This window comes from Dapis brunnea BLCC-M229 (genome assembly GCF_050015995.1).
Lineage (GTDB): Bacteria > Cyanobacteriota > Cyanobacteriia > Cyanobacteriales > Microcoleaceae > Trichodesmium.
Map to the genome: position 1 here is coordinate 1 of NZ_JBNHEP010000207.1, position 43,875 is coordinate 43,875.

Annotated in this window: 36 protein-coding genes and 1 pseudogene; 20 read left to right on the forward strand and 17 right to left on the reverse strand. The window is 37.2% G+C overall.

Going from position 1 to position 43,875, the window contains the following annotated elements; translation table 11 throughout:
• Nucleotides 1-222 precede the first annotated feature (222 nt).
• On the reverse strand, nt 223-2,061 hold the full coding sequence (gene ilvB, locus ACP6PM_RS23005; RefSeq protein ID WP_426588737.1) for a biosynthetic-type acetolactate synthase large subunit: 1,839 nt from the start codon (nt 2,059-2,061) through the stop codon (nt 223-225).
• A 471-nt stretch (nt 2,062-2,532) separates the two neighbouring features.
• Here ilvB and ACP6PM_RS23010 point away from each other — a divergent pair, with 471 nt between their 5' ends.
• Nucleotides 2,533-2,871: a P-II family nitrogen regulator gene (locus tag ACP6PM_RS23010; protein ID WP_426588739.1), complete on the forward strand. Its 339-nt coding sequence runs from the start codon at nt 2,533-2,535 to the stop codon at nt 2,869-2,871.
• 338 nt (nt 2,872-3,209) lie between these two features.
• Here the strand turns inward: ACP6PM_RS23010 and ACP6PM_RS23015 are convergent, their stop codons facing one another.
• Both ACP6PM_RS23015 and ACP6PM_RS23020 read right to left on the reverse strand, forming a co-directional pair.
• Complete coding sequence (locus ACP6PM_RS23015) at nt 3,210-4,190, reverse strand: hypothetical protein (protein WP_426588741.1); 981 nt, start codon at nt 4,188-4,190, stop codon at nt 3,210-3,212.
• A gap of 185 nt (nt 4,191-4,375) precedes the next feature.
• The gene (locus tag ACP6PM_RS23020) at nt 4,376-5,749 is read right to left on the reverse strand and encodes an AAA family ATPase (protein WP_426588743.1); all 1,374 of its coding nucleotides are present in this window, start codon (nt 5,747-5,749) and stop codon (nt 4,376-4,378) included.
• Nucleotides 5,750-5,865: 116 nt separating this feature from the next.
• On the opposite strand from ACP6PM_RS23020, the gene mnmG reads away from it, so the two are divergent.
• From mnmG to ACP6PM_RS23055, 7 genes are all read left to right on the forward strand, one after another.
• Nucleotides 5,866-7,770, forward strand: coding sequence for a tRNA uridine-5-carboxymethylaminomethyl(34) synthesis enzyme MnmG (gene mnmG / locus ACP6PM_RS23025; RefSeq protein ID WP_426588745.1), 1,905 nt, complete (start codon nt 5,866-5,868; stop codon nt 7,768-7,770).
• Nucleotides 7,771-7,947: 177 nt separating this feature from the next.
• Nucleotides 7,948-9,087: a DNA cytosine methyltransferase gene (locus ACP6PM_RS23030; protein ID WP_426588801.1), complete on the forward strand. Its 1,140-nt coding sequence runs from the start codon at nt 7,948-7,950 to the stop codon at nt 9,085-9,087.
• A gap of 17 nt (nt 9,088-9,104) precedes the next feature.
• Nucleotides 9,105-10,121, forward strand: coding sequence for a restriction endonuclease PLD domain-containing protein (locus ACP6PM_RS23035; RefSeq protein ID WP_426588747.1), 1,017 nt, complete (start codon nt 9,105-9,107; stop codon nt 10,119-10,121).
• Nucleotides 10,122-10,438: 317 nt separating this feature from the next.
• The gene (locus ACP6PM_RS23040; protein WP_426588749.1) at nt 10,439-10,591 is read left to right on the forward strand and encodes a hypothetical protein; all 153 of its coding nucleotides are present in this window, start codon (nt 10,439-10,441) and stop codon (nt 10,589-10,591) included.
• On the forward strand, nt 10,588-10,749 hold the full coding sequence (locus tag ACP6PM_RS23045; protein WP_426588751.1) for a hypothetical protein: 162 nt from the start codon (nt 10,588-10,590) through the stop codon (nt 10,747-10,749). Before ACP6PM_RS23040 ends, ACP6PM_RS23045 begins: the two co-directional genes overlap by 4 nt.
• Before the next feature lie 52 nt (nt 10,750-10,801).
• Nucleotides 10,802-11,089, forward strand: coding sequence for a ribbon-helix-helix domain-containing protein (locus ACP6PM_RS23050; RefSeq protein WP_426588753.1), 288 nt, complete (start codon nt 10,802-10,804; stop codon nt 11,087-11,089).
• 995 nt (nt 11,090-12,084) lie between these two features.
• On the forward strand, nt 12,085-13,092 hold the full coding sequence (locus tag ACP6PM_RS23055) for a hypothetical protein (RefSeq protein ID WP_426588754.1): 1,008 nt from the start codon (nt 12,085-12,087) through the stop codon (nt 13,090-13,092).
• 687 nt (nt 13,093-13,779) lie between these two features.
• Here ACP6PM_RS23055 and ACP6PM_RS23060 read toward each other — a convergent pair.
• Entirely contained in the window at nt 13,780-16,470 is a 2,691-nt protein-coding gene (locus ACP6PM_RS23060; RefSeq protein ID WP_426588756.1) for a bifunctional serine/threonine-protein kinase/ABC transporter substrate-binding protein, read from the reverse strand.
• Between the two features lie 866 nt (nt 16,471-17,336).
• On the opposite strand from ACP6PM_RS23060, the pseudogene ACP6PM_RS23065 reads away from it, so the two are divergent.
• From ACP6PM_RS23065 to ACP6PM_RS23075, 3 genes and pseudogenes are all read left to right on the forward strand, one after another.
• Nucleotides 17,337-18,707: pseudogene (locus ACP6PM_RS23065) on the forward strand (acetate--CoA ligase family protein); the annotation flags it as partial.
• 266 nt (nt 18,708-18,973) lie between these two features.
• Complete coding sequence (locus tag ACP6PM_RS23070) at nt 18,974-20,323, forward strand: bifunctional acetate--CoA ligase family protein/GNAT family N-acetyltransferase (RefSeq protein WP_426588758.1); 1,350 nt, start codon at nt 18,974-18,976, stop codon at nt 20,321-20,323.
• Nucleotides 20,324-21,730: 1,407 nt separating this feature from the next.
• Complete coding sequence (locus ACP6PM_RS23075; RefSeq protein WP_426588760.1) at nt 21,731-24,283, forward strand: glycogen/starch/alpha-glucan phosphorylase; 2,553 nt, start codon at nt 21,731-21,733, stop codon at nt 24,281-24,283.
• An 853-nt stretch (nt 24,284-25,136) separates the two neighbouring features.
• On the opposite strand, the gene ACP6PM_RS23080 is transcribed toward ACP6PM_RS23075, so the two are convergent.
• Both ACP6PM_RS23080 and ACP6PM_RS23085 read right to left on the reverse strand, forming a co-directional pair.
• On the reverse strand, nt 25,137-25,952 hold the full coding sequence (locus ACP6PM_RS23080; protein WP_426588762.1) for a calcium-binding protein: 816 nt from the start codon (nt 25,950-25,952) through the stop codon (nt 25,137-25,139).
• 331 nt (nt 25,953-26,283) lie between these two features.
• Complete coding sequence (locus ACP6PM_RS23085) at nt 26,284-27,081, reverse strand: creatininase family protein (protein ID WP_426588764.1); 798 nt, start codon at nt 27,079-27,081, stop codon at nt 26,284-26,286.
• 269 nt (nt 27,082-27,350) lie between these two features.
• Between ACP6PM_RS23085 and ACP6PM_RS23090 the strand changes: the two genes are divergently transcribed.
• The 3 genes from ACP6PM_RS23090 to ACP6PM_RS23100 all read left to right on the forward strand — a co-directional run bounded on the left by ACP6PM_RS23090 (nt 27,351) and on the right by ACP6PM_RS23100 (nt 28,098).
• Nucleotides 27,351-27,587 (forward strand): helix-turn-helix domain-containing protein, encoded by a 237-nt coding sequence (locus ACP6PM_RS23090; RefSeq protein ID WP_426588766.1) that lies wholly within the window; start codon nt 27,351-27,353, stop codon nt 27,585-27,587.
• Nucleotides 27,566-27,883: a hypothetical protein gene (locus ACP6PM_RS23095; RefSeq protein ID WP_426588768.1), complete on the forward strand. Its 318-nt coding sequence runs from the start codon at nt 27,566-27,568 to the stop codon at nt 27,881-27,883. Before ACP6PM_RS23090 ends, ACP6PM_RS23095 begins: the two co-directional genes overlap by 22 nt.
• A gap of 77 nt (nt 27,884-27,960) precedes the next feature.
• Nucleotides 27,961-28,098 (forward strand): hypothetical protein, encoded by a 138-nt coding sequence (locus ACP6PM_RS23100; RefSeq protein WP_426588770.1) that lies wholly within the window; start codon nt 27,961-27,963, stop codon nt 28,096-28,098.
• Here ACP6PM_RS23100 and ACP6PM_RS23105 read toward each other — a convergent pair.
• Both ACP6PM_RS23105 and ACP6PM_RS23110 read right to left on the reverse strand, forming a co-directional pair.
• Nucleotides 28,089-28,178: a hypothetical protein gene (locus tag ACP6PM_RS23105; protein ID WP_426588772.1), complete on the reverse strand. Its 90-nt coding sequence runs from the start codon at nt 28,176-28,178 to the stop codon at nt 28,089-28,091. The two genes, ACP6PM_RS23100 and ACP6PM_RS23105, sit on opposite strands and share 10 nt — an antisense overlap.
• Nucleotides 28,179-28,401: 223 nt before the next feature.
• Nucleotides 28,402-29,298, reverse strand: coding sequence for a LysR family transcriptional regulator (locus tag ACP6PM_RS23110; RefSeq protein ID WP_426588774.1), 897 nt, complete (start codon nt 29,296-29,298; stop codon nt 28,402-28,404).
• A gap of 174 nt (nt 29,299-29,472) precedes the next feature.
• On the opposite strand from ACP6PM_RS23110, the gene ACP6PM_RS23115 reads away from it, so the two are divergent.
• From ACP6PM_RS23115 to ACP6PM_RS23140, 6 genes are all read left to right on the forward strand, one after another.
• Nucleotides 29,473-30,132 carry a peroxiredoxin-like family protein gene (locus ACP6PM_RS23115; RefSeq protein ID WP_426588776.1) on the forward strand — a complete coding sequence of 220 codons (660 nt, stop codon included), beginning with the start codon at nt 29,473-29,475 and terminating at the stop codon, nt 30,130-30,132.
• Between the two features lie 383 nt (nt 30,133-30,515).
• Nucleotides 30,516-31,181, forward strand: coding sequence for a peroxiredoxin-like family protein (locus tag ACP6PM_RS23120; protein WP_426588778.1), 666 nt, complete (start codon nt 30,516-30,518; stop codon nt 31,179-31,181).
• 37 nt (nt 31,182-31,218) lie between these two features.
• Entirely contained in the window at nt 31,219-31,785 is a 567-nt protein-coding gene (locus tag ACP6PM_RS23125) for a carboxymuconolactone decarboxylase family protein (RefSeq protein WP_426588780.1), read from the forward strand.
• A 47-nt stretch (nt 31,786-31,832) separates the two neighbouring features.
• Nucleotides 31,833-32,720, forward strand: coding sequence for an alpha/beta fold hydrolase (locus tag ACP6PM_RS23130; RefSeq protein ID WP_426588782.1), 888 nt, complete (start codon nt 31,833-31,835; stop codon nt 32,718-32,720).
• A 130-nt stretch (nt 32,721-32,850) separates the two neighbouring features.
• Nucleotides 32,851-33,396 carry a redoxin domain-containing protein gene (locus tag ACP6PM_RS23135; protein WP_426588784.1) on the forward strand — a complete coding sequence of 182 codons (546 nt, stop codon included), beginning with the start codon at nt 32,851-32,853 and terminating at the stop codon, nt 33,394-33,396.
• 142 nt (nt 33,397-33,538) lie between these two features.
• Nucleotides 33,539-33,784: a site-specific integrase gene (locus tag ACP6PM_RS23140; RefSeq protein WP_426588803.1), complete on the forward strand. Its 246-nt coding sequence runs from the start codon at nt 33,539-33,541 to the stop codon at nt 33,782-33,784.
• 7 nt (nt 33,785-33,791) lie between these two features.
• On the opposite strand, the gene ACP6PM_RS23145 is transcribed toward ACP6PM_RS23140, so the two are convergent.
• The 9 genes from ACP6PM_RS23145 to ACP6PM_RS23185 form a co-directional block, all read right to left on the reverse strand.
• Nucleotides 33,792-36,518, reverse strand: coding sequence for a DEAD/DEAH box helicase (locus ACP6PM_RS23145; RefSeq protein WP_426588786.1), 2,727 nt, complete (start codon nt 36,516-36,518; stop codon nt 33,792-33,794).
• 420 nt (nt 36,519-36,938) lie between these two features.
• Nucleotides 36,939-37,406, reverse strand: coding sequence for a Cap15 family cyclic dinucleotide receptor domain-containing protein (locus tag ACP6PM_RS23150; protein ID WP_426588788.1), 468 nt, complete (start codon nt 37,404-37,406; stop codon nt 36,939-36,941).
• Nucleotides 37,372-37,584 carry a Cap15 family CBASS effector gene (locus ACP6PM_RS23155; RefSeq protein WP_426588790.1) on the reverse strand — a complete coding sequence of 71 codons (213 nt, stop codon included), beginning with the start codon at nt 37,582-37,584 and terminating at the stop codon, nt 37,372-37,374. Before ACP6PM_RS23155 ends, ACP6PM_RS23150 begins: the two co-directional genes overlap by 35 nt.
• A 1-nt stretch (nt 37,585) precedes the next feature.
• On the reverse strand, nt 37,586-38,491 hold the full coding sequence (locus ACP6PM_RS23160) for a nucleotidyltransferase domain-containing protein (RefSeq protein WP_426588792.1): 906 nt from the start codon (nt 38,489-38,491) through the stop codon (nt 37,586-37,588).
• Nucleotides 38,492-38,649: 158 nt separating this feature from the next.
• Nucleotides 38,650-39,279, reverse strand: a complete 630-nt coding sequence (locus tag ACP6PM_RS23165) for a hypothetical protein (RefSeq protein WP_426588794.1) — start codon at nt 39,277-39,279, stop codon at nt 38,650-38,652.
• 17 nt (nt 39,280-39,296) lie between these two features.
• A complete protein-coding gene (locus ACP6PM_RS23170) occupies nt 39,297-39,443 on the reverse strand; it encodes a hypothetical protein (protein ID WP_426588795.1) in 147 nt (48 codons plus the stop codon).
• Nucleotides 39,444-40,402: 959 nt separating this feature from the next.
• A complete protein-coding gene (locus ACP6PM_RS23175) occupies nt 40,403-40,759 on the reverse strand; it encodes a tetratricopeptide repeat protein (protein ID WP_426588796.1) in 357 nt (118 codons plus the stop codon).
• A gap of 160 nt (nt 40,760-40,919) precedes the next feature.
• On the reverse strand, nt 40,920-42,275 hold the full coding sequence (locus ACP6PM_RS23180) for a vWA domain-containing protein (RefSeq protein ID WP_426588798.1): 1,356 nt from the start codon (nt 42,273-42,275) through the stop codon (nt 40,920-40,922).
• Nucleotides 42,238-43,356 carry a hypothetical protein gene (locus tag ACP6PM_RS23185; protein WP_426588800.1) on the reverse strand — a complete coding sequence of 373 codons (1,119 nt, stop codon included), beginning with the start codon at nt 43,354-43,356 and terminating at the stop codon, nt 42,238-42,240. Before ACP6PM_RS23185 ends, ACP6PM_RS23180 begins: the two co-directional genes overlap by 38 nt.
• Nucleotides 43,357-43,875 lie beyond the last annotated feature (519 nt).

Here is a 43,875-nt window from a genome sequence, read left to right on the forward strand (position 1 = left end):
AACTGGAGCATTTTGTCATCTAAAATATTAATGAAAAAACTTTGTACTGTCCAGTTTTATAGCCTTAAAAAAAAATCCCCAACAGCAACGTTAACCTGCAGAATATAGGTTATATCATGTCCGGTAGCATAGACATCTCTAAAAATTAAAGATTCCTTCTATAAAACCCTTTTAGGGACGTTCCATAGAACATCCCTACATTCTTTTTTTGGAGATGTCTAATCAGAATTTAGTACCACATTCAGGGCAGAAATTATTAGTAGCAACACTTTCGTATCCACAATTGCTGCAAATAATTGACTCCACCGCTTGCTCAAGCTGTTTGCGAATAGGCAACCCCAGCATTTGAGCATTACTCTTACCAGGAGCAATCATTGGATAACAATTTTCATCCTTAGTCACGCGAGCATCCATTAAAACAGGACCATCGTAGGCTAACATTTGAGCGATCGCCTCTTTCAATTCATCCCGACGAGAAATTATTATCCCCTTCACCCCATAAGCTTCAGCCAACTTCACAAAGTCTGGCATTCCCACTTCCATATTAGAAGAAGAATAACGCTCGCCAAAAAATGCCTGTTGCCACTGACGGACCATACCTTGCCAGCCATTATTAATAATCACCGTTTTAACATTAATACCATAATGCGCCAGAGTACCCAACTCCTGAATATTCATCTGAATACTAGCATCACCAGCAATACAAATTACCTCTCGGTTTGGCAATGCCACCTTCGCACCCATAGCAGCAGGCATCCCATAACCCATAGTACCCAAACCTGCACTAGAAATCCATTGCCGAGGACCATTTTTCAGAAATTGAGCTGCCCACATTTGATGCTGACCAACATCAGTAGTATAGTAAGCATCTGGAGCCATTTTACCAATTTCATTAATCACCTCTTGGGGTGACATACTATCTGGATATTCGGGAGCGACTAATGGATAATCTTGTTTCCAACGATTAATTCGTTCTAACCAAAGTTGAGTTTGATTAGAATTAACTGCTTCATCATTCTCCCGACAACGACTTAGCAGATCGATCAAAACTTGACGCACATCTCCCACGATAGGAACATCAGGAGTCCGGTTTTTACCTACTTCTGCCGGATCGATATCAATATGAATTACTTTGGCGTGACAAGCAAATTCATCTAACTTTCCTGTTACTCGGTCATCAAAACGGGAACCAACAGCAATTAACAAGTCACACTCACTCACAGCAAAGTTAGCATAAGCAGTGCCGTGCATTCCTAACATTCCCACTGATAGAGGATGATGTTCGTTAAAAGCACCTTTCCCCATCAAAGTAGTAGTGGCAGGAATATTAAAATGTTCTGCTAATTCTTGAATTTCTGCATGAGCCTCTGCAGAAATTGCACCACCTCCTATATACAATAGAGGACGGCGTGCTTCTCGGATTAAATTAACCGCTTGGTTAATCTGGCGAGGGTTGCCTTTAGTAGTGGGACGATATCCAGGTAGTCTGATAGAACCAGGTTCAACTGGCTCATACTCAAATTCTTCTAATCCTACGTCTTTGGGTACGTCAATCAATACTGGACCTGGACGACCTGTACTGGCAATATGGAATGCTTCAGCAACAATTCTGGCCATATCCCTAGGGTCTCGGACAACATAGGAATGTTTGACTATCGGTAGGGTAATACCATAAATGTCTGTTTCTTGGAAGGCATCAGTACCAATCATTGGTCGGCCTACTTGCCCTGTAACTATGACCATGGGAATTGAGTCCATCTGAGCAGTAGCAATACCTGTTACTAGGTTTGTTGCTCCTGGACCTGATGTGGCAAAGCATACACCTACTTTACCAGTAGCACGGGCATATCCATCAGCAGCATGGGCAGCTCCTTGTTCGTGTCTGACTAGGATATGTTCTAAGTCCCCAGCTGCTTCTACTCGGTAGAGTTCGTCGTAAATTGGCAAAATTGCACCGCCTGGGTAGCCAAATATGTGTTTGACTCCATGACGTTTAAGACTATCCATTAGTGCAAAAGCACCGGTGGCTCGTTTGAGGGTTACTTTAGTTTGTAATTGCACTGGTAGTTCCTCTCTAGATACTATTATTTATAATTAAATCTATAATTATAATCGAAAATGTGATGTAATAAAAGGTCTTTTTGACAGAAATTCTAGAAAAGTTTAAGATTCTGTATATGATTTTTTTGGTATTTTTAATATTTTGACAGCCTATTAAAAAGCCTTCTAGATAAATGTATATTTATTGACAAACAAGGCCCACTTGGCGGTGATATTAAAGGATGGCATCCTGATAAATGAGTAGACTTAACTAGCTATCAGCTTTTAGCATTTCAGCTAGCCTCCGTAGGAGGAACTGCCTTAACAGCTTGCGCAGCTCTGGGTTAAAATACTCTGCAACCCTAAGGGCAGGATTGTTTAGGAGGGGTTGAAATCCCCTTCTAAACTTTAAAAAAATAATCTTGCTGACTGCTGACTGCTGACTGCTGACCGCTGACCGCTTTTTTAAATATAGTGTAAGGAGTGAATAACTTGAAAAAAGTAGAAGCTATTATTCGGCCTTTTAAATTAGACGAGGTGAAAATTGCTCTCGTTAATGCAGGTATCGTGGGTATGACTGTTTCTGAAGTCAGAGGGTTTGGGCGTCAGAAGGGGCAAACCGAAAGATATCGGGGTTCTGAGTATACGGTTGAGTTTTTGCAGAAGCTCAAGATTGAGATTGTAGTTGAAGACGACCAAGTAGATATGGTTGTTGATAAGATTATTAGTGCTTCCCGTACAGGAGAGATCGGCGATGGTAAGATTTTCATTTCTCCAGTAGATAGAATTGTCCGAATTCGGACTGGGGAAAGTAATATGGAGGCAATTTAGTTCTAGGGACGGATTTTGTCATAGGTGTTAGGTAGTAGGTAATCCGTCACCTGTTATCAGCAAGACGGTCAGTGAAAGATTAATTTTTTTCATACCTAAAACCTAATACTTTCTTCTCCGTTATCAGTACCTCTTTCTCGTTAGCACCTTCTGGAACTTGGATAATATGAAATAAATTGATAAATCGCACATTAGTAGCTATTAATTTTTCCTTTAAATTAACTTCTGTTGTTGAGTATTAATAAAGACGGCGATCGCCTTAATTTTTTTGTATTAAAATTTTGTTTATAACTTAACCATAAGTTTCCAAACATAATTAGTAAAAATAGACTTTTAATCTAATTTAATGATAAATCTAACATATCAAATATTTTTTGAAAATACATCCTGTCATTACTTAAAATTTCCTCAATCCAATAATTAATCAACAGATGCACCCTCTTATCTTTTGCTATCCACTCAATGTTACTAATGTCTTCTTTGATAACTTCCATAAAACATTTAATATATGCTTCTTTCAAAAAATCATAACCAATATGACCATGAGATAGCCATCTTACAATTTCAAAAGATGTTTGATTAATGAGTTGAATATAAATTTTATAATTTTGCTTGATTTCTGAAATTTTACTATCAGATACACTACGTTTATCGGTCAAAAAATCTAACCAATCTTCTAATAAAAAGTTTATTTCCCCAGAGGTTAACTCAATAAAATCTCTCCAAGAAACACCTGATTCTATTTTTTGTAACAGTTTACTTTTAGTAGCAGCTAAACCAATAGTACAAGCTGAATATATTACGGACTTAAAAATTTGTTTAAATAAATTTGTGGCTGTTTGGGGATTAGGTATTGTTGTATTTATATTAAAAAAGTTACTAACTATATCAAGTTCAAATAAATAATTTTCTAATGAATGCCCTCGTGTTCTAATAATTCGTTTTTCTATATTATGTCCGGGAAAATTGTCTTGCAATATTTGAGTTTTTTCATAATCCCAATCAAATAAATACAACTCCCGGTCTATAAAAGCGATAAATCTCTGACTGTAAGATTTATCGGCTATATTATTTGCAATTTCTTCAACTTTTTCTTTATTACTACCTTTTCCTGATTCAGATTTAATTAAAGATTCTGCTGAATCTACAAAAACCTGTTCAGTTAGTTCTGGTTTATCTATTTCATTTGCCAAATAAGACAACATTCTTTCTAGAAAATATTTATCATTTTTGCCTTCAACTAAAATATGTTTTTTACTACTATTCATCAAGTAAACTCGATACTCTTTTGGAGTATATTTTGGAGTGCTTTTTTGCATTATTACTACTTTTCCTCTTCTTTTTAATTTTGATTTTAATTATCTACTAAGTAGGTAGGTGGGAAAATTTACCAAGTATGTCATTGGGACTGGAACGGAGTGGAAGGAAGCAATCTCAATAGTTTCGATTGCTTTAACATTGTGATGTTTATTCGCGCCTCTCTACTTATCGTTATAGAAACTATTTAATAATTTTGAATTATTTGAGGTTCAAGTATTATTATTTCGTCTTCATAGTCAGCTCCAACTACTGGAGAATGCGTACAAGCAATAATTTGTTTTTTACCTAATTGTTGAGAGATTTTTTCTAATAATTTCCGTTGCCAATCAACATGAAGAGAAATTTCAGGTTCATCAATTAAAACTATATCTTGTTCGCTCATCTGAGAGGCAGCATATATCATGGTTAAAATTTGACGTTCTCCTGATGATAATGCTTGACTTATTCCAGGAATAGGAGCCATACCATTATGAAAATTTATGCCTAAAGTTGGTAAGTTTTTGAAGATAATTTCTATCTCTTTACTATCTAAAAAGGAGTTAACAGCATCTAGATATTTCTCAATATTATGAAAGTAAGTTTTCTGTTCATCAGATATTTTTTGCAGTGCTTCTCTGTAAGTAATTAAAATCCTGACAGCAGCATCTTTCGATTGTTCATCAGCTTGAAATGATTCAACAGCAGTGCGGAGGTCTTCAAGCATTTGAAATTTAAGCTCGTTACTGAGTTGTTTGATTTCTTCTAGAATTGAATTTGAGTCTTCTTCTACAGGTTTGGAATTTTTGGAAAGAGTATTAAATATTTGAGGTAGAATGTTGCCTAAATATTTTTGTTGTGCTTGGTTTAGTTGATAAAAAGCTTGAGAAATTTCTTGGTTTAATGCTTGCTCTATTTCAATAACAGATGGATAGTTAAGCAAGGGTACAAATTCTCCAAAAATTTGACGTGCAAAATTAGTTTTTTGTTGCTGCTTTTTTTCATCAGAAATATCTTTGAGTTTGCCACTTTTTTCCTGTGTTGATGCCCAAGCTTCTATCATACTTCTAAAAGCTGGAAAATAAGCTGCTGTTATTAATTTTTGTTCTGATGATTGATTGAGAATATTGTAATTTATCGGTACTTTTGCCGCAGCAGAAAGCGCAGTGGTTATTGATTGTTCTTCTGACGATTGATCTGGAATTTTATTACAGAGGTCTGCCACAGTAGAAGCAACTTCAGAAATCACAGGAAAAAGCTTTCTATTAATTTCTTTAGTTTTTTTGACTATAATTTTCGTTGCTTCTACTCCATTCAAAGATAATATAATTTCCTCATCATTTCTATTATTTTTTAATTCGACTTGACTTTCATCGCTCATCCTCAAATTAATGTAATCAAAATCAATAAAAGCAAATCTTTCATAGTCTTCATTCAGTAAATTAGCAATAATATGTAGCAAAGTAGTTTTCCCTTTGCCATTTTTAGCAAATAAAACATTAATTCCTTGATGAAAATCTAAATTTATATCAAAAATTCCATAAATTCCTTTACCTTCAAGGTGCTTTATATATACAGACATATTGTTATTATTCCTGTTTAAATTTACATCTGTTCTATTTATTTTACCTTCATAATAGTCATAATTACAGTATAGTCGTTAATATAAGAAGATGTACATTAAACCAAAACTATAACATGACCAAAACCTTTGACTTCCAAGAAGAATACGACATCATCGTAGTAGGCGCCGGACACTCTGGTTGCGAAGCCGCCCTTGCTTCCGCACGCCTCGGTTGCCATACCCTCCTACTGACTCTCAACCTGGATAAAATTGCTTGGCAACCATGTAACCCTGCTGTTGGCGGACCTGCAAAATCGCAACTTACCCATGAAGTAGATGCTTTGGGTGGAGAAATTGGCAAAATGGCAGACCGCACTTATCTGCAAAAACGCATTCTCAACTCTTCTCGCGGACCTGCTGTTTGGGCGTTACGCGCTCAAACTGACAAACGGGAATACGCTACTGTTATGCGTAATATTGTGGAAAACCAAGAAAACCTCCGAGTTCGGGAAAGCATGGTGACAGACTTGGTTTTGGGAGACAACGACGAAATTATTGGAGTAGAAACCTACTTCGGTGTTGCTTTCAAATGTAAAGCTGTCATCCTCACTACCGGAACTTTCCTAGGTGGAGTCATTTGGGTAGGTAATAAGTCGATGCCAGCAGGCCGTGCCGGAGAATTTCCGGCGATCGGTTTGACTGAAACTCTGAATAAACTTGGTTTTGAAACCGGACGCCTGAAAACTGGTACACCTGCCAGAGTTGACAAACGTTCGGTTGACTACACCGATCTGGAAGAGCAACCAGGAGATGAAAAGGTGCGTTGGTTTAGTTTCGATCCGGAAGTTTGGGTAGAAAGAGAACAGATGTGTTGTTATCTCACCCGCACTACTCCAGAAACTCACAAATTAATTCGCGATAACTTGCATTTGTCTCCTGTTTATGGTGGGTGGGTGGATGCAAAAGGTCCCCGTTATTGTCCGAGTATTGAGGATAAAATTGTCCGGTTTGCTGATAAAAGTAGTCATCAAATATTTATTGAACCGGAAGGTCGCGATATTCCTGAACTTTATATTCAGGGGTTTTCGACTGGTTTGCCAGAGAAATTGCAATTACAAATGTTGCGCAGTTTGCCTGGTTTAGAAAATTGTGTGATGTTGCGGCCTGCTTATGCCGTGGAATATGATTTTTTGCCTGCGACTCAATGTTATCCGACGTTGATGACTAAGAAAATTGAGGGGTTATTTTGTGCTGGTCAAATTAATGGTACGACTGGATATGAGGAGGCAGCAGCTCAGGGTTTTGTGGCGGGAATAAATGCGGTTAAATTTGTTAAGAATGAAGAGATGATTATTTTCCCCAGGGAACAAAGTTATATTGGAACTTTGATTGACGATCTATGTACAAAAGATTTGCGAGAACCCTATCGAATGTTGACGAGTCGTTCCGAATATCGTTTAATTTTACGGTCTGATAATGCCGACCAAAGACTAACACCTTTGGGTAGAGAAATTGGTTTAATTGATGACCGTCGGTGGGAGTTATTTGAGAGGAAGCAAACTAATATTAATGGGGAAAAAGCTCGGTTAAAGTCAACTCGAATTAAAGAATTAGAAGAGGTAGCTATTAATATAGTTGCCGATACTCAAACAAAAATCAAAGGTTCGATTACTTTAGCAGATTTGTTGCGCCGACCAGGTTTCCATTATGTAGATTTAGAAAAGTATAATCTGGGGAATTTAGATTTAAAATTAGTTGAAAAAGAAGGAGCCGAAATTGATATTAAATATTCCGGTTATTTGCAAAGACAACAAAATCAAATCGACCAAATTAGTCGGCAAGAAAATCGGAAATTGCCTGCTAATTTAGATTATTTTTCTATTGCTACTTTATCCATGGAGGCGCGGGAAAAATTGTCAAAGGTTCAGCCTTTAACTATTGGGCAAGCGTCTCGAATAGGGGGAGTAAATCCGGCAGATATTAATGCTTTGTTGGTTTATTTGGAAGTGCAATATCGACTTGTGGAAGTTAAAAGTTAAAGGTAGTCTCTGACTTAGCTTTTGTAAGGTGCGTTTTCGGCTGTCGCAGACATTAAACACTGCGTGACATGAAAATGAAATGTAACGCACCACCTACAATGTTAATTTTCGTGCGTTACATTGACGGCTGAATCCTTCATGAAAAACGCTATAGTAGTCATATTATTTTTGCATAAAATGTTGATTGAACGTTTAGAAAATATACATTGGAATCAAGCACCTAAAATCATATCTTTATTTTCTGGTTGTGGAGGGATGGATTTGCCATTTCACTATGCAGGATTTAACTTGGTTTGGGCAATTGATTCTAATTTTTATGCCTGTAAAACTTTTGAAAAAAATATTTCTAATATTATCGAGAATAATCAAATAGAAAACATAAATATTGCTGAAGTTCCAGAAGCAGATTTAATTACAGGAGGTTTCCCTTGTCAAGATTTTTCAATGATTTGGAAACGCCCTGGTTTAGAAGGTACTAGAGGCAATCTATATACCTACTTTTTAGAATTTGTTAAACGAAAACAACCAAAGGCATTCATAGCAGAAAATGTCAAGGGTTTATTAAGTGCAAATAAGCATCAAGCAATTAAACAAATAATATCAGATTTTGAAAGTATATCTCCTGGTTATTTAGTCAAACCTAAACTATATAATTTTGCCGATTATGGAGTACCTCAGTTTAGACAAAGAGTCATTTTAGTTGGTATTAGAATGGATACAGGTTTTAATTTTATTCATCCTACACCAGAATATGGTATTGGTAAAAAATATCCCCATATAACTGCTGGTAAAGCACTCAAAAATGTCGAAAAAATTCCCTATAATAATGAGCATCAAAAAATTCAACCTCGAACAATTGAAATCTTAAAAAGAATCAAACCAGGAGGAAATTTTACAGACATTCCTAAAGATAGTCCCTACTATGTAAAAGGAATGATTAGTCATGTTTATCGACGTATTCATCCAGACAAACCTGCTGCTACAATTATTGCTGGTGGAGGTGGTGGAACATGGGGTTATCATTATCCAGAACCAAGGTCTTTAACAAATAGAGAAAGAGCAAGATTGCAAACATTTCCTGATGATTTTATTTTTGAAGGTTCTTTTACTGAAATTCGGCGACAAATTGGTAATGCAGTACCTCCAGATGGAATTGTTTCTATTGTTGAATCTTTGATTCCACTATTCAAAAATGATTATCAGGAAATAGATTTATATAGTCTGAGTAAACATTTACAAGCTATGTCAATCAAAGAAAGATTAAAATTAGCAGAATCAGAATTAGATAAACAACCAATACAGTTAAGTTTACTGTGATTTTTGAGATTAATTTTATGGCTATATATACTAATCATCCAGATTTTGGAGGTGCTTTTGGAAAGCAACTTAGCACACTTTTAAAGGAAGCTACTTCTGTTACTATTGCATCTGGTTATACTTCAGGAACTACAGTCAAAAAGTATCAAGAAGATATAGCTAGAATTGTGAATAATGGCGGAGATTTTACATTATTAATCGGGATGGGAATTTTTGAAGGATTAAACAGACATACCTATAATACATTAGGTGAATTAAATAGCTTTATATTATCTGCAAATCCTAAATGTGGAGGTGTCAGATTTATCTGGAACCCACCACCATTTCATGGCAAAATTTATAGGATAAAATTTCAAAATGAATTGCTTTATTTTGCAGGGTCTTCAAATTTTTCTCAAAGAGGATTGTTTGATAATTTAGAGTTTACCTGTAAAATTAGTGATACTGCTATAATCAATCAAACAGAGACCTATCTTAATTGGTTACTAACTGATAATATATCTGTTAATTTTGCTAAATGTGAATCATTTCCGATTATTGAATCAGTCAAGGAAAACCGCAAAAAAGTTTCTTTTCAGAAAGCAAAAACAAAACCAGTTATTAATTCTACGGCTCCTTATTTAGATATATCTTTAGCTAGAGTTGATAACCAACAACGTTCCAACTTAAATGCTTTTTTTGGCAAAGGAAGATGGAATAGAAAAACAGGTATTGTAATTCCTAGAGACTGGTTTGAAGTAGAAATTATTGTCGATATAGCTACAACTAAAAATTCTATTTATCCTAAAGGAGATTTTGTTGCTTACACTGATGATGGTTTAGTATTTCCTTGTCGAACTCAAGGTGATTATTATAAAAATATCAGATCGAGAGATGACTTAAAAATCTTAGGTCATTGGATTAAAGGAAAACTACAAAAAAAAGGAATTTTACAACTATTTCAACCAGTCACAAGTCAAACATTAGAAGAATATGGTAAAGATTATATTCGGATATATAAACTATCTGATTCAAATTACTACTTAGAGTTTTAAGTAATAATAATGATTCAGCATTTTATGTATATGCAACAAAATATAAAGTACAATGGAAACAAGACTGCTGAAATTTTTCATACCACAAGGAATATGATAAACCAACCTAACAAAGAAGCAATTATTATCCGTACTGAAAGAGGTCTGACGATTTCAGGTACTCGTATTACTCTCTATGACATTATGACAAAATAAAAGCTGAGTATCCACCCAAGTACATTCGCGATGCCTTCGACCTTACTGAGGAGGAACTTCATGGTGTTCTTTCTTATATTAAAAACCATCAAGTAGAAGTTGAGGCAGAGTATCAGGAAGTTTTGAGGATAGCAGAAGAAATTCGAGCATATTGGGAAGAACGGAATCGCGATCGCTTGGCAAAAATTGCGGCAAGTCCTCCCCGTCCAGGATATGAAGCAGTTCGAGTTAAACTGATAGAAAGGAAAACCAAGCGTCAAGAAAGAAAACAATGATTATTTTGGTTGACTACAATTTAAACCGAGAAGCTATCTTGCTTTCTGGAAGTCTTGTTAATGGAGGATGGTTAGACCTTAATGTTAATTTTCAGTGTGTTACGCTGACAGCTAAATCTTTACGTTCTATTTATCAAGAAATCAGCTCTTTTTTGTAAGATAAATCCTGAATAAAGGATAGAATTAAATATAGTTTATTTTTTAAATTGGATGATGAATATTATCTTAACTCCCGAACAAGAAAAATTTCTTCAATCCCAAATTAATAAGGGAAGATATACCAATATTCAACAGGCGATAGATGTCGCTTTAAAACTATTAGAAAAACAAGAACAAGATTATCAAGAATGGCTTGATGAAACTCGCGCTCAAGTTAAAGTAGGTTTAGAACAATTAGAAAGGGGTGAAAAAGTTGATGGAGAAATTGTTATTGCACAATTAAAGCAAAAATTTCAGCTTGGCAATGAAAAATCAAGAAGTTGGTTTGATAGTTGGTAGTGCCATTGGTACTTCCATCGTTATTTGCGCGATCGCCCACTCAGCAGCAAAACTAATCCGCGCCGTTCGTAGCTAAAGGTTTCTCTGGTTCGGTGTGTTACACTGACGATTTTCATGTCGCCTAGTAAAGCGCACCTTACTGCTACACATCTGTGATTAGATTATGTTGGGTTTCGTTCCTCAACCCAACCTACATGAGTAGCGATCGCTCCTCTACAAGAAAGAAGTCAGTCTACTACTGGACTGACACAACTAAAATTGTGCGTTACGACGGATTGCTAAATCACTTTCATAGTATGAATTTAAGCCGTCTAACACACCCTACAATTTTGCACTACAAGAAAGAAGTCAGTCCAGTAATGGCGTGTCAAACTTGAAAATGTGGATTAAAAAACCTAACCCCCCAACCCCCTTCCCAGGGCAAACGCATCTTATTTTGAAGTTCTGACAGGGCAAGGATGTCAGGGTTCTGAGTATTTATACTTATTAGATATCTAAATCTTAACGGTAGAAGGTTCCAGAATTTAGATGCGTTTGCCCTGTCTCTGAGATTTACTTTCTTGATTTTTTCAACAACTGAATAAAACTGAACTTTCCTGAATAAAACTGAACTTTCCTGAATAAAACTGAACTTTTCTGAATAAAACTGAACTTTTCTGAATAAAATTCTACGACATTTGGTGTAGATATACCCCAAAATACAGAGTAAGAAATACCTGTCAGAAGTTAATTTACATTGACTAAAAATAGCTACTTTCCTCTCCCAGCCTCAATTATAATTGCATCAATCTATATTAAAAATCGAAATTCTATAGACAAATTTTCCATCTAAAAGTTCAGTTTTATTCAGGTGGAAAATTCCTGAACTTTCCTGAACTTTTCAGTATTGTTTTTTCTAGGAATTTCAGCGATAGTACTTATCGAAAAGGAAAAGAGAACAATCTTTTCCTAACTACCCAAAGATAAGTCCACACTTTGAAGGAAAAAAATAGATAATGGAAGAAAGAATAAGGTTCGATAACGGAAATATCGAAAATCAAGCAATTCTTGAAATTAATGATAAGGCTGTTGCAACTTTAGAAAGCACTACAGATACTAAATCCTTCAACGATTTAGTAATTGAGCCTTGGGTTCCAGTGGCCAGACCTTGGTCTGTAAAACAAGTAAGAGGGAAAGAGTATTCTGATAATGCGGATAAGGATACAAATGGATTACCCGATCCGGGACAGACATTACTTTGGGCAGGGGATGGCTCGACAAGTAATGGGGCAGATTATCCCACTGGTGGTCAAGTAGATGCTATGGCCAACTCTGGTGATGCTTATTTTAATTATCTGGTTGAAGACAAGGCTGCAATGCTGTTTTCAACTACCTATGAAGATCAAATCAGATATGAACTGCCACAAGTACCATTTAGTCGTGTCTGGGCTAATAAAGATCAGATCGATCAACCAGGACCATCGATAGATCAGGGAGTTCACGATGTGGATGCTCTAGAAGTATGGGGCCCTGAAAACTACTCTGATGCCACTTATTACTCTGTGTACGGTGATGTTACTTTCGATCCTCTCACCAATAATGTTGTCTCTGGAGCAGTTTTCGATCAAAATAATAACGTCATATTCACAAGGGAAGAAATTGCTAAAGCTGTCGGAGATGTTACTCAGATTAACCCGGAGAAACTATTGGGCTACGTGAATGTAGATGCCATGGTAGTATCCGGAAGACGAATTGTTTTCAGTATTGACTCCATCCCAGAATTAGGTTTAGATGGAGGTGAAATTTTTGTTTACGACCAATGGACTGGTGCTAGTAACTTCTTATCTCATGGTGGGCATATCTGGGACACTGACTTTGATATTATGGGTAAATACGGCACTCTAACCGAGAATATTAACGCTTTGGAGGTTGTACCGGTTCACAGTTTCTTGGATAGCGAACCAGCGATTGACACTTTCTTGGATAGCGAAGCGGTGATTACCCATGATTCTGTAATTTTTTAGCTTCCGATTTTTGATATTCTAGATTTTTCAGCAGTTCCTAATGGGAAATAACTTTTAGCGGGACTTACCGACTTGGCAATAGAAAATCAAGAAGTTGGTTGTATTCCTGGTGGTGTTATCGGTACTTGAATAGTTGCGCGATCGCCCACTCAGCAGCAAAACTAATCCGCGCCGTTGGTAGTTAAAGGTTTCCCTGGTTCGGTGTGTTATACTGACGATTTTCATGTCGCGCAGTAAAGCGCACCTTACTGCTACACATCTGTGATTAGATTATGTTGGGTTTCGTTCCTCAACCCAACCTACATGAGTAGCGATCGCTCCTCTACAAGAAAGAAGTCAGTCCAGTAGGGTGCGTTAATGAAATGTAACGCACCACCTATTAGAAAAATTTCACTATTCATCTCTCATAGCTGAGTGCTTGAGAAAATGAATTAACTATTGCTTTATACGCAACAGTTGGAAAATTTCGCTATTCATCTCCCATAGCGGGGTACTTAAGAAAATGAATTGACTATTGCTTTATACGCAACAGTTGGCAAATTTCACTATTCATCTCCCATAGCGGGGTACTTAAGAAAATGAATTAACTATTGCTTTATACGCAACAGTAGGAAAATTTGACTATCCATCTCCTTTGATTTGGGTGCTCGATCAAACCTAAATTCTGAATTCAGTGAAACGGTATTACTACTCCAATTCCTCACATTCCAAAAGACTAAATTGACTAACAGGATAATCTAGAGGCAAAAACGTATAACCTAATGGCGAACAACTAGACTTAACTACCTGAGTAAAACTAATTCTTGACTCTTGCCGATCGCCATTCCCTAAAAAAGTTATCTCACCTGTAGCACCGTAGGAACTAAAATTTTCACTTGCTAAAGCTTTTTGAAGAGCAATACGATTTAATTCTTTTCGTTCCGGGAGTGACTCTAAAGCAGTAATCAAAGCCTGAACAGAATCATAAGCAAAAGCTGTACGCCAACTCACAGCACCTCCCCAAAGTTCTTTTGCTTGTTGAGGAAAATCTAGATTAGGACTATTTAAACTGTGCCAAGGTGTAGCTACTACAAGATTTCTCTCTGCTTCGTCAGCACCAAACTTGAGAGCATAATCACTATAAAGACTATCTCCAGCAATAATGGGTAAATTCAACTGCCAATTTGCTTTTATTACCTCTATTCCCTTAGATAAACTGAAAATATCTGGTAATAATACTATAGCTGTAGCCTCTTGTTTATCTGCTCTATCTATAGCAGCACTCGCATTAAAAGCAGTTCTCGATAAATCAAATTTTTCATCCAGGTCTTTAACTATTTTGCCACCACCTGCGGTGAAACTAAGACTAAATTGATTTTTGAGAGATTCGCTGTAAACATCATTAGGGATATGAAATAAAGCTACTTTTGGCTGTTCGTCTTCAGATTGACTAATTAGGTAACTAGCCATTGCTTGAGCCATTGTTGCATCAGATGGAATCATCCGAAACAAAAAATTATTGCGATTAGATAATTTAGAAGCATTAGCGGTAGGAGAAATTAATACCAGTTTATTATCTTCATAAGTTGGAGCTACTTTCATAGTAATTTGGCTGGAAAAATGACCAACTACAGCTAAAACTTGACCAGTTGCAGCCAAAGCATTTGCTCTTCTGACAGCTTGTGTAGAAGAGTTGACATCATCAGCAATAATTACAATTAAACCCTTACCTCCGATCCGGCGATCGCTTTGGTTAATTGCATTTTGAGCTTGAGCAACTCCCCGTAAAATTTCTAAACTATAGTTGAGAGATCGGGAATCACCAGTCATTGGCACTGTAACAGCTATAGTATAAATTTCAGTATTGTTAGCAGCCAATTTAGCATTATTTAGGTAAATTAGAGTTTCTGGATCGTTAATTTGTTTTTTTCTAGCTGCTTCTAGGAGTGTGACTGCTTGGAGATAATTACTATCAGCAAAAGCTCTGACTCCTGCTTCTTTTTCTGTTGTTGCCGAACCAGGAATTAGAATTTCTTCGCCACAACTTAACTTGTCATCAAACTTTAAAGGACAAGTTGTTGGTGCTTCAGGTAAGAAAGCAATGAAGACGGCTATTACTCCCAGTGTTAATAGAGAAATCTTGCCTAACCATTTATTAGGTTCAGGTGTAGTTGTTTGAGATTTACCCTTGAAATTAAGTAATTTTGAGTGGAGTAGTTGGGAATAAAACTGGTTTTGAGTTACAGGAGTCGTTTGTTTGTTTTGGGTAGGTTCAAGTTCAACTTCTGTTTCCGTTTCTACTTCTTGCTTACAGTCAGCAAGACGTTCGAGAATATCTTCAGTTGTTTGAGGGCGACACTGAGGCAAATTTTCTATCATCTCATCAATTAAATCTGCCAACTTTTGTGAGATGTGAGTAGCATGGTCTCGCCATATTAGTCTACCAGTTTGAGGTTCTGTGGGCAAGTTTATAGGATTTTCTGCAGTTAGTAAGTAAACTAGAGTCCGACCGATGGCAAAGACATCCGACTGTCTTGTTACTTTTCCTTCATATTGTTCTGGGGATGTGTAACCTTGAGAAATAATTCCAGTGACATCCTTGCCTTCTACTTGTTTTAAATATGTTTCTGTAACTTGCCTAGTAGCGCCAAAGTCTATTAATGCGAGTTGACCCCACTCTTGGTTTTGGGAGTCTTGCTGATTTGCCGTATGATTTTTTTTGTTCTCAATTTCGCTTTGATCACCCTCTGTTGCTCCAAGTGTTTTTGTATTATTTCCAGGTTGTGCAACATTTTTTAGAGTCAGTGAGATTGGGGATAAATTTTCGGCTTTCGTAACTTCTCTATTTTTTGCGTGAACTTGGCTACTCTGTGACAAATTCTCAGATACTATCTCTTGTACAATAGTATTATTTTGGTTTTTCCCTGTAGAACGCAAAATGATATTTGTTGGTTTAATATCCCGGTGGATACATTGATACTGATGGAGTTTGCTAATAATTTCTACTAATTGTTTTAGCCAGGCGATCGCTCGCTCTTCTTCTATAGGTTGATTGTGATGATTTTGTTTGAGCCAGTCAGATAAATTTATCCCCTTGATTTTTTCCATTACTAGACAGTGTAATAGTCCCACATCTTCTGTTGACTCGATAAAGTATCCTTCTAGTTCCACTTCTGGTAATCCAACATCGTGCAATTGTGTTAAAACATTTGCCTCTTGTTCAAACAGAAAAATGACTGCCTCCATTTTTTGGTCGTCTATTGCTTTTGGTACTTGCAATATCTTCATAATTTTTCTTGTACCACTATCATCAACTTCCCAAGTTTGACCAAAACCACAATCTCCTAGTAGTTGAATTGCTTGATAGCGGTCTTGTAATATTTGTCCAGGATTAATCATCAGTTTTTATCCCCTTGAAAAAGCAGGAGGCTTGAAACCTTATTTATTGGTCAACCTCAAACATAAATGTTATAAGGCCAGAACAACCATAAGGAAATAATTGTAAGAAGCATTTAGTTATTAGCAGTCATCTGTTCCTATGGAATGCTGGGCAAATAGCAATAGGATTCACAGGGTTAGGAAAAAATGAATAATTGATTAGTATTTTCCCTAACATCATCTTGAATATCAGCTATTTAAGCTGATAGCTGAATGCTTACTAATAATCTAGCTTACCTACATGATAAATGCTATATATACTAATATCAAGTCCAGTAGCATTGGTATTGTAAAATACGGGTAAGGAAGAATAAAGAAAACTTTATATACGGATTGAAATCCGTAGGCTTTTAGCTTAAGTCATCTCAAAGATGACTTTTGACTTGTCTGCCACCTTTTTATACTGTTGTTAATCAATGCAATCTGGTATTTAGTTATCTAGGAAAGAAGGAAGGGAACTTGAAAGTAGGAAAAAACCTTAAAATTCCTATAGATATTCACGCCTAGCTTGACACAAACTATACCAACAAACATGAAATAACATAAACTATATAGGTAATTATCAATACTATTTTTTGAGATTTTACATCTATATGAATTTGACTTTTTAGATGATATTTGATAACCTGTATTCGAGAAAAAATATATTTTTCTGCATAATAAAGTTAAGAATAATTTTCATATTAATTTAAAGATGTTTGTGAATTGAATCCCCTGACAAGTTCTGTACTTGTCAGGGAGATCGGGCAACTCATATTTTCGATTAAACTTGAAGAGAAGGTGATGAAAAAACAAATAACAATTAACTTCAAAAGAGAGAACTAAAGATGATACAAACAACATATCCAACTTATGATATTTTGAGGGCAGAACGACAACCCCTAACCTCAATATTTGCCCCAGAAAGTGTGGCCGTAATCGGTGCTACCGATAGAGTCGGCAGTGTAGGCCGCACAATCCTCTGGAATCTTATGAGCAATCCTTTTGGGGGTACGATTTTTCCAGTTAATCCCAAGCGCCATAATGTGCTAGGAATTGTTGCCTACCCAAATATCAAAGCCATACCAGAACCAATTGACTTAGCAATCATCGCCATTCCTGCTCCCATGGTTCCTGATGCTGTACGTGACTGTGTGGAAGTCGGAGTCAAGGGCGCAATCATTATCTCCGCCGGATTCAAAGAAATTGGACCAGAAGGCATAGAATTAGAACGACAAATTATGGCAACAGCCAAGGGCAAAATGCGACTGATTGGCCCAAACTGTTTAGGACTAATGAACCCCCATAGTGGACTAAATGCCACCTTTGCTAGCACTATGGCAAACCCAGGCAACCTTGGTTTCATTAGTCAAAGTGGAGCATTTTGTACAGCCGTTCTCGATTGGAGTTTTCCGGAAAACGTAGGCTTTAGTGCATTCATTTCCATAGGTTCAATGCTAGATTTAGATTGGGGCGACCTAATCTACTATCTTGGTGACGACCCCCATACCAAAAGTATTGTCATCTATATGGAATCCATTGGTAACGCGCGGTCATTCCTGTCTGCTGCTCGTGAAGTAGCATTGACCAAGCCAATAATAGTGATTAAAGCTGGTCAAACTGAAGCTGCTGCCAAAGCTGCTGCTTCACATACAGGGTCACTCACAGGTAGTGATGAAGTTCTAAATGCTGCTTTTCGTCGGTGTGGGGTGCTGCGGGTGAATCGCATCTCTGAACTATTTAATATGGCAGAAGTGATGGCAAAACAGCCACGGCTACCGAAAGGACCAAAACTAACGATTATTACTAATGCCGGAGGACCAGGAGTGTTGGCGACCGATGCTCTGATTGCTACTGGTGGAGAACTTGCACCTTTGGCAGAAGAAACAATTGCTCAACTGAATGAATTTCTCCCCACCCACTGGAGTCATGCTAACCCCATTGATATCCTTGGTGATGCTGACCCAGAGCGCTACCGCAAAACTTTAGAAGTAGCAATTAAAGATCTGAACACTGACGGTTTGCTGGTAATTTTGACTCCTCAAGCTATGACCGATCCCACTCAAACAGCCGAACAGTTAAAGCATTATGCTCAGACTTCTAAAAAACCAGTATTAGCAAGTTGGATGGGAGGGGATGAGGTAACTACAGGTGAAACTATTCTCAATCGTGCTAGTATCTCTACCTATCGTTATCCAGATTCTGCTGCCAAGCTCTTTAAGAGATTGTTTGTAAAGGAAATATAAAAAGGAGATAGGGAACAGGGAACAGGGAACAGGGAACAGGGAACAGGGAATAGGGAATAGGGAATAGGGAATAAGGAGGAAGAAATCAAGACAAATATTTGTCGCTTAAAAATCTAGGAATATATGTACTGAATACTTCTCTACCTACCAAATTTCAATCTCTTGAAGTATTACCGCTTTTAGATTTTAGTCACTCGCATGTTCTCTTAATACTTATTTTACAAACAGTCTCTAACTTTATGTGGCAGTACAATTATAATTTGCAGGGTATTTATGAAACGCCAGTGGTAGCACAAGAACAAGAAAGCGGTCCAAATTGTTCTATAGTCGAGCAAATTATCAAAACTGCTCAGGATACAGGCAGAAATATTCTTACAGAATCAGAATCAAAACAAATTTTAGCTGCTTATGGTATTCCTATTGTGCAGACTTTGGTTGCCAAAACTGAAGCAGAAGCAGTGGAACGTGCTAATATAATTGGTTATCCAGTGGTGCTGAAACTGTTTTCCGAGACAATCACCCATAAAACTGATGTGGATGGCGTGCAGTTAAATCTCAAAGATGCAGAAGCAGTAAAATGGGCATATCAAAATATTCAAACATCTGTAACTGAGAAAGTGGGGTCTGAGCATTTCCTAGGTGTGACAGTGCAACCAATGTTAAGTTTAGACCGTGGCTATGAGTTGATTATTGGTAGCAGTGTTGACCCGCAGTTTGGTCCGGTGTTAGTGTTTGGTACGGGTGGGCAGTTGGTAGAGGTGTTTAGAGACCGGGCGATCGCTCTGCCACCTTTGAATACAACTCTAGCTCGCCGGATGATGGAACAGACAAAAATTTATCAAGCGCTCAAAGGAGTAAGGGGGCGGAAAGCTGTAGATGTGGCAGCGCTCGAAAAGCTATTGGTGAAATTTAGTCAGTTGGTGGTAGAGGAACCTTGGATTAAGGAAATTGATATTAATCCTCTGTTAGCTTCTTCGGAAAGGTTGATTGCTTTGGATGCAAGGATAGTTCTCCATGACAAGAGTGTAGCTCTAGAGAAACTCCCATCATCAGTTATTCGTCCCTATCCTACTCAATATGTCAAACCTTGGCAAATGAAAAATGGCGAGGGAGTCACTATTCGCCCTATTCGCCCAGAGGATGAACCGTTGATTGTTCAGTTCCACAAAACGTTGTCAGAAGAAAGTGTGTATTTGCGTTATTTTAACTTTCTCAAGTTAAGTCGGCGTATTGCTCACGAACGGTTAACCAGGATTTGCTTTATTGATTACTATCGGGAAATGGCATTAGTGGCAGATTATAAAAATCCAGAAACGGGAAATCATGAAATTTTAGGAGTGGGTCGCTTGAGTAAGTCACATGGGGTAAATGAGGCAGAATTTGCGATGTTGGTGAGCGATCATTATCAACGTCAGGGGTTGGGTACTGAGTTGCTGTTGCGATTAGTACAGGTGGGTCGAGATGAGAAGTTAAAGCGAATTGTTGCTACGGTTTTAGCTGAGAATACACCTATGCAGCGAGTCTGTGAGAAGGTTGGTTTTCAGTTGCAACGTAGTGCTGGTGTAGTAGATGCCAAAATAGATTTATAGTTTTGACAATTTTGCTAGGTATGGGAATAGGGACAGGGAGGAGTGTGGGTAGTGTGCGCAGTGTGGGTAGTGTGGGGAGAAACTACAATCAGAGGGGTTGAATTAATTGTTTGGGCGTTGCTTCCCATACCCTCCAAACTCATCCCCCCAATAGGTTTTATATCAAATCTGGTAGCATTGGTATAATTCAGGATTAGGGAAGAATAGTCAATATTGTAGTGGCGTTTCATGTCGCGCAGCGTTAACACGCGTTGTGCGTTAGCTAAACGGCCGTTCGCCCCTACTGACGGTTGAATTATATCAATCCGAAACTAGCGGATTTGATATTATACCAAATTCAAAAAAGGAAGTTACATCTTAATTTATAATTTATTCCTACAATAAAAAATTATAAACTCCATAAATTGTAAAAATTAAACATTTTTTCCTATTTTTTTATTCTTTTTTTCTTTCCCTGTTCTCTATTCCCTGTTCCCTATTCCCTGTGTCATGACTATAGCAATATTTTATGAAATTAGACATCTCCAGAAAATAAACTTGCCCTTTATTTGCTATAAACTAGGGTTGTCAAAGTAATTCAAAAAATCATTTTCCGTGTTTTTTTCCTAAAAACATATTCCCAGTTACAGCCTATTCCATGTAAGTGTGGTACAGTGATTCTAGTAGATTTGATTAAAGACATGAAAACTTTATTCTATACTTCAAAAACTATTTAAAAATTTAGTGTCACTGTACCTCATCAACCTGGAATCCGCTGTAAGTGTTCCCTATTCCCTATTCCCTACTTTTACAAAAAGTCTATATCTTTTTTGGAGATGTCTATTGATATTACTAGAATGAAAAAGCCTTGGGAGAGAAACAATAAGTTTCACGGTAATTGAACTTCCGATCTCCCTCCTTGTCTGGTAAAAATTATTTAATAGACCTCTCCAGAAAAGAGGGAACAGGGAGAAGTAGTTGATTTTATTTTTGATTTTCACGCCTATGTCTAATAATTTTGTACCTCATTTACTTGCAAACTCCTGTAAAATCTTTTGAAAACGCTCACGAGCACACCTTGAGCGAATATGATACTACAAGCACATAATGAATGAATAATTCTTGTACACTAATTTTTTTTAATTTATCTAATATTTTATCTTTTCTTTGGGATTGGCAAAAATTAAAAACTTGTCAATAAATAAAATTCGATAATTAATTAATTATCTGAGTAAATATTATTACATTATACTAAAATATTCCTGGTTAAGTCTTGAAATAAATTAATATAACTAAACTTAATCTCTATAAGTATTTGTTACCAAATGTTAGCAAATATGGAACTGACTACTACTAAGTCTCAAAAACCCTTTTCAATTTGGTTTGAGCGTTGTCAATAAACAGTTAAGATTAGCAAATTCTCAAATTATGCAAGAAGTACACCAAGAACAGACTTACACAGAAAAAGTAAAAATTCAAGTAGAGGACGATCGTACAGGTACCAGTCTTGATACCATCAAACGAGCTATCGCTGACAACTTATACTATATACAGGGGAAAGACCTAGAGTTTGCCACCCCCTATGACTATTACATGGCATTGGCCTATACAGTGCGCGATCGCCTCCTGCATCGTTACCTAAAAACCACTAAAACCTACTCCAACCAAAACGTCAAAACAGTATATTATCTCTCAGCAGAATTTCTCATGGGTCGTCAACTAGCCAAAAACCTAGTTAATGTAGGCTGTTGGGAAGTAGGGCGTCAAGCTTTAGAAGAATCATGTCTTCAACTGGATGACTTAATTGAAAAAGAACCCGAACCAGGTTTAGGCAATGGGGGTTTAGGTCGCCTCGCCGCCTGTTTCCTTGACTCCCTTGCCACCCTAGAAATTCCCGCAATAGGCTACGGTATTCGTTATGAATTTGGTATTTTCAAACAACAAATTCATAACGGCTTCCAAGTCGAACAACCAGACAAATGGTTAAGTTTTGGCAACCCTTGGGAAATACCCCGCCATGAAGACCAAGTAGAAATTAAACTGGGCGGTTACACCGAAGCTTACACAAACAAACAAGGCAACTACCGCATTAGGTGGATACCTGCACGCACCATTATTGGAATGCCCTATGACACTCTAGTACCGGGCTATAATACCAACACAGTTAATAGTCTACGTCTCTGGAGTGCCAAAGCTAGTAATGAATTTGATTTGCAAATTTTCGACTCTGGCGACTACAACCGCGCCGTCGAAGATAAGACTGTCTCTGAAAATATTTCCAAAGTTCTCTATCCCAATGACAATATCTTCCAAGGCAAAATGTTGCGGTTACAGCAGCAGTATTTCTTTGTTAGCTGCTCTTTACAAGACATTATCCGCACTCACTTGTCACGGAATCCCAATTTAGACAACTTCCACGAAAAAGCAGCTATTCAACTGAATGATACCCATCCCTCTATTGGCGTTGCAGAATTAATGCGACTGCTGATAGATCAACATGATATGGAGTGGGAAAAAGCCTGGAATATTACCCAAAATACTTTTGGCTATACTAACCATACTCTGTTGGCAGAAGCTTTAGAGCGTTGGCCAGTTAGTATGTTTGCTACTCTGTTGCCACGACATCTCGAAATTATCTATGAAATTAATTTCCATTTCCTAGAGAAAGTTAAGAAACGTTATCCAGGGGATGATGGGCGTTTAGCAAGGATGTCACTGATAGAAGAATTTCCCGAAAAACGGGTACGAATGGCTCATTTGGCTTGCACTGGCGCTCATGCTATTAATGGTGTGGCAGCATTACATACTCAACTTTTGAAAACAGATGTTTTGAGAGATTTCTACGAACTTTGGCCGGAGAAATTTACGAATAAAACTAATGGCATTACCCCTCGTCGTTGGTTGTTAATTAGCAACCCCAAATTGGCATTACTAATTACAGATAAAATTGGCAAAAATTGGATTAAGAATTTAGAGGAAATTAAACAGCTTGAGCGGTTTATTGATGACCCAGAATTTAGGCATAATTGGAATCAGATTAAGTCTGAGAATAAACAAAATTTGGCTGCTTATATTGAGGCAAAGACTGGGATTGTAGTTAATCCTAATTCTTTATTCGATATTCAAGTCAAAAGACTCCATGAATATAAGCGTCAACTGTTGAGTGTGCTGCACATTATTACTCTTTATAATCGGATTAAACAAAATCCAGATACGGATATTTTGCACCGCACTTTTATTTTTGGAGCGAAGGCAGCACCAGGTTACTATATGGCAAAATTAATTATTAAATTGATTAATGCTGTAGGGGAAATAGTGAATAATGACCCAGATGTGCGCGATCGCCTCAAGGTAGTTTTTGTCCCGAATTTCTCTGTATCTATTGGTCAGCGAATTTATCCTGCGGCAGACCTTTCTGAACAAATTTCTACTGCTGGAAAGGAAGCTTCTGGTACTGGGAATATGAAATTTTCTCTCAATGGTGCTTTAACTATTGGTACTCTTGACGGAGCAAATATTGAGATTCGGGAAGCTGTGGGAGCTGAGAATTTCTTCTTATTTGGATTGACTGTTGAAGAAGTTAAAGCATTAAAATATCAGGGATATAACCCCGAGCAATACTATACTTCTAACAAGGAATTACGGCAGGTAATTGACCGTATTAGTTCTGGTTATTTTTCACCAGGTAAGCCAAATTTATTTCAGCCACTGGTAGCATCTTTACTAGGAAAAGATGAATATATGTTGTTGGCTGATTATCAATCTTATATTGATTGTCAGGAAAGAGTGAATGAAGCTTATCGCAATCCCGAACATTGGACTCGGATGTCAATTATTAACTCGATTAATATGGGTAAGTTTTCTGCTGACCGTACTATCTGGGAATATTGTCAGGAAATCTGGAATGTTGAGCCTGTGAAAATTGACATGGAAGCATATAGTCAGGAAACAGCAGGTTTGCAACGTTATTGTCAGATTTAATTAAGAAGGAACAATTTTAGGTGGGCAAATAGTTATTCCTATTATTCATAGTCAAACTTTGATTATTTGTCCACTTATTCAGATTTTCCATGGTGCCAACAAATCAGAGTTTGATCAGGAGAAGGAGGTAGAATATTTGTTGAATATTTACCCACCTTGAAGTTAAAGAATTGTAAAAGTTGAGGAGTTATATCAAATTCGCCTAATTGCATATAAATCCAATTAGGTCATAATATCAAATCAGGTTAAACAGTTATAGATTGCTTCAGTCTTTAGGAGTCAGGAAGTAGTGACGTTCGCATAGAACCATTTGTAATTTGGTTAGACTGAGTTAATTCAATGTAAACCATGACTTTATTCTCCTTAGTTGTTTGTTTGTTAGTTATGAAATGAGGAAAAAGTTGTTCTCTTTTCCTGGTTGATATTACTATCGCTGAAATTTTCAGAAAAAACAATACATAAAAGTTCAGTCAAAATAATAACCAAAACCTTATAGAGGCAAATGGTCATTAACTAGGGCAAAACTTCGTTACCCCCCCTACTGCGATCTACCGAAATCAAAATTGCTGTCAAGGATGAAAAAGCAATAGATATATTTCCAATGATACAGAATCGGGTTATATGTAGTTTACGCTTAGATCGTTGTTGCAATCGAAATTCGTTACTCCTTGAGAGCGATTTTTGCATTGATGAACCACATAGTTATAATCAAAACCTACTAGGGACTTTGCATATAAAGTCCCTACCATGGTCTACTGAAAAGCTATAATTTATGAATTTAACAAGAGGGTATAATTTTTCTTGAATATTTATCCACCTTCAAGTTGAGGAGTTATAGTTTAGCAACTCAACATTAAGGTTCACTTATGATTAGATCATTCTCAACATCGAAATTTGTTACTCCTTTAAGGGTTGCAATTCTAGAGTCATAAATCCCCGCAAAAACATAACCAGAGAACAAGATAGTATCACTACCGGAGGTCAATGCTTGTACATAACTACCCTCCGACGAGATGATTTCGATTTTATCGCCCTCAGCAGCATTGAAGTCTGTGATAATATTATGAGCCATTCCAGTATCAGTTAGGTCCCGAAGAATAAAGGTATCTGCACCATTACCACCAGTTAAAGTATTAAAACGTGTCATATCCATCGTACTGTTGACACCAATAGCAGTTCCCCCATCAATCAAATCGTCCCCATTACCACCATTGAGGGTATCATTTCCCCCAAAGCCTAGTAGAGTGTCATCGCCACCCAGACCACTTAAAATGTTAGCTTGACTATCTCCTCTAATATAATCGTTACCTACCTTACTACCAACAATATTCTCAATGTAAAATAATTTATCTACAGTCCCATAACCATCCTCAGCTTTGGCATAGTCACCGTCGATCAATGTTCCTAAATCAACAGAAATACCTTTAGTAGAGTCGCTGTAGTCAGCAGTATCATTACCTTGACTACCGTTCAGGATATCATCACCATTACCACCATTTAGGTTATCATCGCCATCACCACCATTGAGAAAATCATTTCCTTTATTTCCAAATAGTCTATCATTTCCACCCTCACCATTCAGGCGATCGTCGCCCCCAAAACCTAGCATCACATCTGCATCATTAGTACCTGCATAATTATCATTTCCATTAGTACCCCAATAAAACATTTTATTCTCCTTAGTTATTTTAATTGTTTTTCAGTTGGAAAACGTTTTTCTCTTTCCCTTGTTAAGAGGGTAGTAGAATTATCAACTTCGGAATTAATAAACCCCGAAAGGTTTTTTTGTTGATATTAGTAGTATCGCTCAATTATCCAGAAAAGACAATACATAAAAGTTCAGTTTTATTCAGTAATTTTTTCAGGTGTTTTGGTAATAAAAGTTCAGTTTTGTTCAGGAAAATTCAGTTTTGTTCAGGAAAATTCAGTGTCGTGTTAAATGATTTGGTGTTGCATAATCTAGGTATGGATTATCAATATGCACCCCCTATCTGAACTCCTTAACTTGGCTGCCGAAACTCATAAATATCCTTAATCACCTGCACCCAACCATCAGTAAAAGCCTCAAGTATCCGATCGCCTTTTTCCCTAGTCGCTACCTTAGCATCACCAAAAACACCACTATGAGTCAACTCTCGCGTCAACCAAGCAAAAGGCAAATTTCCCTCCATACTCAACATACTATTTTCTGGTAAACCTTGAGGATATTCGCAAACTGCCTTATCCATCCTCACCACATCTGGCATCATTGATAACATCATGCTAGTTTCAGCATCTCCAGCATGAATTCCTAATTCCATTTCCTTCTGAGTTAACAACTCTTCATAAGGATTAGGTACGCGCCAAACCAAAAGCGGAAATAGTAAAAAATCCTCATATTTTTGGTGCAAGTCTCGGGCTACAATTTCAATAACTTGTGGCTGCCCACCATGAGCGTTTAAAAATACCAATTTACGGAACCCAGAGCGATAGATACTTTCTGCTGTTTCTGTCAATACAGCCATTAAAGTCTGGGCCGTAAGGGTAATCGTGCCTGGAAAATGCCAATGTTCGTTAGATTTGCCGTAATATTGGGTGGGCAAGGCGTAGGCGGGAGTATTCCGATCTAGTTTGGCAAGAGCTTTACCCGTGACATAAGTGGCGATCGCTGAATCGACAATTAAGGGTAAATGAGGTCCGTGTTGTTCGATGGAACCTACTGGTTGAATAATTACTACATTTTCTTTATCTGGCATTGTCTCAATATCTTGCCAGGTGAGATAGGGAAAAAATCTTTCTGGTGGAATGAAATTGTGCATGTTCTTAATCCTATGTTATTTCTAATTTTGTTGATTAAATTTGAATCTATTGGGATACTAATTTTAGAAGGATGGTTTCCTGAGTAGCTTAGAGGCAAGGGTTAACTACTGAAGGCGAAAAATTTGACAAAGTTGGACAAATGTTAAATAAATATTAATAAATTATGTGGGAAATCAACTGATTATCTATACTAGACTAACTATCTAGTTATGATACATAAGTCATGGTAAATTATCAAGCTCCTTGGGCTGCATAGCTTACCAATTAAATGAAATTAATTAAGACCAAATTAAAAGTCAACAATTACCAGAAAACTATACTTGCCAAACACGCAGGTGTGGCTCGTCATGCTTATAATTGGGGATTAGCAACTTGTATTTCTGATTACGAATTAACTAAGAAGCGCCCTAGTGCTATTACTTTACATAAGCGCTTAGTTGCTGAGGTTAAATCAATTAACCCTTGGTATTATGAAGTATCAAAGTGTGCCCTCAACAAGCTTTAAGAGATTTAGACAGGGCATTTAAAAACTTTTTAACTATTCCCAAACGTGGGTTTCCTAAACTCAATAAAAAAGGGAAAAAAGACAGTTTTTACTTAGAAGGAAGTATCAAAATTCTTCAAGGAAACTACATGCAATTACCAAGAATAGGAATAGTAAAAACTTATGAAATATTACCATCTGTACCAATAAAAAATGTCAGGATATCAAAACGTGCAGGTGATTGGTATATTAGTTTTAAGTATCAATGTGAGTCCAAACCTCCGACGAAAAAACGGGCGTTGCACAATCAGGAATGATGAACTCTGAAAGTAGATATTTTTAGGTAATTCTTTTCTTCATATATGTACAGTTTAAAACCTATTATCATTCTTTAATGTGCAACCCCAAAAAACGAGCTGTTATCGGTGTAGATGTAGGCATAAATACTCTAGCAACTTGTAGTGATGGAAGCAGATTTGCGAACGTCAAAGCCTACAAACAAGCGAAAAAAGGATTAACTCGTTATTCGTAGCGAGTGGGTAATAATCGGTTAATATCTTCATCACTCTCAAGATGACCTTCACTTGCCAGTTGCTCGATCACAGCTTCCATGTAAATCGTGTTCCAAGTTACGACTGCAGAGGTTTCTAATTTTTTGATGAGTAATTGAAACAGGAGCAAAGGGCGGTCATGTTCCATTGCTCGTTCAAGTAACTAGGCTTCTAACTGTTGATAATCAGCTTGATTCGGTTTCCTCCATCCTAAATAGTTCTGAATTTCTTGCAGTTGATTGGTGCGAGTTTGTGGGCGTTATCCATATTTGGGGAGAACTGAATTATATTGAAGCGCTATTGCGGAACGATGCCACGAGATAATCTGCAAAGGCGCGAGCTGAAGGCTTTGCAGTTCTCCCTCCAGCGAGCAAAGCATTGACCTCGACAGTTCCGATTTCCCAATCTGCAAGAATTTGAACGAGTTCACCCCTTTCGAGTTCTGCCCTACACCCTAAAAAAGCCGTGGAGATAATCCCCATTCCAGCCAAAGCAGCAGCCGTTGACGCCTCATTGACGGTCACCATGAGCTGACCTTCAACTCTTACGGACAAAGTTTTGCCGTCTTTTTTAAAACTCCAGCCAGTAGACCCCATACTCGAAGGCCCAATAATCACTTGATGCCCTGCAAGATCTGCAGGAATTTGTGGCGTTCCTGCCTTCGCCAAATATGCGGGAGAAGCAGCTATCAGCCGCGGTGTTACAGCTAGCCGCCGCGCGACCATAGTTGAATCGCTGAGCGGACCGAAACGTAGTGCAACATCAATAGCCTGCTCGATCAAATCTTGGCGTGCATCAGTTAGCACGAGATCGACATGTAAACCCGGATGTTGAGCCAGGAAATCGGGAAGGCGAGGAATGATTTCGCGTACTGCCAAGCTCGTGGCCACCCCCACTCTCAAGCGGCCCTGCAACCTTCCATCACTGCGAACCAGATGGTTAGCCTCTTCCAAAGCAGAAAGAATCGGGTCTATTCTTGCAAGATAGTCCGCCCCAGCCTCTGTCAATTTCACTGCATGGGTACTTCTGACAAATAGCGCCGCCCCAAGATCCTTTTCCAGCTTGGAGATGATTCTGGAAACAGAGGGCTGGGACAAGTCAACCTCTTTTCCCGCAGCTGTAAAGCTGCCGGTTCTGGCGACACGGCAAAATAAACGCAAGGTCGATATCTGAACGCTCATTTGTTTTTCAAATAACTATTAGAGATATATTGACTCTACCAATTAATAAACAAATAAGCAATACTGAATAGTAGGCAGATGGATCAGTTCACGAAAGCCTGAATGCATTATTTCGATGTATCAATCATGATTGATACATCGAAATAAACAAGTAATTAAAGCGAGGAAATTAAGATGAATTTAAAAGCGTCTCTGGATGAATTTCGTAACGAATTTCTAGCAAAAATTCCCCCTGAAGCAGCTACGCTCATGGAGCAAGAAACTCTTAATTTAGCCGAAGAATTCAATAGCCGTGAGTTATTAACTATTGGCGATATTGCCCCAGATTTCACCTTATCTAATGCCTCCAATCAACAGATTAATCTCCAGAATTATTTAGCCAAAGGAGCTGTAATCCTAACTTTCTATCGAGGTGGTTGGTGTCCGTACTGCAATTTGGAATTAAGAGCCTACCAGCAACTGTTACCAGAAATTAAGAGTATTGGTGCTTCTTTAATCGCCGTTTCTCCCCAAGCTCCCGATAACTCTCTATCTACAGCAGAAAAAAATGATTTAGAGTTCGATGTTTTAAGTGATGTTGGTTCGGAAGTTGCGAAGGCTTATGGTGTTGCTTTCACTCTTTCCCATAAACTACAAAAGCTCTATACCAATTGGGGAGCATTTCTACCAAAAATAAATGGTATTGATAGTTGGACATTGCCAGTTCCCGGTACTTTTGTCATTGCGCCAGATAGTCGCATTATATTAGCTAATGTCAATGTTGACTATACTCAACGCTTAGAACCCAAGAAAGCTTTAGAAGCAATTAAAAATCTCACTACCTCTGTGGCTTAAGCAATCGATGGTCGAAATAGGGTTAACTGCGAAGTTGCTACAAAGTGGACTGTCAGATTAAAAATTGAGCAAAGAAAAACTCTTTATGCTGCTTGCCCGGTTGTGTTGCAAAGATCTGAGAGAAGGATAAAAAGTCAAGATAAACCCTTGATTAACACAAAATTTAGACAGCAATATAAGTGCAAGGTAGAGATTCGATCATTCATTTGTGTTTCAAATAACTATTAGAGATATATTGACTCTACCAATTAATAAACAAATGAGCAATACTGAATAGTAGGCAGATGAATCAGTTCACGAAAGCCTGAATACATTACCAGTCTTTGAATGAACCCTGATGTAATCCTCATGCCAATGAAAAATCACAAAACAGGAATAAAATTATGTCTCTTCAAGAAAAACTCGATGCTTTTAAGGCAGACTTTGAAGCAAACAAAGCTCCGGCCGCGGCGGTGGAAGCCTTTCATCGTTCTACTCGTGAATTGATCGAAAATGGAAATGCCGCGCGTGCCCTCAAAGCAGGTGACCTAGCCCCCGAATTTACGTTATCTGATTCAGACAGCAACCTGGTCTCTTCGAGAGACTTGCTCGCCAAAGGACCCTTGGTACTGACTTTTTATCGTGGTGTCTGGTGCCCCTACTGCAATTTTGATCTACAAGCACTAGAAGAAGTTGCTGACGACATCCGTTCCCGAGGTGCTTCACTTATTGCGATTTCCCAGCAAGGAGCTTCAAGCAGTCGCAAGTCCCAACGAAATAACAATCTCAGTTATCCAATCCTCACAGACCAAGGTGGAGAATTGGCAGAGCGTTTTGGCCTGCGCTGGACATTACAGCCCTATGTGATTGAATTCTTTAAGTTGTTCAAGGTAGATCTTCCAAAGATTCATAACGATGACAAATGGACCTTGCCCATGCCCGCAAGGTATGTCATCGACACTGATGGCACAATTGCCTACGCAGAGGTCAATCCGGATTATACTCGCCGTCCTGAACCTAGTGACTTGTTCCCAGTTCTCGATAACCTTGCTATCCCGGCAAGATTATGAACTTATCCCTAGCACTCTTGAAAGCAAAGGAATACCCATGTCTGAATTCACCGTACACACCGAAGAGTCTGCCCCCGCAGCCAGCAAACCAATCATCAGCAAAGTCAAGGCCACGTTCGGGATGCTCCCCAACCTAATGGCCACGCTCGCCGAGTCCCCGGCAGCTATCGAGGGCTATTCCACGCTCATGGGCATCTACGAAAAGAGCGATTTCACGCCCACAGAGAAGCAAGTCGTTTTGATGACTAACAACCGTCTCAATGGTTGCACTTATTGCATGGCTGCCCACTCTGCGGTTTCAAAGTCGCAGGGCGTGCCTACCGATGTCGTTACTGCACTTCGATCAGGATCGTCATTGGATGATGCAAAGCTCGAAGCGCTCCGTTCGTTCACGGAGAAAGTGTTTGAGACTCGTGGCAACGTGAGCGAATCAGATGTGGATGCTTTCCTATCCGCTGGCTACACGAAGGCAAACATCCTCGAAGTGGTGCTCGGCACGGCGCTGAAGGTGCTGTCCAACTACTCGAACAAGTTTACCCAAGCTCCGGTTGATGCACCGTTCCGGCGCTTCACATGGTCTCCGGACGAGGCCGTGAATGTCTAAAGGTTTTCAAAGGCGATACTCGCCATTAGTACTACTGGAGAGCATCCATGAAACAAGCATCCAATGATTTTGCCCGCACACGCTACGCATTTGAGTCAGTAGACGATGTTCGTGTGTTCTACAGAGAATCTGGAGATCCACAGAGGCGGGCCGTTGTGCTTCTGCACGGCTTTCCATCTTCTTCACACATGTACCGTGAGGTCCTGGACAATCTTGGTGATGAGTTCTACTTGATCGCTCCAGATTACCCCGGGTTCGGTAACAGCGATTTTCCTGATCCGAAGGACTACAAATACACCTTCGACAATCTCGCCAAGACGACTGAGGCTCTTCTCGAACAGAAGGGGATTACGGAGTGGGTTCTGGCGATCCAGGACTATGGCGCTCCGGTTGGCTTCCGTCTAGCGACGAAGTACCCCAAGAGGGTCAAGGGCCTGATTGTGATGAATGGCAATGCTTACGAGGAGGGATTTGATCCTGATAGTTCCGCACCCGTCCGGAGCTATTGGGAGAGCCACACGGAAGAAAAAGAAGCCATGATTGCAGATCAACTCCTGAGCCTCCAAGGTGTTAAGTGGCAGTACACGCAGGGGACGCGAAACCCCGATGGTATCAACCCAGACAACTGGACTCTTGACTTTGCTTGGCTCCAGCGTCCTGGTCAAAGGCAGATGCAGCTAGATCTATTCTACGACTACAGAACAAATGTTGAGCTGTATCCGGAATGGCAAGCTTTCTTGAAGGAGAGCCAGCCGCCTACTTTGATCGCCTGGGGCGAGCGCGACCCTATTTTCATTGCGGCTGGGGCTGAGGCATATCGTAGGCACCTTGAGAGCCCCGAGTTTCACCTGTTCCCAACGGGGCACTTCGTATTGGAAGAAGATGCTCCGAGGATTCTCCCGTTAATTCGGAGCTTCCTTCTAAAGATTGGTTAGTCGTCCAACAAGAACCTGAAAGCCGGGCAGCTTTGACCCCGCTGATGGGAAGATCAGTGGCAAAGTCTACGACTCCCACTAGAAAAATTAGCAAATTACACAACATATATACAGCATTGGAGGAATTAAGATGAGCAGCGATTTTACTGTAAAGGTGTTTTTTAGAGGCGATTGGTGTCCGTGGTGTTCGGGCTACTTAAAAGACTTTAACGATCAAGCACTTCATAAAATTCAAGAGCTTGGTGGAAAAGTTGTCGGAATTACTTCTCAAGCGGGAAACCAGTCCCAAAAAGAGCTTGGACTCAACTTTGACATTCAAATTGATGAAGAAAACATTGAAGCTAAAAAATACGGGATTGTCATCACGCCTCAATCCGAAGTTCCGTTCAAAGGTGTAGACGGAATTTATCCCAACGGAATGGTTCAACCCGGAGTTATTATTGAAGACTCTGAAGGGAATATACTTTATAAGTGGGCAATAGTTCCTAGTGAGATGAATCTAGGTGGAGCTAGTGACAGACCATTAGTTACAGATATTGTTTCTTCACTTGAGCAAATCCTTGAAGGCAAAGAAAACGGTAATTCATTTAATAAAACTGACATGAATTACCTTGAGCAAAACCATCCTGAAGAATACAAGAAGGTTCAGGCATACATTGCTTCTTTGAATAAATAGGAGGCAAGAATAAGTGGGGTCAGATGAAATTTTTAATGACTCCACTTTTTACTTGTTCTCACAATGGATAGGCGTTGCTAAATGGGGTATAGCTGACATAAGCGCAAAAAATGAAAAAATCTACTTGGCGTTGTGAGAGGAAATAGACAAATATCTCTGTGATTTTGATGCTTTTACTGAATGGTTCAAATCTAAAAACCAGGAACAATTGACTCCAGCAGTGATTACAGCAACAGATTTACGAGAGTATAAACGCTACTTAGATGAAACATTAGAATTAAAACCTCAAACTATTAATCGCAAGCTGTCCAGCCTCCGCAGCTTTCTCAATGATTTCCGTATTTCAAGCCTCCTACTTCAGCAGGAGGTACTGATAACTGATAACTGAAATAACTTTATTTATAGTAGATCGCTTCTAAAAGTAATAAACCCAAATCTTTGTATAAACCTCGATTTTGCTGAGGACAACGATGTTGAGTTAAACACCTAGGACAACCATATTCACAATCACAATTTTTTGCTAATTCTGTTGCTTTTTTGGCAAACTTCAACAGTTGATTAAAAATTGCCTCAGTTGCTCCATTTCCACCATCACAAGTATCAAAAAAATAACCTACTGTTTCTCCTCCTTGTCTCTGAACAAAGCATTCGACATCTTGACTCGAACTTAACACTACTAATGGAATAGCAGATATGATTTGATGCCCCATACTATGCAATGCAATAAAATCTGGATGACAACTCCATAAATCTTTGAAATTATCTGGAATTATTCCTTTATTTGTATCCTTAATTTTTTCCTTGATTGGTGTAATATTTTCTCGTATAGTTTGACTAAAAGTCTCATTTATTTCAACTTTAACAACTGGAGCTTGATATTGACTTTGATAAGGAGGATCGAACCTATTTTCATCCACAACTGTAGTAATTTCAACTCCTTTTTCTGATTTAGTGGAAAGTAGCTGATAACCTGTGACGGAAAACGTAATTTCTCCCCAAAATAAAGTTAACCTTAGTCTAGCGTTGGAAATATTTGTTTTAATTATTTGAGGTGTTGCTAGTTGCTGAATTTCTTTAATAGCTAACTCATTATTTGGAACAGTTTCTAAATTAGAGTTTTTCCCTAAAGGTTTTAAAATTGCTTGTTTTTTATCTAAGTCGAGATTTTCAGAACGATAGGTTATTAACTCACCATCATAATTTTGTGCCAAATAAATTGCCCCTGGAAATACTTCTTTATGCGCTAGGCTCATTTGCATTTTTTCAAAACTTTTTCCAGTATTAATATCGATCAACTCCACATCATTTTGAGCATGACCGCGAAGATTAACATTCCGATGAGGATAACCATAGCCCCAGAGTTGATTAGAGTTATTAATATATATTTTTTCCTGTTTTAATAAACTATCGGTAATTACTCCAGCTACTTCTCCAAAACGTTCTGTTATTTCATTTAAAGGTACTCCACTTTCGACACAACTACATTCTAAATGTTTGCCCAAAATTGTCGGATAACTTGGATTAAAAGCAGCACTTTCAGCTTCACCATTTAATAATAAATCTGGTTTATTACCATAGAAATTATCTAAAGGATTTTGAGCTACTGGCAAAAACATAACTAACCCTGGATTTCTCCTTCCTACCCGACCGATTCTTTGTTTCCAAGACATTAAACTTCCTGGATAACCACGCACTAAACAACAATCAAGTTCTGGTAAATCAATTCCTGCTTCTAATGCGGAGGTAGAAAGGATAACTTTTACCATCCCAGTTTGTAATTTTTGGATGATATCCTGTCGCCTATCAAATCCCAAAGAACCATAAAAAATTGCTACCTTATCTGCCAAATAACTCTCTCTATTTTTATCAGCTATTCGTTTAATTATCCCCAACAACTTTTTAACTGCACCTCTGGAATTACAAAATACTACCCCACTCAAATCATGGCGCAACCAAGACAGAATTATTTGACAAGCATTAGGATTAGCAGTATCACTTGGTTCCAAAAATAAAATAGTTTTGCCAGAAGTATCAGCACCACTTTTTGAGATTAGATGAAGTCTTTCTGCTTGGTGGGAGCGATCGCTAAATCCCATTGCCATTTCTGCGGGATTTCCGATAGTAGCTGAACTAAAGATAAATTGTAATTTTTCTGAATTGCCTCCTACTCTATCTACTACCATTTTTAACCGTCGCATTAGGTTAGAAAAATGTGCCCCAAAAGCACCTCTATAAGTATGAGATTCATCTATAACTACATAGCGGAGTTGTTGAAAAAATTTGCGCCATCCTTCTCCATCTTTGCTTCTAATTCTATATAATTGATAATGTAATAAATCTGGGCTGACACCTAAAATATTGGGTGGGTTAGGAATAAATAATTTTTTTCTTTTTGCTGAAGATATGTCACCTGTAATTAATCCAATTTTGACGGAATTTTCAGGAAAATATGAGGTCATTTTTTCTAGCTTTTGCATCTGGTCTAATGCCAATGCTTTGAGGGGAAAAATATATAATGCTGTAGTTTCAGGTTGTTGTAAACATGATTCTAAAATAGCGAGGTTATAACAGAGAGTTTTGCCGGAAGCTGTGGGAGTAAAAATGCAAATATCTAATCCTTTTCTCAGAGCGGTTAATGATTCAATTTGATGTTCATAGAGTTCTGTAATATTTTGTATAATCAGAGAATTTTTGAGAGTAATTGGTAAATCTTCTGGCAAAGGATGGAGTTTTCCTCGAATTGGCGGACTGTTATCTATAGCTACTAAATTATCTATAAATTCTTGGGCAATTGTTTTAAATACTGGTCGGGAAATAGCTTCTATTTCTGCTGCGGGAATCTGGGATTTTTGTGGCTGTTTGAATTTTTTATAATTAAAACTTACACTATCTCTAGGATTAATGTGTTTCTCATTAATTGCTATTTGCCAATCATAAAAATGCACTGGAGAATGATTTTCCAAAAAGTCTACAATTAAGCGTTTTCCTAATACGGCTGTAATTTGACCTATGCCATATTCAGGAGAATAGACTTTTGCACCAATTTTTAACCATTCTGGAGGAGATGGTAGTTGATTTCCAGCTCGAATAATAGCAGCATAGTCTGTAGGTTTATCCGTCATTTCAGTTATCAGTTATCAGTACATCTGCCTGAAGCCAGAGGCTTGAGACATTGAATAGAATACTTTTTTCATGTCCTTGAAAAGCAAGGATTGAGACCTTATTTTTTGGTCATAAGGAAGAATGAATTAAGAAAAGATAAATGAAATAAATTTAGGACGATATTCATTAATGGATAATGGATAATTACCTCTGGTTAAAACCGAGAGGATTGAATACAAGGAAATATTATTTCTTTTATTGGTCGATTGGATATGGCGGGGTTTCCTTGCCATCCCATCCTACGGACTGCTCCGCAAACGACCGCTTTTCCCCTTGAAAGGGGAGGCTTTTAACCAAGGTATTTAATTAATAATTATTAATTATTAATTATTCGGTAGTATTTTTTTCGGTTACTATGTTTGTTTTTTAACTCAATAATTTTAGGTATTATGTATTTGGTTATATTGTCTAATTGCTTCATCTCTATTTATATATTTTCGAGTAATCAAAGTAAACTTCATTTCACCAAAAGTTTGTCTACCTCTTCCATTAAAATAGTCACCTTCTATAAATTTATCATCAGGTGAAAGACGTAAATTAGCAGAACCTCTGTGCATAGACATTGTTGACAAACTTCGAGTAGAAGGTTCATTAACATATTCATATTTTAAAGTAGCTTCAGAAGAATCTAAAGTATTCACAGCAGCCATTGTTGAGTTAGAAATAGACGAAGTTGCCCGAAGTTGAATATTAATAGCTGACCATGTTTGGCGAACATACAAAATTATTCCATCATAATCACTATTATTGTAAGAAGAATGGATTTTTCCTACCCATGTACCTTGTAAATTTGGAATACTTGAACAGGATAAGTTACCTAACTTTAACTGCCAAAAAAAACTTTTCAAAAGCTTGATAAAAGATACCATAAAAACCCATTACTGACGGAGCATCTAACCACCAAGGAACTTGCCATTGTAAATTCTTAACGACAGAACTTAATAGTAGTGCAGCCATAACTGAAATTGCTGCAATATATAAAGGAATAGTTTCTCTATCTTTTGCATTAGTAGCGTAAGCGTGCATTTTACCAATCCTTCCATAATTTTATTAAGCTTTGAATAAAATATTCAGCATCTTCCAATTTCCATTGTTCTAGTTTATTACCAAAAAGGTTAAGCATTTCATTTTGACAAATGAAGGAACTGTTCAAATTTTCGCAAAGCCAATTTACAACTTTTATATATGTGTCTTGTCGATTGTTAACAAAACAATTGTTTGGGACATTATAGAGTAGACATTCAATATAATATGATGGTGCTTCAAGGAGATAACTATATCTATTGATTATGATTTTTTTTGCATTTTTAAATAAACGAACAGTAGGCTTATAATTTTGGTTGGTTTTACTATTCTTATCTGCTCCATTGTGAAAATGCAACTTTGGATAATTAATAATTTTCTTTCTACTATCTCTAGTATAAAAGCAAATTCCTGGGATATAATCTTCATATTCACTTTCAAATTTATAATAGTATCTGTATTCAATACAAGGAATAATATCAGCAGCAATCCTGTTACTGCCTTTTTGCAGCTTTATAGATTTGTTTCCAGTTGTAATATTATCTGGAGAATAGTAACTCTGCAAACTCATTAAAATATCTTTATCAAAGTTATCCCAAGTATAATCATAAGACTTAAATACACTATCATAACGTTTACGATCTAATGGATTTATCTGTGATTTGTTACTACAAAAAATAGTATTTAACTGCACTACAACATCTACATCACTATCAGCTCGAATGTTTGTTTTGTTTCGATAAGATCCTTGGAGATAAATTTCAAAATGCTTGCCTTCTGAAAATCCATTAAGCTTAAGTTTTGATCTTGAATAATTCAAAGCTTTACGAATTGATTCGTGAGTATTAATTGCTAATTGAGTTTGCTGAGACTTTGCCCAAGTTGACAGTTGTATTTCTGGAATAGGCATAGTTGACTTCTCTATTTGATTTGAGAAAATTGTAACAAAACTTCTAGTGAATTGAGGCAGTTAAAATAGTGCAATAGTAGGGGCGGGTTCCAGTTCAAATTAAGACATCAACATTAAATTAAATGAACCCGCCCTACTGCCCTACTTCCCGCTTCCTACTACCCAATTCCTTCTTCAACTCCGGTGAGAATTGCTACTAAAATTTTCATTAAATATTCTAAATCATTAGGTACTCTATATAAATTTAGGTCTTGGTTCACTTGCTTTTCTTCCCGTTTCAATATGGCAAATTGCCATATTTTACCTATAGAAACAGCTCCATATAATAAATTTTGTTCTGCTTCTGTTCCTTTATCAAGAGCAATTAACTCAACTGCTAGTTGCTTAAAACCTCTTTCTAAGTTTTCATCCTTTGCCTCAATAACTAACAAATTATTTCCAGCTTGTAAAAAATAATCTAGGGAACCTTTTAGCTGAGGTTCAATTTCCAAAGGATAGGAAACCTTAAGTTTAGCCTGACAGTAATCAACTAATTCTATCAATACTGGAGCAATTAAAAATTCTCGCCTTGCCATCTCACTATCTAAAGTAATATAAGGGAGACTTTTACGAAATCTTTGCTTGAGATTTTCTAACCCATCAATTTGCCGTTCAGACTTGGGCAAAACTAATTCTTCTGTAATTAATTGATAACCAAAGTAATTTAAGATATCCTCCGGGTAATAATTCAACTTGAAATAATCTGAAAAGTTACAACTATCAGGTAATTTAATTGGTATATTCATCATAGTTTTGCCTCATACTATTAATATTCTTGTTTAATTTCTTTGAGCTTTTGTACTATATTCCTAATTACCCGTTCTATCGGTTTTACTTCCTTGACCTTATCATAAATTTTATTAAATGTTTGAATACAGAAATTCAAGCGTTTATTGAACTCTTCTATAGTCATTGCTTCTATATATTCAAATAATTCATTGGCATCTCTAAACTCTGTGTACTCTAAAAAACTATTTTTGGCAAAGTTTTCATAAATCTTACTAAGTAGAGCAAGCTAAAAAAAAGACGTTGCATATTTAGCTACAAAATGCTTCAAAAGAATGATATACCTTATTTTTGAGCTAATTTACAATTTGATAGATAACGCACAAAATTTACCACGCTCTACTTATCTTTTCCTCCATAATAAATCGGTAGACAACCAACCATAATAGAATCCCAAATTTTTCCGTACAGTAATAATTGGCAATTGTGTTTTCACAATAGAGATTAAAATAATATTTCTGCAATATCTCTAGTTTCCTTTCATGCGATTCACCGGAGCGAGAATTTTCGATTATTATATTTTCCGACCACCCTTTGTCATAAATATCTACCTTGCCTAACTGATATCCCTGTAATGCAACGTTATTTCTTAATTCATACAAATCTAACTCTCTTCCATCACGAATTAAAGATGTATCTCACTGACAATTTCTGATTAAAGCTCCAATTTTTTTCTGTTTGTCTGGATAAAATTTATCTTCTTTATAATCTGATATTATCTGTCTTTTTGGCATCAAAAAAATAATAATAATTATCCACATAAATATCACCTGTATAGACATTCATTATATTGACATCTACTCCTTTCCAGAATACCTTCTTATTAAAGTGGGTATTAAATCTTGGTTCATGTGTCCAAACCAGGTATTTCTTTGAAGAACTGTATTGACGAATTATAGATTTTAATTTATGAAAATATCTACTTCTAAATACGTCACAATCTTCTGCTATGTCAGTAAACAAGATTTAGTCGCCAGCAAATTTTTCAATCTGCCGACTAAAAGGAGTGTATTCCATATTATCTACTTTGAAAACTACTATCACTTCTATAGGAATCCTATTTTAATTGTAATATTTTGGTGGTACTTAGGAGTCAGGAGTCAGAATTTCATCTGAAAGTTTCTGTTTCAAATCTATTACCTGATGACCAACTGTTCTTGCTTCTTTGCATTTTTCTTGCTTAGTTAAAACATCTTCTAATTCTACTCTGACTCGAGGATTTTTTGGATTAAGTTGAGCGAGTTGCTGATAGTAAGTTTCTGCCTCCTGATATTTTTGCGTTTTCTTCTCAATCATGCCTAATTCATTAAGTTCTGAAAGATGATTGGGATTCAAAAAAAGTACCCGATCATATTGATAAGTTGCTTCCTCTAACCGATTTTTTTGATAATATGTCTGTGCCAATTTAAAGTAAAAATGAGGAGTTTGGGGATTCACCTTCACGGAAGTAAAAAGTTAAAATTTAAAAGTTAAAAGTAAGATTTTATAGAGTCATAACTTTGACACTATTTGACGCTACAGTAATTTCAGGAAGTTATTTCACATCTTTAGTTTAAAACTATTTGTGACATCTTTAAAGTGAATTAGTATCACACCTATACTTTTATTGATACTCTCGTTTAATTGATTTTGCCCATAATAAAAATGGTATTACACCACCTCCTAATAATACTGCTAATGTGAATAAAAAAATGATAATTCTAGTCAGACGAGGTAGGGAACGCGACACCCAAGGAAATACATAAGGCTCTGATTCAGAATCTACTAAATTATTAGGAAACTTGAAACTAACTTGCACGTTATATAACGAACCACGGTCAGCATTTATTGGTTGAATATAATTAATTTGATACTCATCAAATAAAGCCTCTAAAAATTCGGTCAAACTGGTAGAAATATTTTCAGCATTTCCAGAAAATTCAGCAATACCTCTAGTTACTCCTGCTATTTGTTGGAGTCGCTTTTGGTCAACAAATTCTTCAGCGGCAAGTTCGCTTAATCTCTCTGAGTCATTACTTTTTTTTCTCCCTCTTTTACTAATATCTCTAATAGTTGGAGGTTGCTTTAAATCATATTTTTGCTGCAACTGTTGGGGAGTCAAACCATAGCCTAAAGTATGCACAGTAATATTAGGATAACTTTTCAACATAAACATCATTTTTTCAAAATCTTGTGCTTCTAATTCTGGTTCATTTTCTCTCTCTCCATAAATACTATGATAGCCATCAGAAAGTAAAATTATTGAACGTCTTGGCTGAGATAAATTAGAATTTGCTGGTAGGTTAAAACGAGTATCTTCGGGATTACCAAAAAATTGTACTGCCTGACGCAAAGGCTCATAAATATCTGTCGCTGCACAAAGATTATCTAGTTTACTTTCTAATTTTTTGAGAGTTTGTTCGACTTTTTTATTGCCAGCTAAAACAAAGTTATCTAGTTCTTTTTTCGTTACTTGATTTCCCGGACAGTTTTTTCCTCCTTTGCCAAAAGGAACGATAGAAATTTTGGTATTTTCCCCCTTTTTAGCTAAATCTTGATTGAACTTTCTAATAGCAGCGATCGCTCCTTCTAATTTAGTTTTTTCTCCACTACTATCTAATTGTTTCATACTGCCACTAAAGTCTAATAAAACTATTACCCAAGCAGGAGGTAATTCTTCAGATAGGGGAATTTTCCAATTAATATCTGCCTGATTTAAAGTTTGACATTCTCCAGTTTTGGGGTCGGCTTTCGGCGGACAAACTGTTAAATTGAAGTCATCTTTTTGTAGACCTCTTACTGGTTTATTGTTTTGGTCGTAGACTTTCACTCGGAGCGTAACTTTTCCTTCATTCCGGTCAGGAATAGCTTCAATAATTTCCAGATTTTTGACTAGAGCAGAACTAGGATTAATGTAGAAACTTAATATTAATAAAGATAGACTAACCTTGCGGGTCCAAGAAACGATTGTAGTAGACAAATCTGAATAATTTTTTACCATTATAGACACCATTTTCAGCATGAAATGTAATTAAGTCGTTATGTTTTAGTTTAATTGGTGTACTTTCCTTCAAGCGATCGCCTTGATATTCTATTCTATTGAAAAATTTGAGATTAGGTACCAGAATTGTTTGGCTAGGTGCTAGGTCTAAGTCAGCAATATGTAATGGTAAACCAGGAATACAAATATTTACCCCAAATTGTTGACTACCTAAAATTTTTAACTGAGCTGAACCGATTTTAACTTTGCCTCTAGCAGGTAATTGAATGGATAATCCTTCTTCAATTTTCTGGGTTAAGTCATTACTCACAAATTTCAGTTTTGGTGATAATTCTTTCTGAATATGAGGATAATTACTAGGTGTTTTGTTTTGACTAATATTGATATTTTCAGTATATTCAAAACCGGCTCCAGCTCTAAGAGCAACTAGATGACTAGGAGAGGTAGAAAAACTTAAGACTAAACCTAATAAACCTCCCAATAAAGAAAACCCTATTGTGTCTTCCCAAGCTTTTAAAGCTATGGGCATTCCTCCCATTTTTTGTCGTATCCATTCAAAGATAATAGCCGCGACTAAAGAAGTCAAAATACTGGTAGTTAAACTAATAGTAAATCGTTGCCAAAAACGGCGTTTATCTCCTGCTTCTATACTGCGCCAGCGCCAAGTCAAACCTTCAGCTAAACCCACTGCTCCGCCAATTAATATCCAGCCAACTATTCTGACAAATTCATCGGGTATAGTTATGACTTTATCCCGTAATTGTGGATTAAGTAATATTTGTACTAATCCTCCAGAAGTAATGCCAATTAAAAATCCTAATCCGGCAGCAATGCTTAGGGGTATTATACCTCTGCTGAAGTTGCGTTTAAATCGGGTAGGATTACTTAAAAATATATCTGTGGCTACTATCCCAACTGCGAGGGAAATTGCGATGCAAGGAAATAATGCTAGTTCGGGAAATTTTTTTAACCAGCCTAAATCGCTGAGGATAAATTGCCCTATGCTCCAACCTATTAATGCGGATGTAATTCCCGATAGAATATATAGGTATATTCTCATAATTTCAGATTAATTTTTATTTTGATAGAGTCAGAATTAGTAGGTAATTAGCAAATATACAGATTTTTGAAATAGTTTGCATTTTAAATAGTATAGCGCTACAGGCAAGTGAAAAAGCAAAAGTTAAAAGTAATCTGTGAGTGAGTTTTCGGTGCCCAAATGCTCTGCAAACAGGATTTAGCAATGTCCTAAGGTATTTGGGTAATCCTATATACTCCAGAATGTCAATAGACATCTCCAGAAAAGAGGGAGTAGGGAGTGGGGAGTAGGGAAGAGGGAGAAAGAATTGATGGTTTATGTGGGATAATTGATTTTATTTTTTATTATTGGAGATTTCTAATAGTATAGTGGCAGAAATAAGTTAGGTTCGACAAGGATTTTTAGCAAAAATTATTATAAATCAGGAATAAGTTAGACTCGACCAGGATTTTTTACACCCATACACAGATTATTAAAAGGCACAGATAACTCAGACTAGACCAGGATTTTTACACCGATGCACCGATTATTAATAAGGCA

Bases quoted from the DNA above. Each gene is read 5' to 3' on its own strand.
- ACP6PM_RS23015 (WP_426588741.1), bottom strand. From the start codon at position 4,190: ATGCAAAAAAGCACTCCAAAATATACTCCAAAAGAGTATCGAGTTTAC.
- ACP6PM_RS23020 (WP_426588743.1), bottom strand. From the start codon at position 5,749: ATGTCTGTATATATAAAGCACCTTGAAGGTAAAGGAATTTATGGAATT.
- mnmG (WP_426588745.1), top strand. From the start codon at position 5,866: ATGACCAAAACCTTTGACTTCCAAGAAGAATACGACATCATCGTAGTA.
- ACP6PM_RS23030 (WP_426588801.1), top strand. From the start codon at position 7,948: ATGTTGATTGAACGTTTAGAAAATATACATTGGAATCAAGCACCTAAA.
- ACP6PM_RS23035 (WP_426588747.1), top strand. From the start codon at position 9,105: ATGGCTATATATACTAATCATCCAGATTTTGGAGGTGCTTTTGGAAAG.
- ACP6PM_RS23045 (WP_426588751.1), top strand. From the start codon at position 10,588: ATGATTATTTTGGTTGACTACAATTTAAACCGAGAAGCTATCTTGCTT.
- ACP6PM_RS23050 (WP_426588753.1), top strand. From the start codon at position 10,802: ATGATGAATATTATCTTAACTCCCGAACAAGAAAAATTTCTTCAATCC.
- ACP6PM_RS23055 (WP_426588754.1), top strand. From the start codon at position 12,085: ATGGAAGAAAGAATAAGGTTCGATAACGGAAATATCGAAAATCAAGCA.
- ACP6PM_RS23060 (WP_426588756.1), bottom strand. From the start codon at position 16,470: ATGATTAATCCTGGACAAATATTACAAGACCGCTATCAAGCAATTCAA.
- ACP6PM_RS23070 (WP_426588758.1), top strand. From the start codon at position 18,974: ATGTGGCAGTACAATTATAATTTGCAGGGTATTTATGAAACGCCAGTG.
- ACP6PM_RS23075 (WP_426588760.1), top strand. From the start codon at position 21,731: ATGCAAGAAGTACACCAAGAACAGACTTACACAGAAAAAGTAAAAATT.
- ACP6PM_RS23080 (WP_426588762.1), bottom strand. From the start codon at position 25,952: ATGTTTTATTGGGGTACTAATGGAAATGATAATTATGCAGGTACTAAT.
- ACP6PM_RS23085 (WP_426588764.1), bottom strand. From the start codon at position 27,081: ATGCACAATTTCATTCCACCAGAAAGATTTTTTCCCTATCTCACCTGG.
- ACP6PM_RS23090 (WP_426588766.1), top strand. From the start codon at position 27,351: ATGAAATTAATTAAGACCAAATTAAAAGTCAACAATTACCAGAAAACT.
- ACP6PM_RS23100 (WP_426588770.1), top strand. From the start codon at position 27,961: ATGTGCAACCCCAAAAAACGAGCTGTTATCGGTGTAGATGTAGGCATA.
- ACP6PM_RS23105 (WP_426588772.1), bottom strand. From the start codon at position 28,178: ATGGAAGCTGTGATCGAGCAACTGGCAAGTGAAGGTCATCTTGAGAGT.
- ACP6PM_RS23110 (WP_426588774.1), bottom strand. From the start codon at position 29,298: ATGAGCGTTCAGATATCGACCTTGCGTTTATTTTGCCGTGTCGCCAGA.
- ACP6PM_RS23115 (WP_426588776.1), top strand. From the start codon at position 29,473: ATGAATTTAAAAGCGTCTCTGGATGAATTTCGTAACGAATTTCTAGCA.
- ACP6PM_RS23120 (WP_426588778.1), top strand. From the start codon at position 30,516: ATGTCTCTTCAAGAAAAACTCGATGCTTTTAAGGCAGACTTTGAAGCA.
- ACP6PM_RS23125 (WP_426588780.1), top strand. From the start codon at position 31,219: ATGTCTGAATTCACCGTACACACCGAAGAGTCTGCCCCCGCAGCCAGC.
- ACP6PM_RS23130 (WP_426588782.1), top strand. From the start codon at position 31,833: ATGAAACAAGCATCCAATGATTTTGCCCGCACACGCTACGCATTTGAG.
- ACP6PM_RS23135 (WP_426588784.1), top strand. From the start codon at position 32,851: ATGAGCAGCGATTTTACTGTAAAGGTGTTTTTTAGAGGCGATTGGTGT.
- ACP6PM_RS23145 (WP_426588786.1), bottom strand. From the start codon at position 36,518: ATGACGGATAAACCTACAGACTATGCTGCTATTATTCGAGCTGGAAAT.
- ACP6PM_RS23155 (WP_426588790.1), bottom strand. From the start codon at position 37,584: ATGCACGCTTACGCTACTAATGCAAAAGATAGAGAAACTATTCCTTTA.
- ACP6PM_RS23160 (WP_426588792.1), bottom strand. From the start codon at position 38,491: ATGCCTATTCCAGAAATACAACTGTCAACTTGGGCAAAGTCTCAGCAA.
- ACP6PM_RS23165 (WP_426588794.1), bottom strand. From the start codon at position 39,279: ATGATGAATATACCAATTAAATTACCTGATAGTTGTAACTTTTCAGAT.
- ACP6PM_RS23170 (WP_426588795.1), bottom strand. From the start codon at position 39,443: ATGACTATAGAAGAGTTCAATAAACGCTTGAATTTCTGTATTCAAACA.
- ACP6PM_RS23185 (WP_426588800.1), bottom strand. From the start codon at position 43,356: ATGAGAATATACCTATATATTCTATCGGGAATTACATCCGCATTAATA.